This window comes from Lyngbya sp. PCC 8106 (assembly GCF_000169095.1).
Lineage (GTDB): Bacteria > Cyanobacteriota > Cyanobacteriia > Cyanobacteriales > Microcoleaceae > Capilliphycus.
Map to the genome: position 1 here is coordinate 1 of NZ_AAVU01000025.1, position 57,671 is coordinate 57,671.

A 57,671-nucleotide genomic window follows, 5' to 3' on the forward strand; every position below is an offset into this window, starting at 1 on the left:
GGTTTATGGGGTTCCGGTCATTGCCGTTGAACCTGCTAACACCTCCCAAAACTGTTCAAACTGTGGCGAGAAAGTAGCTAAAACTCTCAGCACCAGAACTCATAAATGTCCTCACTGTGGATCTGTTGCAGACCGAGATCATAACGCTGCTCAAAACATTCTCAAAGCCGCATTAAAGCAACTAGCAAAAAGAAACGGATCAGAAATGGATTTAACGGATTAACTTGACTGTAAAACCCATAAATCTAGGCTGAACACACGTAACTTAATCCGTTTTTGCGCTTAAGATTTTTTTTTAAATACCGTCGGGCAGACGGAAATCAACGCCTCCCGAGAGAACGATCTCTGCTTTGTTGGGGAAACTCAACCTAGTAAATCAACGAGGTAGTTAGAGGAAGCCCAAACAGTAATGTTTGGATTCCCCCGCGATTTATTGATCCGGGGGAGGATGTCAAGTCACAATAGAGAAAGTCAAAGCCAAAAAAATCGATGACCACAGCAACAGCACAACAAACAGAAACCCAACTTCCCCCTTTAATTTCCCGTGATATACTCTTTGGCAACCCCGAACGGACTAGCCCTTCCCTGTCACCCGATGGCAAGTTTCTAGCCTACATCGCCCCAGACGACAAAAACGTGCTTCAGGTGTGGCTGCGAACCGTCGGAGAAGAAGATGATCGCCAACTGACAGCCGACAAAAAACGAGGAATTCGGGCTTTTTTCTGGACTTATAACCCGGATCAACTGATCTACGCCCAAGACTCCGACGGCGACGAAAACTGGCATTTATACCTGGTTAACATTCAATCCAATATTGTCCGGGACTTAACACCCTTTCAAGGGGTACGGGCGCAGGTTGTCGATCTAGATCACAACTTCCCCGAAGAACTCCTCGTCGGGATGAACCTCAACAATCCCCAAGTCTTTGACGTTTATCACATCAACCTCAAAACGGGTGCTGTCGAATTTTATACCGAAAACCCCGGAAACATCGTCAGTTGGACAGCAGACAGTCAGTTGCAAATTCGCGCGGCTACAGCCACAACACCCGATGGCGGTTATGATTTACTCTATCGAGAAACCCCCGATCAAGCTTGGGATACCCTACGACATTGGGGGCCAGACGAAGAAGGCGGGGCAGTCTACTTTTCTAACGACGGTAAAACCCTCTATATTGTCGGGAATCATGAGGCCAACGCCGAACGTTTAATTGCATTCGATCTGGCAACTCGCAGCGAAACCGTGATCGCCGAAGATCCTCAGTATGATGTCGGAGGTATTCTCGCCCATCCCACCACCCGCAAGCTAGAAGCCGTTTCCTTTTATAAAGATAAACAAGAGTGGCAAATCCTTGACTTCGAGATTGAAGCCGACTTTGCTGCGATCCAAGCCATTCGTCCCGGTGAATTTGGCATTCGTCGCATCTTAACTGACGAGAAATGGTTAGTTAGTTTTGTCGATGATGATGGCCCGGTTTCCTACTACGTTTATGATCGCGCTTCCAAAACCAACACCTTTCTATTTACCAACAAACCCAAACTAGAAGGGTTACAACTCGCCCCGATGGAACCCATGTCTTTCACCGCCCGAGACGGGTTAACCATTCATGGCTACCTGACTAAACCAGTCGGCGTTTCCACTCCAGTACCGACAGTAATGTTAGTGCATGGTGGCCCCTGGGCGCGAGATGTTTGGGGCTATGACTCCGAAGCCCAATGGTTAGCCAACCGAGGTTATGCGGTGTTACAGCTTAATTTCCGAGGGTCTACAGGCTACGGGAAAGCGTTTGTGAATGCGGCTAACCGAGAATGGGCGGGAAAAATGCACGATGACTTAATTGATGGCGTCAATTGGCTGGTCGAAAATCACATCGCCCAACCCGATAAAATTGCAATTATGGGCGGATCATATGGCGGTTATGCCACACTGGTCGGATTAACCTATACGCCAGATGTGTTTGCTTGTGGGGTCGATATTGTCGGGCCAAGTAACTTAGTCACACTCATGCAGAGTATTCCGCCCTATTGGGAACCGATTCGTGCTAATTTTTATCATCGAGTGGGTAATCTAGAGACAGAAGCGGAGTTTTTGAAATCGCGATCGCCTTTATTTTTTGTTGATCAAATTCAGAAACCGCTATTGATCGCACAGGGCGCCAACGATCCTCGGGTGAAACAAGCTGAAAGTGAACAAATTGTCGAAGCGATGAAACAAGCCAAAAAGCCTGTAGAATACGCTTTGTATACCGACGAAGGGCATGGGTTCGCTCGGAGCGAAAATCGGTTACACTTCTATGCGATCGCCGAAGAATTTCTCGCTAAATATTTAGGGGGTCGGTTTGAACCGATTAATGAAATTTCAGGTCATTCGGGTGTTGTTCAGTCTTATTCCTAACTGAAAAGAGAGGAAATTAAGAGTTAAGAATTTAAAAAATATCATCACTCTGAACTCCCGAACTTCTCTGTAGACGCGCTACGGCGCGTCTCTAAACTGTTAATATTGATCACACGGCTGCCGACTAAACTCACAATTAAGAGTCACAATTTAAAACTATGGTCAGCTTTTTTAAGGGTCTTTTTTCTGCACAAAAACCTGGAGTTGGAATTGAGTTAGCATCGGAACGAATTCATATTGTAGAACTGCGAAAAAAAGGCAATGATTTAAAATTAATTAATATCGCCACGACACCCGTTCCCGAAGATGTCGTGCAGGACGGGCAGATCATTGATACCCCGACAATGGCGGAATTGATTCAATCGACTTTAGCCGATAAAAATATTAAAACAAAACGAGTGGCAACAGCCATTCCAGGGCGAGAAGCCGTCACTCGTTTAATCTCAGTTCCGGCAGAACTCAACGAAGACGAACTCAAAGATTATATGAACGCCGAAGCCGGACTTTATTTGCCCTTTTCCCGGGAAGAAGCAGACGTTGACTATCAGAAACTCGGAATGTTTGTTGATGAAGACGGCATCGAAAAAATGCAAGTTTTGTTAGTCGCAACCCGCAAAGAAGTCACCGATACCTATTTAGAAACCTTTGAACAAGCTGAACTCAAAGTTGATGTGATTGAAGTAAGCAGTTTTGCCCTGATTCGGACACTCAAACACCAACTCGAACAGTTTTCCTCATCAGAAGCCGCAATTATCGCAGATCTCGAATTTGATAGTACAGAACTTGCCATAGTCGTTGATGGAGTTCCCCAATTTAATCGCACCATTCCCATCGGATTATTTCAAGTACAAACCGCCCTCAACAACGCCATGAATTTGCCCCCCTCCAGAGATGTGAGCGAACTGCAAGCCATGACGCTTCCGGTGACTGATACAATGGGAGCATTAAACGATCCCAACCCCGGAACGAATGCAATTATCAAAATTCTTTCCGAACTCGCCGATGAACTTCGCCGTTCCATTGATTTTTATATTAATCAAAGCGACGGTTTAGAGATTGCCCAACTGCTACTGGCAGGCCCGGGAGCGGCTATCGGACAACTCGATGAGTTCTTCATGCAGCGCCTCGCCATGCCCGCCACTCAAGTTGATCCCCTAGAAATGCTTTCATTGCAAAGCGATCAAGAGATTCCACCCGATCAACGTGCTAGCTTAGGAGTCGCTTTAGGCTTGGGAATGCGAGTCAGCTAATCTCGGGTTGAGAATCATCAATCTGGGATTTCGCTATGATGGACATAGTTGTGCGATTCGTTTAGGAAAAAGTTAGGGCTGAAATGCTCGAAACGTAAACCTAGCAGGAAATAAGAAATACTTCCTGACAATTGTTACAAAGTCCCAAGGAAAATCAATATTCTGAGGTAAGGGATGGGCAGAGTCAACGGGATAAAACCCAAAGCCCAACGTCTAATGGCAGCCCTAGTTTTAGAATTGACAACTCTAGGATTAAAGCGGGCTTGGCAAGGCACTGAGAGGGAACTGACCTTCAACAACGTGACCACTGACAATCTGACATGGTTAAGCATCTGCTGAACATCTGTCTTGAACCCCGATAACCATCTAGTAGCCAAACTCAGTTGATAGGCTGCGTTCAAAATGAACAATGGGAAAGGTAGGGACTTAACTATATTACCTACACCGACTTTCAAAGTACCACCGGGGAGAGGATGAACCTAAATCAGAAGTACCCTTTGTAACGAAACGAAGTAACCCCATAGCTTCTATCAGGTTATTGGTCGATAACTTGATAAGTGATAAGTCTAAGCGCAAGAGCTATGGGGGAGAGATGGAGTAAAAAGCCAACGCCTATCTGTAATAGATATGGATAAGCTGACGTACTCCGGTCTGATTAAACGATAAAGTGGTCAATAGCAATGAAAACGGCGATAGCGAGTTTAAAGACTACGAACAACGCATGGAACACAATGCCTTGGGGTAAAATCCAACGCAAAGTATTCAAGTTGCAAAAGTCAATTTATCAAGCAGTCAAATCAGGACAGAAAGCAAAAGCTAGACGACTACAACGTTTACTCAACAAGTCCTATTATGCAAGACTCTTAGCAGTACGCAAAGTAAGTCAAGATAACCAGGGTAAACGAACCGCAGGGATTGATGGAATCAAAGACCTAAACCCCAAAGACCGGATTCACCTGGTAGACAAACTGAAGCAACGACAAAAAGCCAAAAGCCTACGTCGGATATGGATACCAAAACCAGGCAGGGATGAAAAACGCCCTCTAGGTATCCCTACACTGCACGACAGAGCCTTGCAAGCCTTGGTTAAACTGGGGTTAGAACCCTATTGGGAAGCACAGTTTGAAGCCGAATCTTACGGGTTTCGACCCGGACGTTCAGCCTATGACGCTATTGATGCAATCTTCAAGAAAGCATTGATAAAACCTCAATATGTTCTAGATGCAGACATTGCCAAATGTTTCGACCAAATTAACCATGACCACCTCTTATCCAAACTAGATTGTCCCTCTGTGTATAAACGGAGTATCAAACAATGGCTTAAAGCTGGAGTATTGGACAATGGCGTATTTGAAGCAACAGAAACAGGAACACCACAAGGTGGGGTGATTAGCCCACTCCTCGCCAACATTGCTTTACATGGAATGTTAAATACGGTTGTCAACCATTTTCCACAACGTATCAAGGTTGATGGAAAACTGATACAAAATTACCGTCCGAAAATCATTCGATATGCCGATGACTTCGTAGTTATAGCAAATAACCCTGAAGTCATACTAGAAGCCCAAGACCTGATAAAAGAATGGTTAAAACCTGTTGGATTAACCCTCAAACCTGAAAAAACGAGGTTGTGTAACACCTTATACGAATGGAATGGGGAAAAACCGGGGTTCGATTTCTTAGGTTTTAATATCCGACATTATCCTGTGAGTATTCACAAAGGAATCAATGCTGGACAAGCCGGAGGAAGAAAACCATACCAACTAAACATCAAACCATCTCAAAAGGCAATCAAGAGTCATTACGACAACTGCAAAAAGGTCATCAAGACCTATCGCACAGCACCCCAAAGTGCCTTGATTAAGCATCTCAACCCGGTCATTAGAGGATGGAGCAACTACTATTCAAAAGTAGTCAGCAAATCCGTCTTCTCCAAACTTGACCATCTAATATGGGGTGCTTTAAGGGCATGGACAGTCTCTCGATGCGGTAAAGCGTCCTACAACAAACTCAAAAACTATTACAGATATGGAGTCAATGGAAAATGGACGTTTGAAGCTGAAGAAGGGTTTCGATTGATAAAACACATTGAAACCCCCATCAAAAGACACATCAAAGTCAAAGGAGAGAAATCACCTGATGACGGCGATTGGACATACTGGAGTAAACGGATGAGCAACGGATACACAGGACTACCAAACCGCGTAACCAAACTCATCAAACGTCAAAAAGGACGATGTACATACTGTGGACAACTCTTCACAAGTAATGACCTAATTGAGATAGACCATATTATACCTCAATCTAGGGGCGGAAAAGATGTTTACAAAAATCTTCAAGCCATACACCGCCACTGCCATGATTCCAAAACCCAACAAGACGGAAGTCTAAACCGGGATGACTGTACCCATGAAAAGGGTTAACAGACCAGGAGCCGTGTGAGTGTGAAAGTCTCATGCACGGTTCTGAATGGGAGGGAGAGAGGGCGACCTCTCTCTCGACCCCTAATCAAATCCCCTCGGAGCGGCAGTGCCTGCTTCGGACTCGATTCCCGAGTTAAAAATTGCCGAGGTTGATGGTGAGTCCACCCCCGTGCGCGGGTTCCCCGCGTTGAGGGGAGTGGCGAACCCGAAGGGGGTGATCGGGTGACGGGGGTGGTGGGGAGAGGTCTTTTTTCCGTTCGCGGAGCGTGCCGCAGGCGTTGAAAAATAACTTTTTATTAATAAAAATCCTCCCGACCTCCCGACCTCCGCTCCTCCCCACCTTCCCACAAATTAAGTTTTAGGGCAACGCGCACGGCCCGGCCTCGGAGCGGTGGGAAATCCAGACTTGAATGTGCAAGTTAGAGATCAAAAAACTTAATCTTAAAATTTCCCCCCTTGCTACGATCAGCACAGGAAATCCTCGATACCCGTCTAAAATATACACATATAATGATGCCCTCAAGCCATAAACAAATCCTCAAAGAGGTTTGATGCAATGTACAGCCTTGATATTAATTTTCTTAACGACCGTCCCGACTACAAACCCGTAGATCGAAAAGCCCCGTCTTCTCCAGGTAGAGGCGGTGCAAGTGTTGATCGAACACCGATCATTATTGGGGCTGCGGTTGCTTTAGGTGTTAACGCATTAGTTGGGGGAGCTTGGCTCATCTTCAATCAACGGAATGCTCAGTTACAAACCGAACTCGCCGCCTTAGATGCCCAACTCGGCGAAAAAACCAATCTCGTCGCCGCCCTCGATCAAATTTACGCTCAAGCCAAGCAAACCAATGAAGAAGCCGATGCCTTAGCCACCGTCTTCAACGAAATTAAGCCCTGGTCTGCCTTGAGTCAAGAACTCGCCGAACTCATGCAAGTTGCCGGGGTGAAAATTAACACCATTAAACAAACTGAACCCGAGTTTACAGCGACTCCGGCTGCGGCACCGGCTGAAGGACAAGCCTCCACGACCGCTAAAGATACCGCCATGCTGGAAATTACCGGAATTGCCAATTCCTTCACCCAACTCAGTGACTTTATGTTGTTGCTGAAGCAATCGCCCTTCTTTGATGACGAGCAAACTAAACTACTCTCGGCTCGCTTGAAAGACAATCCGACTAAACTGGTTGTCGATGAGTCTCAAGGCGGAAGCAATAATTTACCCGACTTACAACCTGTAGTCGAGTACAAAATTGAAACGAATTTGAGCCAGGCGAATGCTTCAGAGTTGCTTCCGCAGTTAAAGAGTAAAGGAGCGGTTGGATTAGTCAATCGTATTCAAACCCTTCAACAAAAAGGAGTCATTCAACCATGACAGCAGCAAACGAATTTATCGAAGTCGATGACGAACAGGATATTGAAACGCCAGTCGTCTTGGGAGTCCCTCTCACGCCGAAAAATATTGGGATTGCCGTCGCGGTAGTCGGTGTCTTGCTGGCTGGATTTGGGATGTTTAAGTTAGTTCTCCCGACAATGGCCGAGGGAAGAGAACTCGATAATCAAATTGTTGCCACGCAGCAAGAAATCGAGCAACAAGAAGAACGGCTCAGTAAGAAAGGAGAAGCTGAACAACAGCTCATCGAAGCCCAACAAAGACGGGCGTCAGTAACCGCTTTATTTGCCGACGAAGATACACTGGAGACGTTAATCTTTGATATCGAAGAACAACTCAATCGGGTTAATGCTGGCATTACAGAAGATGAAGAAAAAGCCATAATTACCAAGTTTGAACCGACTCAACCTTCCGGTGCGAATCAGTCCAACTCGGCGATTGAAGTGGTGAATGACGGTTCTTTGGGGTCAGCCGTAAATGGAAAGCTGAGACGACGTGGATATGAAGTAGAGTTTGAAGGCAGTTTTGCTCAGACCCGGCAGTTTTTGATTATTCTAGAACGAATGCAACCGATGTTAGTCGTTAGAGACTTAAAAACGGAGTTGGTAGAATCAGCACCCGTTGTGGAAGGAGAATATAAGCAAGGTAAATTTATACCCGCCAGTGAGCAACCTCAACGCCGCTTAAAAACGTCTTTTACCCTAAGTGCGTTGATGCCGTTGAGTCAGGAACAACTTGATGCTGCCCTAGATGCTGCTAACCCACCGGATGCCCAACCCGCTCAGTAATTTTAACGCCTTCAAAACCCAAAAAGATTTTAGCCCTTAGCCGCGTTCAGATCGAGCGCGGTTATTCATTTTTTTATTTGTATAGCGCTACGCAAATTGGTTAGGACATTTCTAAATTCTGAAACCCTCTCAGGCGTGTGCATTCCTTGGCGGCTTACAAAGCCGCAGGGTCACACCGCTTTCATAGTCTGCTGTTCCCTGATCCGGTGTTCCCTGTTCCCGATTCAAGTAGCGCTATAACAATCAAAACAAAGATTTGGCTTGACACGGTACGACAAATGTTCTAGTCTGTCAAGCGATAAGCTTTACTTAAATCCTTTATCCAAGAAAAAATAAGGTTAGACCCTTTAACTTGTGCTTCGCGATCGCATACAATCCACTTACACACAAATTATCAAATTCAAATCCCTGTAAAAAGTATCCTGTTAACTCAAGTTTGAGTCTCGCGGCTGAAAAAGCTAGATCGGCTCTCAACGATTAACAATTGACAATAACCACAAAAGCCTTTAATTCTAAGCAATAACCACAGTCCAGTTGAGGAGGGAACGTGAAACAAGTTCTAGGATGGGGAACAGGACTATCGGTAGCTGCCGTTGTTCTGATGGCACAAGCCCCTGCCATTGCATTTACCGTCATTCGAGATGTTCAAATTGTTGATAGCAACGGAGAGACAAATCTCGTTTTGGTAACAGAAGGCGGCGGACGTCCAGAAGTCTTCGTCGTCAGACGAGGCAATGATTTTGTTGCTGATGTGATTAACACGCAGCTCAACATGGGTCAGGAGATGTTCCAAAAAAACAATCCCGCCCCCGGAATCGCCTCAATTGTGGTGACTCAACTTGATCCGACGAGCGTTCGTGTAATTGTGACTGGAACTAGCAGTCCACCCGATGCTCGCGTTGTTCAAGGGGCTTCTGGAGGCATTGTGATCAGTATGCTCTCAGGAGGAACAAGCGCTGCAAACGTTCCCCCGAATTCGAGTCCTCCAACTTCTACCCCGGCTCCGGATGTATTAGTTCCTGAACCCCAGGTCGAGATTGATCGAGGTTCTCTAGCGCAACAACCGACTCCGCCGAGAACCACTCCCGCTCCCTCTCGACAAGAACCCATTATCCCTGATCCAGCAACTAGAAGCCGCGATCCGCAACTTTCTCCGGGCTTACCCCGGACTGTCGATCCGACTCCTCCTTATCTGCCTCGGGCTGTTGCTCCCCCTGTGGGAGATATTGCCGTTTCTAACGTCAATCCTGCCGTTCAAGCCGTTAACTTAAACACGACAGAAGTGATTCCCCGTTTGGTATTGCGGGATGCTTTAGTGCGAGATGTTCTCTCTCTGTTAGCTCGGACAGCCGGACTCAACGTTGCCTTTGCATCGGATTTCGGAAACATAACGGGACAAGGAGGCGCTCAGGGCGGTACAGAAGCACTCACCATTTCCCTTGATATCGAAAATGAGTCCGTTCAAGATGTGTTTAACTACGTTCTGCGATTGAGTGGACTTGAAGCCAACCGTCAAGGAAATACGATCTTTGTGGGGCGCCAACTCCCCAACACCGCTCGGGATGTGGTGGTTCGTTCCTTCCGACTCAATCAAATTCCAGCCGGACAAGGTGCTGCTTTCCTCGTCAGTATGGGAGCAGAACGAGCAATCACTCGTGAACAACAGGTGACTCGGGCTAACTCTGTCAACATCCCCGGAAGTACCCAAGCCTTAACCACAACAGATACTCAGGTGACAACAGTTGTGGAAACCCTACGGGTGGAAACTCAGGACTCTGTACCCCTTTTGCGGGGAATGCAGGTGATTGTCGATGATCGTCTTAATAGTTTGACCTTGATCGGGCCGCCACACTTGGTGGAAGTCGCCTCTGCTCAACTGATCCAACTTGATCTCCGTAAACGTCAAGTCGCGATCAACGTTAAAGTCCTGGATATCAACTTGGATGGAGAAGATACTTTTGATAGCAGTTTCTCCTTTGGGATTGATCAAACCTTCTTTGTCAATGATGGGGGGGCAGCCGCTCTCAACTTCGGTTCCTACAACCCGCCGGATCGCCCAACATCGACTTCAGGAACTAACGCTCGACCGATTATCCCTAATAACCCCGTTGGAAACCAAGAACCTTTCTTTGACCGAGATGGAACCACAACCACTCCGTTAACAGCACCCGGACGAGGCGGAGTTACCCTACGACCTGTTTCACCAGTCACGGATCGTTCAGAACGAGTGGGAATTTCTGACTTTTCTCCGTTTCAGCGGAATGACGATGGTACATTTGATCCCGGTGAAGTCGAATTTAGTACCTTCCCCCTATTCCAATATCCCCGTCGTTTCCTGCAAACCCTACAATTTGAGATTCAAAACCGCAACGCTAAAATTCTGACTGATCCCACCTTGCTCGTGCAGGAAGGAGAAATTGCACGGGTTGAATTGGTGGAGAACATTGTTAAACGATTTAACACTGATACGATTGACAACAATGGCGTTCAGCGAACTGAAAGACAGCCTGAGTTTGAAGATGTCGGTCTGGAAGTGAGCATTAATGTTGAGCGAGTTGATGATAATGGATTTGTGACGATTAATGTCAATCCTGTCGTCACTGCAATTACAAACCGGATTAATATAGGCGGAGTCACAGGTGAGGATTTTGTGACAGAAACTTCCAGACGGGAATATCAGTCTGGACGAATTCGCCTGCGGGATGGTCAGACTTTAATTGTTTCTGGGATTATTCAAGAACAGGATCGGGTGACTGCGAGTAAAATTCCATTCTTAGGGGATTTGCCGATTCTTGGAGCTTTATTTAGAAGTTCGACTCGGGAAACTGGACGTGCCGAAGTGGTGGTGTTGGTGACTCCAATGATCATGGATGAATCTGATCGCGCCCCGTTTGGCTATGAATATAACGTTAGCCCCGATGCGCGAGAAATGCTGCAACGAAGTCGTTAAACAGGGGACAGGGAACAGGTAGAAGTCAAAAGGCTTCCTATCTCCCCACCTCCCTACCTCCCCATCTTCCCACCTCCCCACCTCCCTACCTCCCTACCTCCCTATCTTCCCACCTCCCTACCTCCCTACCTCCCTATCTTCCCACCTCCCCACCTCCCCATCTCCCTTCCCCAAGTGCCGTATTGGGGATGTTTTTTTGGGCCAAAACAGATTCAAAATGAGAAAATTACATGAAATCTATATAAATTTAAAGATTTGATCGATCCATATTCGACTTAAAAACATTAGAATAAGTCAGTGCAAGTGAGATACTGTCAGGGTTACAGCGATCTGAAGTTAAATTTTGATCAAAAGACAATCCGTAATCAGAATCACTTGACAACTCCGCGCGCAGATTGGCAGTCATTGTCAAGAGTCCGGCTGGATAGAAGCAACTTTTCTTTTGTCCTGCATTTTAATTGATCGATTGTGTCATCTGTTTTCCGCCCCGATCCCTTGTGATGCGGGGTTTCCAGACAAGGAGGTTTTATGAATAAAGGTGAATTAGTTGATGCTGTTGCTGAACGGGCCAGTGTCACCAAGAAACAAGCAGATGCTGTTCTGACGGCTGCCCTCGATACCGTTATGGAAGCGGTATCCCGTAACGATAAAGTAACCCTCGTGGGTTTTGGTTCGTTTGAGTCTCGTGAGCGTAAAGCTCGTGAAGGCCGCAATCCGAAAACGGGAGAAAAAATGGATATTCCCGCAACTCGAGTACCCGCCTTCTCAGCAGGTAAACTGTTTAAAGAAAAGGTAGCTTCCAAAGCAACGACCAAAGAGGAATAATGGTGTCGGCTCAATCGCTTGCCAGACCTGGACATGGTGGAAACTTAACCTGGGCAGCCTCAATTTCTGGCTGTTCTCCTTCAGAGATTCTGGATTTTTCCGCCAGTATCAATCCTTGGGGGCCGCCCCAGTCGGCGTTAGAAGCAATTCAAACCCATCTCGGTGATCTCAGAGCCTATCCCGATCCTCAATATCGGGTCTTACGAAATGCTCTGAGTCAGATTCATTCCCCTCTAGAAGCAGACTGGATTTTGCCAGGGAATGGAGCGGCAGAGTTACTCACTTTGGCCGGATGGGATCTCGCTCAACAGGAGACAACCTATCTGCTTACCCCGGCCTTTGGAGACTACAGGCGATCGCTGAGTGCTTTTCAAGCTCAGGTGATTGAATGGCCCCTATTAGAACAGCAGGGACAGTGGTCATTCCCGGCTCTAGGACTGGACAAGCGAGGAGGCCTACTACTCAATAATCCTCACAACCCCACAGGTCGGCTGTTTGAGCAGGAGATGATTGAACCTTACCTCGAACAGTTTGATCTGGTGGTGGTTGATGAAGCCTTTATGGACTTTCTCCCGCCTCAACAGCAACAAAGCTTAGTGGCGAGAGTGCCTGAATACAAAAATCTGGTGGTATTGCGATCGCTGACCAAATTTTATAGCATTCCTGGATTGCGTTTGGGTTACGCGATTGCTCACCCGGATCGGCTGCATCGTTGGCAACAGTGGCGTGACCCTTGGCCGGTTAATGTTCTCGCGGCTGCGGTGGGTTCGGCAGTGCTTCAAGATCATGCTTTTCAACAGCAGACTTGGGACTGGTTAATCCCTGCTCGTTCTCAACTGGTTAATGGTTTAACGTCCTTACCTGGACTACGCCCCTATCCGGGTGCTGCCAATTTTCTACTGGTCTATTCCCGGCAACCCGTTCCTGAACTGCAAATGGCTCTGTTGAAACGCGATCGGATCTTAATTCGTGACTGTCTCAGTTTTGGGGAACTGGGTCAACACTATTTTCGAGTGGCGATTCGCACTGAAGCTGAAAATCAACGTCTACTCGATGCCATGACCAACATCTTACCCTCGCTCTAATTTGAACGATTCTCCATTTTCCCTTTTCCTCTATGATTGACTACGACGTGGTAATAATTGGTGGCAGTCCAACGGGACGCTATGCTGCGGCTAAAGCTGCTCAACAACAAGCCCGTGTTGCCTTAGTCGAGCCTCAAAAACCCAATTTTTCTAGCCACTGTTGGCGTTCTGTACAGAGTACCGCCTTATTCTCTGTCGGCCAGGTGGTGCGACAAATTGAGCGATCGCCACTGTTTGGAATTCAGACCCTCTCTGACTACCCGGATCTCGATCAAATTCTGTCACTCAACTGGCAACAGACTCAACAATGGCTAGAGGCTGTGGTTTTTAACCTCGAAGAACAACATTCTCCCGCACTGTTAGCGGCTTTGGGGGTTGATGTTATTTTTGGACAAGGGGAGTTTGTCAGCCACCCTCATCTGGCTTTTGTGGTCAACCAACGGACTTTGCGATCGCGAACTTATTTACTGGCGACGGGTTCAAGACCCAAAATTCCTGAGATTGAAGGATTACTTTTAACTGGATTTTTGACCCCTGAAACGATTCATAAACTTCATCAAGTTCCTGAACATTTAGCTGTGATTGGGGGTGATCCAAGCGGCACTGCACTTGCTCAAATGTTTGCAAGGTTAGGTTCAAAAGTCACGATGATTGTTAAAAATAATCATATTTTAGCCAAAGAAGATGCTGAAGCGGCGGGTTTAGTTCAAGCAAAATTAGAATCTGTTGGCATTCGGATTTTAACTCAAACTGAAGTCATCCAAACCCAACAAATTCAAGGTAAAAAATGGATTCAAGCCGGAAATAAAGCCCTGGAAGTCGATGAAATTATCGTCGCTGCCGGACAACAGCCTCAACTCGATTCGTTCAATCTAGACGCGGTTGGAGTCGCCTTTAACCGTCAATATCTACGCCTCAATGATAAACTACAAACCACTCATTCTCGCATCTACGCTTGTGGGAATTTATCGGGGGGATATTCTGATCCTCATTTAGCGAATTATGAAGCCACAATTGCGATTAAAAATGCTTTATACTTTCCTGTATTCAAAGTCAATTATCACGGGATTCCTTGGGCAACTTTTTCGGAACCTCAATTAGCAAGCGTGGGGTTAACTGAAACTCAAGCCCAACGTCGTTACGGAGATAAAATTCAAGTTTATCGAGAGTATTTTAAACATTTGCCCAAAGCCATTATTGAAGATGAAACGGTTGGCTTTTTTAAGTTGATCGGACATCAAAATGGTCAGATTTTAGGCGCTTCTATTGTTGGGCCACAAGCCAGTGAGATGATTAATATTGTCGCTTTAGCCATTCGTCAAGGGTTAAAAATAAATGCGATCGCTGAACTTCCCCAAATTTGGCCGACTTTTTCCCAAATGAGTCAACAAACAGCAATGGCTTGGTTGCAACAACAGCGTCGGTGCAATACCCTATTAATAGATTGGATCGAAAATCTCTTTCACTGGCGGCGATCTTGGTTATCCTAAGTTGCTCGGTTCGCTTCTAGATTGTTAATTGATTGAATTCAAGGTTGAAAATGAAGTTAAATTTTAGACTTTTATCGGTAGTATTGATCAGTTGCCTCTTGCTCGCAACTGGATGTCAAACAGCATCAAAAGATTCAGCGCAAAAAGTCACAGAAACGAAAGAATGTTTTGACTGTGACTTAACCGGAGAAAACTTTGAAGGGGCTGACTTATCCGGTGCAAAATTAAACGGATCTGATCTCAGTGGAGTGAATTTAAAAGGCGCAAATTTAAGTGGTGCATTACTGGATAATGTTAATTTTAGTCAGGCTGATTTGAGCGGTGCAAATTTGAGTTCAGCTGCCCTGACTCAAGCAAATTTCACTGAGGCTAATTTGAGCGAGGCCAATCTCACAGGTGCCTTTTTAAGATCAGCAATACTCACAAATGCAAAACTGACAAATGCCAGCTTGAATAAAGCAGACTTAAATACGGCAAAACTCGAAGGAGCAGAGATTAAAGGAGCTGATTTTAAAGAAGCAATTATGCCTGATGGTTCAGTCCAGAAATAATCATAAAATTCAATAACAAATCAACCTCAAACTATGCTGAAAGCAATTCTTTTTGATTTAGATGGAACCTTAGCCAATACTGACCCTTTACACTTTAAGATTTGGCAAGAAACCTTACAAACGTACAATCAAGAAATTGATCATCCCTTTTATAAAACCTATATTAGTGGGCGACAAAATCCTGAAATCATTAAAGATTTAATTCCGCAACTTTCGCTCAAAGAAGGAGAAGAACTCGCAGATCACAAAGAAGCTCGTTTTCGGGAAATTGCCCGAGAATTACAGCCATTAGCGGGTTTATTGGAGATGCTGACATGGATTGAAACAGTCGGTTTAAACAAAGCCGTTGTCACCAATGCGCCTCGGGAAAATGCTCATTTTATGTTAGAAGTTTTGCAGCTAACTGAGCGATTTGAGTTTGTCGTTTTAGGGGAAGATATGATTGCCGGAAAACCTGATCCTGCTCCCTATCAATATAGTTTAGAACAGTTAAAAATTCAACCTTCAGAAGCAATTGTATTTGAAGATTCACCCTCGGGAATTCGTTCTGCTGTTGCCGCCGGAATTGATACAATTGGAGTTGCCTCTACCCACGAACCAAGTGTGCTAAAAGCGATTGGTGCCTCACAGGTTGTTAATGATTTTAATGACTTATCAATGTGGGCAAAAATCAAATCACTTTTAGGAACAGAAAAAGCGCTAGAAATGACCGATTCATAAGAATTTAGAAGTTCAGGTTACAGGTTACAGGTTGGGAATTGATCAATTCTGCTAGCGGTGACTGTAAAAAACGATTCCCTCAGAGGAAAAAATTCACCATATTTGGAAGGGATGGATAGAATGGAAAAGGGATAAGGATTAATTAGGAGCGTCTAGGGCATCTAATATCTACCAACCAGGAGGTGTATAGCCATGAGAGCGACTTTAAATCGCTTTAGTTTACTGTTGACAACTTTGAGTTTCGTTGGCGTTAACCCTGCTCCTGTTTACGCTCAAACCCCTACCATTACGCCCGCCCTAGATGGAACCGGAACTGTAATTAACCGCCAGGGAAACCAGTTTGAGATTAATGGGGGTTCTCTCAGCGGAGAGGGTCAAAATCTGTTTCACAGTTTCGATCAGTTTAATTTATCGGAAGGACAAGTCGCCAACTTTTTATCAAATCCTAATATTCGCAACATTTTAGGACGAGTTGTTGGGGGTGATGCTTCTTTTATCAATGGCTTAATTCAAGTAACAGGGGGAAATTCTAACCTGTTTTTAATGAATCCAGCCGGGATTATTTTTGGTGCAAATGCGAGTTTAAATGTTCCCGCTTCTTTTACGGCGACGACTGCAAATGGAATTGGATTTGGAACGAATCATTGGTTTAATACAACCTCAAATTCGGATTGGTCAAACTTAGTTGGAAACCCCAATAGTTTTCGCTTTGATACCAAAAATCCAGGGTCGATTGTGAATCAGGGTCAACTAGCTGTTACTTCCCAACAACAGTTAACTCTTGTGAGTGGAACTGTTTTAAATACAGGTACTCTTGTCGCTCCAGAAGGAACGATTTCTGTACAAACGGTTCCCGGTGAAAACTTGGTACGAATTGCTCAAACCGGACATTTATTAAATCTTGAAGTTGCAGCACTTCCGGATGATTCTATTACCACACAATCGGCTATAACTCCTTTATCTTTACCTGAACTTCTGACAGGTGGCGGGGTAACAACTGCAACCGGAATGACAGTGAATCCTAACGGTGAAATTGTCTTGACTTCGGGTCAAATTGTTGAATCTGGAGATGTTGCAATTGCGCCTAATATCAGTCCAAATTCTGATCATTTAGCGGTGACAGGTGAAACGGTTAATCTCAAAGCGGCTAATACTCTGACGATTGTTGAACGCTCGTTAAAAACCACAGGAGATTTGAATTTACTCGCCGGAAATACGGTGCAAATTCGTGATAGTTTGACTGATCCGTTCTCAGCGATTGCGGGTGGAAATCTGACAATTGTTGGTCAGCAAAATATTGATATTCTGGCTTTAGATTCGATTAATTTTCTTGAATCTGCTCCTTTTCAAGCCACAGGAAATCTCACCTTAGCCAGTGATGGGATTATTTCGGGAGATAGTCACTTCAACGCCGGGGGAAACTTTAGCATTCTCAACTCAACCACAGGTGCAGGTGGAATATTTATTAGTTTGTACGACCCGATTATTTATTCTGATGGAGATGTAATCTTTGGGAGTTATGAAGGTGCGTCTTTGAAAGTAGAAGCCACTGGAGCGATTATTGGGGGCGATATTAATATTACAACTCCTGATATTAACCTTGCTGATTCTGCTGACCCAGAAGCCAATATTCTCAGCAGTAGTCCGGCGTTAATATTACGTTCAGGGGTGCAAATTTTGGGTAATTCTAATAGTTCAGTTGAGGGTAGATTTTTCATAGAAAGACCCACATCAGGAAATAATAATCTTACCGTGGGGAATGTGACGACCGCAGGAGGGCCAGTTATTCTAAATTCCGCAGGTCGAATTGTTGTTGATCAAATTAATACCCAAGGCGGAGAGGTTAATTTACAAGCTGTTGATAATATTATTATTGCTCGTAATATTAGTTCAGAAGGTGGAAATATTGAGATTATTACGGATAATTTATTGCGGGTGGGTACGTTAGTTGATCCGAGAGATAACACCCCGAGTATTTCTTCTGCAAATAGTCAAATTGATGGTGCAATTACGATTGAACATGGTGGAGGTGAAACGCCGTTTATTATTGGAGATGCGACAACAAATGGTACTGCAAGAAGTATCACTAGCAGTTCAGCACAAATTACCCCTCAGTTTGAAGTTCCTCGCACAACGGAGGGGGTTTTTACGCAGGGAAATATTACCATTCGCACGACACCATTACCCTCAGAAGAACCGCCGATTGAACCCTCTGAACCTCCTGTTTTTGAACCCGAAGAACCGATAACTGAAAATCCTCCAATCGTTGAACCTCCGACAGAACCTTCTGAACCCAATCCCGGTAATAATCCCAATAATCCGGGGAATGAAAATCCTGAAGTTCCTAATAATCCCAATAATCCGGGGAATGAAAATCCTGAAGTTCCTAATAATCCCAATAATCCGGGGAATGAAAATCCTGAAGTTCCTAATAATCCCAATAATCCGGGGAATGAAAATCCTGAAGTTCCTAATAATCCCAATAATCCGGGGAATGAAAATCCTGAAGTTCCTAATAATCCCAATAATCCGGGGAATGAAAATCCTGAAGTTCCTAATAATCCCAATAATCCGGGGAATGAAAATCCTGAAGTTCCTAATAATCCGCCTATTGTTAACCCGCCTATTGTTAACCCGCCAAATAATCCATCACCAGAAATTCCAAACAATCCTGAAACTGACGCCTTGACTCCTGAACAACAAGAACAAGTTACAACTGTGATTGAAGCAGAATTAGTTGAACGGAAAAATCTTGATGGTTCGCCAGCCAATCAACTCGAAAATCAAAATGTTTTCACTAATAATTCAATCTTAGATGTTACTGGAATTGCCCAAAATAGTAGTAGTACAATTACAGTTCAGCAGAATACAGATGGGAGTATTGCTTTACTGAGATTAGACCCAATCAATCAATCTATTCAAACGACTCCAAACCTGGATGCTGAGTTTAATCCAGAAGCAGAAATTCAACTCGCTCGTGCTGATGTAGCGGCGAGTTTTGATGTTGATAGTCTTGAAGAAGTTTTGCCCAAGATTGAACAGGCTTTTAGTTTGGATTATCTTAACTATATCGGTAAAAATATTGCTAAGTTTGAAACCGATATTTCTGTCGAAGAGATTCAAGATAATCTCAGTGAAGTTGATAAAAAGTATGGGACAAAAGCGGCAGTTGTTTATACCTTTGCTCAAGCTGATCAATTAGTGTTGATGGCTGTAACTGCGAAAGGAAATATAATTAAAAAAACGATTACTACAACGACCCGTCAGGAATTATTAGAGATTACCAAGCAATTTCGACTGGAAATTACTGATGCTCGTAAACGCTATACAGAGAGTTATAAACCTCTTGCTCAACAGCTTTATCAGTGGATTATTGCGCCTTTAGAAGAGGCTCTAGAGGCTCAAGAAATTGATACAATACTATTTGTCATGGATCAGGGTTTACGAGGTTTACCGATAGCAGCTTTGCATGATGGTGAACAGTTTTTCATTGAAAAATATAATTTTAGTTTGATTCCAAGTTTCAGTTTAATGGATATTCGGGATCAGCCTCTCAATGACCCACAAGTTCTTGCAATGGGAGCCTCTAAGTTTGTCGAACAGCCTCCACTACCTGCGGTTCCTATCGAAGTTCAATCCATTACTCAAGAGATTAGTGGTCGCTATTTTCTCAATGAAGAATTTACCATTAAAAACTTTAGTAAACAGCGCGGAACTCAACCCTTTAATATTATTCACCTTGCTACTCATAGTGAGTTTAATTCTGGTGATCAGAGTAATTCTTATATCCAATTTTGGGATACCCAACTTACTTTAAATAATTTAAAGCAACTGGGTTGGAAATGGGAGAGTCCTCCGGCGGAATTATTTGTTTTAAGTGCTTGTCGGACTGCGGTAGGCGACGCAAGTGCAGAGTTAGGATTTGCGGGATTAGCAGTGCAAGCCGGGGTGCCTTCTGCTTTAGCGAGTTTATGGTATGTTTCTGATCAGGGAACTTTAGGATTAATGGTTGAATTTTATAATCAACTCCGAAAAACATCTGCAATTTCTCAAGCATTTCGTTCCGCTCAAATCGCCATGTTAAGAGGAACAATTACGATTGAGTCTGGTTATTTAATGAGTGTAGATATTAGCAATCAGATTCAGCTTCCGAGTGAACTGATGAACCAAGGAAATATTATTTTTACTCATCCTTATTATTGGGCAGGTTTTACGATTATTGGAAGTCCTTGGTAAACAGCATTTTCAAATCAAGTTGACCTGATATGAATTCTTCTAGAAGATCGGGGTTAACCGTCGATCTCTTACTCATTAAAAATTAGGTAAACAAACATCTCAATTCGATGTATTTAGGGTCAGGATTTGCTAACATAGTGATATAGCGCTACTAGAATCGGGAATAGGGAACAGGGAACAGTAGACTGGGGCGGGGTTTTAGGATTTAGAAATGACAATCATGTATTCGCGTAGTGTTATAGAGCTTGAGCTTTTTTAAAAAGTCGGTTTGATGACGAAATCAGGGAAGTGCATCAATCAATAATCGAACAAATTATTCAAAGATATAAAAATATGAAAGTGACTACTCTCGATACAGCAACTTATACTAACCTCAAACAATCAAATTCACAATACTCTAAATCCACACCGAATAGTCAGCATTTTGTATCTCCTCAAATCTTAGTGGTATTTGCTAGCAATTTGTTTGAGATTTCAACCCTAATTAGGGGAGTTAATCGAGAGGCAAATGTTTTACAGCTTGACCCAAACCAAGACGCAATTGAACAAATTACAAGCATCCTTAAAAGCAATACTTTTACAATTCAAAGCCTGCATCTTGTTACCCACGCTTCCGCAAATATCTTATCCTTTGGAAACACGAACCTAAGTTTAGAGAATGTCGATCACTATCGGACTTTACTTGAACAGTGGAATGTTCCTGAAATTCTCCTCTATGGTTGTAATCTTGCTCAAGAAAATACACACTTAATTCAACGTTTACATCAACTCACCGGAGCGAATATCGCCGCTTCAAGTACCCCTGTTGGTTGTTTAAAACAAGGTGGGAATTGGGATTTAGACGTTAAAATTGGTCATATCAATTCAGAGATTGCCTTTAATGAAAAGGTTCAAAATCACTATCCAGGTTTATTCATAATTGAACGAGTTTCAGTCAATTCGCAAGAAGAACAAGCCGCTGCCGATCCTCAAAATTTGGGTTCTCAGGATGGAAACATTTCTAATAATGGGCAATTAATCGCGTTTGAATCGAATGCAAATAATCTAGTTCCTGATGATAATAATGACGTTTCAGATATCTTCGTTCGCGATCGCCAAACCGGAATTACAACTCGCGTTTCTATTAACAGTTTCGGACAGGAAGGAAACGATAAATCCGGTGCTTTTTCTGATAGTATATTGCCCGCGATTACCCCGGATGGACGGTTTGTTGCGTTTGAGTCCAAAGCCAGCAACCTCGCCCCTGGAGACAACAACGCCGAAGAATGGGATATATTTGTCCGCGATCTCCAGACTGAGACAACCACACGGGTTTCAATTGATAACAATGGAATTAGCGGAGATGATGCCTCCCGAAATCCCGTAATCACCCCCGATGGACGATTTATTGCATTTGAATCGCGGGCAGAGAACCTCGTCCCCAGAGATAACAATTCAGAGACATGGGATATTTTTGTCCATGACCGTGACTTCGATAGGAATGGGAGTTTTGAAGAGGGAAGTAGCCGAACCGTCCGAATATCTATTAATGGGATGGGTTTACAGGGAAATGATGATTCTTTTGACCCTTCTATTTCAAATGATGGGCGGTTTGTGCTGTTTGAATCCGATGCTAATAACCTGGTCGTTGGGGATAATAATGGGGTTCGAGATATTTTTATCCATGACCGTGACCCCGATGGAAATGGGATTTTTGATCAAGGAAATAGTATCATTAGTCGTCTACCGATAGGACTGGGTGGAGTTGAGGCGAATAACGCTTCTTTTGATCCTCAATTTTCGGGGAATAATCGCTTTATTGTCTTTGAATCTTTAGCCAATAATTTAGTTGAAGGAGATAGTAATAACGCTTTAGATATCTTTGTTTATGATCTGCAAACCGGAGTCACTAATCGAGTTTCTGTCGATGCAAATGGCGTGGGCGGAAATCAAAATTCCTCTCAACCAAGTATATCAAATGATGGTCGGTTTGTGGGATTTAGTTCTCGATCTTCTAACTTTGTTTTGGGTGATAATAATGGCGTTGAAGATATTTTTGTCCATGATCGCGATCCCGATCAAGATGGTGTGTTTGATCAAGGAAATGGTATTATTACCCGAGTTTCTATTAGCGATACGGGTGAAGAAGGAAATGCTAATTCGTTTCAATCGGTGGTTTCGGGTGATGGAAGTTTAGTTTCTTTCGAGTCTTTAGCCAATAATTTAATACCGGTTGATACAAACGGAGTTGCTGATGTTTTTATCTCAACAATTGAGCCAGCAATTACTATTTTGCCCGGAATTGATCCCATCGAAGACGGAGAAACTAATGGGGTATTTGAAATTCGTTTAAATCAACCCGCCCCCCCAGAAGGTTTAACGGTTAATTTTAGTATTGCGGGTGATGCAATTAATCCTGATGATTATCGTTTTGCTGCGGGGAATAATATTACCAACCTCACAATAAATAGCTTGACAATTGCACCAGGGGCGACAACTGCAACTTTAGACGTTATTCCAGTTTTTGATAATATTAGTGAGACAGATGAAACAATAGAAGTTAGTTTACAACCGGGAACTAACTATGCGTTAACAACCTTAAATACTGCAAGTTTAATTATTGGTGATCGTTCGTTAATTGTCACTAATACGAATGATACAGGTGTGGGTTCATTGCGACAGGTGATTAATCTCGCCAATCAAGTCGAAGGAACTGATATTATCACCTTTGAGATTCCCCCAGAAGACCCCGGTTTTAACCCCAATACCGGAACGTTTAGTATTCAACCTCTTTCTCCACTTCCAACTATTAGTGATGCGGCGATTTTAGATGCAACCTCTCAGCCGGGATATATAGATAGACCCTTAATTGAAATTGATGGAAGTAATGTTAATAATACCAGTGGCTTAACAATTACGGCTGGAAATAGCACTGTTAAAGGGTTTGTTATTAACCGTTTTTCTGAGGGAATTCGGTTAATTACTGCTGGAAATAATACGATTCAAGGAAACTATATTGGGACGGATATTAGCGGAAATATCGACTTTGGAAATATAGTTGACGGAATTTTTCTGGGTGATGCTACTAGCGGAAATTTAATTGGAGGAACCACACCGCAAACCCGTAACTTGATTTCTGGAAATGGTCGAAATGGAGTACAAATTGATACAACAAGTGGTAATATTATTCAAGGAAATTACATCGGAACTAATATTTCAGGAACCGCAGATTTAGGGAATAGTGGGGCGGGAATTGGGATATTTCGAGATGGAAATAATCAAGTTGGGGGAACAGTTTCTGGGGCGGGTAATCTAATCTCTGGAAACGATACAAATGGGATTGAACTCAATGGCGTTGAGGCGATAAATAATCTGATTCAAGGAAATTTTATTGGAACAACTTCTGATGGAAATACACCATTAGGGAATACACAAAATGGTATTTTGATATTTAATGATGCTAATAACAATACTATTGGCGGAGTTGTTGGTTCGGGGAATATTATTGGCTTTAATAATCAAGATGGAGTCAGGATAGATTCAGGAGAAGGTAATGCAATTCTGAGTAATTCTATCTTTGATAATGGTCTGAGTTTAGCGGATATTGGAATTGATCTAAACAATGATGGAATCAGTGAGAATGATTTTGGAGATGGGGACACTGGGGCGAATACATTTCAGAACTATCCTGACTTATTAACGGCGACTTTAGAAGCAGAAAGTATTACGATTAATGGTATAGTTGATAGTACGCCCGGTTCTACCTTTACTGTACAATTTTTTGCCAATGAAACACTAGGGGAAAGCGATCGTCAAGGACGAACTTTTTTAGGAGAAACTCAAGCAACCAGTAATATTCCGTTTACGGTTAGCTTTAATACCGAACTCGCCGAAAATCAACGTTCAATTACTGCGACAGCAACAGATGCTAATAATAATACCTCAGAATTTTCGGCTCCCATCACGGCGAATACCGCCCCTGTTTTAGACTTAGATGAAGATGATAGTAGTGGAATAACTGGAAACAATTACAGTAACCGTTTTACAGAGGGGCGAGAAGCTGTAGCCGTGGCGGATACTGATGTTGAAATTGAGGATGCAGACAGCCCAAATTTAGCCTTTGCAACATTAACTTTAACGAATCCAATTAATGGGATAGCTGAAAGTTTAGCGATTAATGGTTTACTTCCGACTGGAATTACTGCGACTGCTTATAATTCAACAACTGGAGAATTACAACTGCGAGGAGAGGCTTCTATTGCTGATTATCAAACCGCAATTTCTCAAGTTGTTTATAATAATACTCAACTCAACCCAGATTTAAGTGATCGCCTGATTAATATTACCGTTAATGATGGTACTTCTAACAGCAATATTGCCGAAACAACCCTGAGTTTAGTGGGAACAGTTCAAGTTAGTATTGCGGCGAATCTTTCTCCGGTAGAAGGTGAAATAGGAACTTTTACGATTACCCTTGATGAACCTGTTAATCAACCTTTAATTATTGAGTTTGATCCCGATGAAAGTATTGCTATAGATACAGAAGATTATACCCTAGAAGCCGGAACTGGAATCACCACTGTGACTCCCAATACGTTTACAATAGAACCTGGAGTTACCACCGCCAGCTTAAATGTTGTCACGGTTGATGATAATATTTTTGACCCAGAAGAAACTGTTGAACTTACTTTAATTGCAGGTTCAAACTATCTCATAACTGAGAATAATTCAGCTTTTATTAGTATTGTTGATAACGATATAGCGGGAGTTTTGTTAACGCCTCCCATTTCACCTATTACGACAGAAGACGGAGAAACAACCACATTTGAACTGGTTCTTTCTTCACAACCGATAGCAGATGTTATTATTAACTTAGAAAATACTAACCTAGACGAAGGAAATCTTTCAGACAATACAATAACTTTTACTTCCGAAAATTGGGATACACCTCAAGTTGTTACTGTTAGCGGAGTTGATGATAATATTGTCGATGGAGATACTAACTATAGTATTATTCCAACAGTTAGCAGTCTTGATGAAAACTACAATAATTTTGAGTTAGAAAATATTACTCTAATAAACCAAGATAATGATGTTTTAGGAATTCTGTTAACTCCACCTCTTGAACCCATTACAACCGAAGACGGAGACAGTATTGATTTTGATTTTGTTCTTGTCTCCGAACCGACAGCAGACGTTATTATTGACTTAGAAAATACTAACCCAGACGAAGGAAATCTTTCTGCTGAAACTCTAACTTTTACTTCTGACAATTGGGATACACCTCAAGTTGTTACTGTTAGCGGAGTTGATGATAATATTGTCGATGGAGATGTTGATTATAGTATTATCACAACGGTTAATAGTGAGGATATTAATTACAACAATTTTCAGTTAGAAGATATTACTTTAACTAACCAAGATAATGATGAAGTTGGAATTGTTGTCACTCCTCCTATTGAACTGATTACCACAGAAGATGGAGACAGTGTTGATTTTGACTTCGTTCTTTCGTCGCAACCCATAGCAGATATTACGATTAATTTTAATAGCAATAATCCCAACGAAGGAATTATTTCGACAGAAGCATTAAGCTTTACCGCAGAAAATTGGAATATTCCCCAAACCGTTACAGTTACCGGAGTTGATGATAGCGTCGTCGATGGAGATGTTGAATATATCGTTAGTTCAACTGTTAGTAGTCAGGATGCAAATTATAACGGGTTTCAGTTAGAAGATATTACCCTAACGAACCAAGATAATGATGTTGTTGGGATTACTTTAATTCCTCCCATTGAACCGATAACCACAGAAGAGGGAGATAGCGTTAATTTTGAATTTGTTCTCAATTCTCAACCCACCGCAGACGTTATTATTGAACTCGAAAATCTTAACTCCGATGAAGGAATTATTTCTGCTGAAATATTAACATTTACTCCTGAAAATTGGAATAACTCTCAAATTGTCACGGTAACAGGAGTTGATGATGATATTGTTGATGGGGATGTTGAATATCGTATTAATACAACCGTTGTTAGTAATGATTTAACTTATGATGATTTTGATTTAGCTGATATCAACCTCACCAATCTTGATAACGATGAAGGAGGAATTTTTGTTACTCCTATTGATGGACTAACAACCACAGAAGCAGGAGATATTGCGACGTTTGAAATTGTTCTGACTTCTGAACCGACAGCAGATGTTCGTTTAGACTTAAATAGTAGTAACCCCAACGAAGGAAGTATTTCTATTTCAGAGGTTATCTTTACCCCAGAAAATTGGGATGTGTCTCAAATTGTGATTGTTACGGGAGTGGATGATGATATCGCAGATGGAGATTTATCCTATTCTATTATTACAGATACAACGGTTAGTAATGATCCGATTTATAACGGAATTAACCCCGCAGATGTGAGTCTGGTTAACGCAGATAATGAAACCCCAGGAATTACGGTGACTCCGGTTAATGGTTTAGTGACTAGCGAAGCAGAGGGAAGCGATTCTTTTGAGATTTTTCTGAATACTGAACCCGTTGATGATGTCACGATTGGAATTAGTAGTAGCAATATTACGGAAGGAATTGTTTCGACGGAAGCGGTAACATTTACCCCCGAAAATTGGAATATTCCGCAGATGATAACGGTGACTGGGGTTGATGATAATATTGATGATGATGATATTGCATATAGTATCATTACGACACCCGATTTAACAACCACTGACCCGAACTACAACGAGTTCAATCCTCCAGATATTAACGTCATAAATACGGATAACGAAACTGCGGAAATTGTTATTACCCCCACCATAGGATTAACCACTAGCGAAGTTGGAGGAATCGCAACTTTTGATGTTTTTCTCACCTCTGAACCGTTAGCAGAAGTAACATTTAATCTCGCGAGTAGCAACACTACAGAAGGAACTCTTTCGACGGAAACGCTAAGTTTTACCCCGCAAAATTGGGAACTTCCACAAACCGTAACAATTACAGGAGTTGATGATCTGATTGCTGACGGTAATATTAACTATAGCATTATTACAGGTGATGCGGTGAGTTTAGATGCCAAATATAATGGCTTCAATCCTGATGATATTGCTGTAATTAATACAGACAATGAAACTCCCGGAATTACCGTTAGCCCAACGACTGGATTAGAAACCAGTGAAGCGGGAGAAACAGCAACTTTTCAAGTGGTTTTAAATACCCAACCCGTTGATAATGTTACTCTCAATTTAATCAGTGATAATCCCGCAGAAGGAAGTATTTTCCCCCCCAGTTTAATCTTTACTCCCGAAAACTGGTTAACGCCTCAAATTGTCACCGTTACGGGAGTTGATGATTTTAATGTAGATGGGGAAATTGAGTATCGAATTATTACTGAAGCAGCGATTAGTAATGATCTCAATTATAACAATCTTAACCCAGAAGATGTCACGCTAATAAACCTTGATAATGATCTTCCTGTTGTTGATTTATCGGTTGATTTGACGACAGGTGAAGAAGCGAATACCACTGCAATAACTGTGACTGTTACAGCTTCAGCAAATGTCGAGGGAGAACAAACAGTCAATCTTGATATTTCGGGAATTGGAATTACGTCAAATGACTATACTTTATCCAATCCTCAGATGATTATTCCTGATGGAAATAATACCGCTACTGTAACATTTCAAGTGTTGGATGATGTTGTTTTTGAAGGGGATGAAACGGCGACATTAACCTTATTAAATCCCTCTGAGGGAATTGTCTTAGGAACGGGTAGTGTTAATCTGACGATTATTGATAATGATACACCCGCAACGGTTGAATTTTCTCAAACCGATTATCAAATTAACGAAGATGGAACAAGTGTTGGTTCTGAAATTATCATTAACCGAACTGGAGATACCTCACAAGCCTCTACAGTAGAGGTACAATTAACTTCAGAAACAGCAACCGCAGGAGAAGATTTTGATAACTTTGATAATAATTTAATTTCGGTACGGTTTGCGGCGAATCAAAAAACGGCGACGGTTAATATTCCGATTTTTGAGGATAATTTAGTTGAGGAAGATGAAACCTTTTCTTTGGCGTTGGTTAATCCGAGTGTGGGAACTGAAATCGGAACTCAAGAGACGACGACTGTGGAAATTTTTGATAACGAAATTCCGAGAATTGATATTTCTCAAACGGAATTATCGGTTACAGAGTCAGGAATTACCGATAGCTACAATTTGGTTTTAACTACAGTTCCCTCTGAACCTGTTACCATTCGCTTTCAAACCGATAGCCAAATTGAACCGATTACCGAAGTTACCTTTGATGAAAGTAACTGGAATGTTCCTCAAACGATAGAAGTTCAAGCTATCGATGATGAGTTAGTTGAAGACAGAACTCATAACAGTTTAATTACTCATGTTGTTACCAGTGATGATCAAAATTATAACGGGTTTATCCTCGATGATATCAATATTGAAATTGCTGAAAATGATGTTGTTGATGTTTCTATCGCCCCGAGAAATTTAACCGTTTCTGAAGATGGAGAGACAGATACTTACTCTCTAGTTTTAACACGAGAACCGGAATTACCTGTGACGATTGAGTTTGAATTAAATGAACAACAACTCAATTCAATTGATGCGATTAGCTTTGATTCTACTAACTGGAACATTCCCCAAACTGTAACGGTTGAAGCGATAGATGATTTAATCCCAGAAGGAGATGAAACTCTAGCAATTTCTCATACTATTGTCAGCGAGGATGAAAATTATAGAGACTTACAAATTCGGACTGCTAATGTCGAAATTTTGGATAATGATGTCGATGCGGAAGTGATTATTGTTAATAATACTCGTAATCTTACGTTAACAGAAGGAGAGACAACCGCTAGTTATGAGATTGTTTTAAGTTCTCCTCCGGTACTTCCAGTTACGATAGAGTTTAACACAGGTAATCGGATTAATTCTATCCCTTCAATTGAATTTAATGAAACTAACTGGAATATTCCTCAAACGGTGAATCTTGTTGCTATAAATGATAATATTCTTCAGGGAAATAGCACCGAAATTATCAGTCATACGGTGATGAGTGCAGATCGAAATTATGACGGTTTAGAGATTTCTGATCTCAATATTGATATTGCGGATAATGATGTTGCTGAAGTTTTAATTACTCAAACTTCAAACCGTACAGAAGTCAGTGAAGATGGCTTAACGGATACTTATCAAGTTGTTCTTAATAGCCAACCGACTGAAGATGTTGTTGTCACAATTACTCCTGATAGTCAAGTTGATTTAGGAGAGGGTGGGGAAAACGAAATTGAATTGATTTTTACCTCTGAAAATTGGAATGAACCGCAAACAGTTACCGTCGAAGCTGTTGATGATGAAGATGTCGAAGCTGATATTCATACCAGTACAATTAATCATGCTGTTTCAAGTAACGACTCGAATTATAATAGTCAGACTCCGATTAGAATTGATGGAAGAATCGATAATAATATTACTGTTGATATTATTGAAAATGACGAACCTTTACCCCCTGGAGAACCGGGAATTTCGGTGATTCAACCTGTGCGTCGAACTGATGTAATTGAAGGGTTTGGGAGTGATGTTTATAAGATTGTTCTCAATAGTGAACCGACGGCGAATGTGGAGATTAATATTAACCCCAACTCTCAACTTGAAACCGACAAACAAACCCTCAACTTTACACCCTCTAACTGGAAAGTTCCACAAACGATAACGGTGACTGCGGTTGATGATAACCTCACTGAAGGTTCAGAGGTTGGAACTATTTCTCACACCGTTAATAGTGATGATTCCCGCTATGATAGCTTAGATATTGATCAGATTTCAGCCAATATTAGCGATAACGATAATACTGGACAACAAAATAATTTTTCTGAAGCTGCTGTTGTCAGTTTGAGTGAATTAGATGATACAGGTGTTGGTTCAGATTTTGATGATATTTTGTTTGGAAATCAAGGAAATGATCGGATATCTGGAGAAGAAGGTTTTGATTTAATATATGGACAAGGGGATGCGGATGCGTTAAGTGGAGAAGTGGGTGATGATGTTTTGTTTGGCGGACAAGGCGATGATCAAATCCAAGGGGATGCAGGAAATGATATTATTTATGGTGACAGAGGTAGTGATCGTTTATGGGGAGGAGAGGGTGAGGATCAACTGTTGGGAGGCTTTGGAAATGACCGTTTAATTGGAGGTTTAGGTGCGGATACGTTAACAGGTGATTTGGGAAATGATGCGTTTGTGATTGGCTTTGGAACGGGTGGAAATACTATCGAAACTGCGGATGTAATTGTTGATTTCACAGACACTCAAGATGTCATTGAGTTAGTGAGTCCCTTAACCTTTGAACAGTTAAATATTACTTCAAATTCAAACGTAACGGTGATACAAGTTCAGTCAACGGGAGAATTTTTAGCGGTGTTACAGGGAGTTAATCCTAGTCAGCTAAGTGAACAAGATTTTGTTTAATTCCAACAAAAGAAATCCCCCCGGCTTCGCCACCCCCCTTGGTAAGGGGGGGCCGTTTCGTTGCCCGAAAACTTGATTTGTGGGGAGGTGGGGAGGTAGGGAGGTAGGGAGGTAGGGAGGATTTTTATTAATAAAAAGCTATTTTTCCTCGGAAAAAACTCCTCTCCCCATCACCCCATCACCCTTTCACCCCATCAACCCCGGCAATTTTTAACTTAGAATGAAACAGCCCTGCCTTGGTAAGGGGGGAAGGGGGGGATCTGTAAATTTCTACCCAACATTTTATCAATGAATTTTACCCGCAAATTTGTTGCAAAGTTGTGGTAAACTGAGGATAGGAAATCGAAGCGGCTTCAGCTCGACCAATGGTGGTTTTTCCACTGGCTTTTAAGGCAGCGATCGCTAAACTCATCGCAATCCGATGATCAGTATAACTATCAACTTCTGCCCCCGTTAACGCCGTACCGCCAACAATTTCCATCCCATCGGGTAACTCAGAAATTTTTGCCCCCATGCGGTTTAATTCCGCTGCCATGACTGTAATCCGATCACTTTCTTTGACTCGTAATTCTTCCGCATCTCGAATGATGGTTGTTCCTTGTGCAGATGTCGCGGCCACTGCTAAGATCGGAATCTCATCAATTAAGCGAGGAATTAACGCACCTTCTAAAGTACAGGCTTTGAGTTGGCTGTATTTCACCCGTAAATCAGCAACAGGTTCTCCGGCAACTTCCCGTTGATTTTCAAGCTGAATATCGGCTTCCATCATCTCTAAGGCGTCTAAAATTCCCGTCCGAGTCGGGTTCACCCCTACATTTTGAATCAGCAACTCCGAACCTGGAATAATTGCCCCCGCCACCAGCCAAAACGCAGCAGAACTAATGTCCCCCGGTACGACAACAGGTTGACCTTGTAACGTTGCAGGCCCGATGACCGTCGCACTGTGGGTTTCGGGATCAACCGTCACCGTCGCCCCAAACGCCCGCAACATCCGTTCACTATGATCGCGAGATAACGCAGGTTCCGTCACCGTTGTTTCCCCTTCTGCCATCAAACCCGCCAACAAAACACAGGATTTCACTTGTGCTGAGGCAATGGGTGATTTATAATGAATAGGATTGAGGCGTTGACCTTGAATGGCTAGCGGTGCAAAAGAACCGCCTTCTCGTCCCCAAATCATCGCCCCCATTTCTTGTAACGGTTTAACGACCCGATCCATCGGACGCCGAACTAAGGAATGATCGCCCGTGACTGTAAAAAAGCGATCCGGATGAGAGGCCAGAATTCCCAACATTAACCGCAATGTTGTCCCCGAGTTCCCTGCATCTAAAACAGCCGTGGGTTCATGTAGCTGACCTAAACCAATTCCCCGGACTTCGACTCGTTTTTCGTTTAATTCAGAAATCTGCGCCCCCATCTGGGAAAAACAGCTTGCGGTACTGCGAGGATCAGCCCCTAAAAGCAACCCTTCAATGATAGTAGTTCCGGTTGCCAATGCGCCCAACATTAACGCTCGATGCGAAATTGACTTATCTCCAGGAATCTCAATAGAACCGTGTAAAGATAAACCGGATGTTGGCGGTTCAACGCTTAGAGTCTGTTGACTTTCTGAAGTTTTGGTTTCAATAATCCCAGTTAGCATAGGATAAGAAAAGGAAGGATTTCCCTAGTCATCCTAACGCTTTCTTGGAACTAAATGGCAATCTGAGACTGGGGGCTTATGTTAATGGTTAATAATTAAGCATATGTTAACACATTCTCGCAAACCTGTAAGTCTGTCTGTGGTTTCGGTGGACTTACCCGTGAGATCGCTCATTGAAACCGCCGCAACCCTCTATCAAAGAGATCATGAACAATTTCACTTGTTGTTACATGAACCGGAAATATTCGACTGGGAACCCAACCCCATTAGCCCTGAAACACTCCCTTCTACACCTCAAAAACCCCGTCTGTTGTGGTTAGAAGTGTCTCCCTATCGGGCTGTAATGACGATGCAAGGGAATACGAAATACAGTTATCGTCATTTATGGCAAAAAGGAATGTATGGGATTAGTCGTTATTATTTACAAACCGATTCGGAAACGGTTCCCAGTCAATTTCGACTGCGTAATTTTACCCGTAACTTGGAACTTGGAGGTTCTCCTTTTCCCGAATATTTCCGACTCGAATATGAACTTTGGTCAGACAAATTGCAACTGGGTCGGTATGTTCTCAGTTTAGATATTCATCATTAAAAGAAGGCAACAGGGGACAGGTTACAGGCCACAGGTAATAGGCAAAAGATACCTATTTTGTAGGGGCGGGTTCTGACTGAATTTATGTCTTCCCACAGACAATCTAGATCAACCCGCCCATGTAATATATCAGCATTCTAAACCGGGTTAACTGTTACTTTGATGAGTTGGGTTCTTCGGGTTGTAAAGATTCTGGCGGACAATATTTCGTCATATCTGCCATCAAAGTTTCTGCTTTTTCACCAATTGGACTGGTTTTTTGACTGACTTGATTTACCTTTTCAATCGCTTTGACTAACTCAGTGCGACCTTCAACACTAATGGGTGATTTTTCTCCGGCTTCTAATGCTTGACCCATCTCGTTTAGGACTATTGCAAACTCACGAAAGACCTCTGTAAAACCCACACGAATTTTCTTGAGTCTACCCTTGGTGAGATAAAGTTCCTCCATCTGATCGGCAACAAGATTGAGTTCTTGTGCTAATCTGAGGGTTGTCGCGCCATTCGAGTTATCCTGAGTGGCGATCGCTATGTTCCCCTGATCGACAACCTCGATCAGTTTACGACATTGCGTTTTACGACTTCCCGCACAAGCGGTCAAACTGGTGAGCAGGGTTACGAACGTCAACAACGTCACCACTCGTCTAAACTTAAAATTCATTAAAGTTCCTCACACCACCAAAAAAGAGAGTTAATTGCTGAGAACTGCTCAATAATTGCTTGAGTTCTACACCGTTAGTATGTCAAATTATGAGCAAGTCAGCAAGTATCAGCCCCAGGAAAACCATGTCTCAAAACACCCCCCAACAGAAAAAGGATGATAGCGGATATGTTGCCTTTGGGATTGCTATTGCGCTAGGATTGCTTGTGCTGAAAGATACGATCCCGCTTTTGTTGCTGTTGATTGGCGGAATCGGTGCGTGGCGTCTGTGGAAGCATTACGACAAAAAACAGCAAGATAAATTAACATATCTCAATCAGGTTTTTTATCGCTTTATTCAAGAAAATCAGGGTTGGATTACGCCCTTAGATTTAGCGATGAATTCTCAAGTTAATCCTGAGGATGTGCGAGAATTTTTAGACAAAAAAGCAACGGAATTTTCCGCTCATTTTGAAGTCACAGATCAAGGCGGAATTGTTTATTATTTTTCAACCGCTCAAGCTTTAATTTCTAGTTTAGAAGCTGAGGAAATTGAGTGTATCAATCAGACAGAAAATTCCACAATTTTACCTTATCAACCTCCTGAACAACCTCAACCTGAACTTCTAAATAAAAATGGAATTTCATTATTTCCAGTTCCCCCAGATTTCCATTCAAATCAATCAGAAACTCCCAGTAATCTTAATCAAATAGAACTCGCCAAACGGTTAAACGTTCATCCGAGTACCTTAAGCAAATGGAAAACAAAAGCAAGTTTTCCAGATTGGTGCAGTCAAAAAGATCCTGATCATATTACGTGGAAATATTCTGAACAAAATAAACGATTTTATCCCGTTATTCCCTCTAAAAAATCTTATGCAGTCAATCCTTTTTTGACTCAAAACCCGGTTCAAAATAACTACAAAAATCGTCAAGTTAATTGATTGATTGAAGTCGAATGATTGCTAATCTTCCCATTCTAATTTTTGATACGACTCTGCGAGACGGAGAACTCACCCCAGGGGTTCACTTTAGCACACCAGATAAAGTTCAAATTGCTCAACAGCTTGAGGAAATCGGAGTTGATACCATTGAAATCGGATATCCTGGACGATATGCAAAAGATATTGATGAAATTATAGCAGTTTCTCAGGTTATTAAAGGTTCAACTCTTTGTGCGTTAGCAGGTTCTCAAGAAACAGAAATTAACAAAGCAGCAAAATCATTAGAAAAAGCCGAGAAAAGCTCTATTAATATCTATACTCTTGTCAATTTAACTTCATCTTCAAAAACTTTAGATAAAAACTCAATATTATCAACCCTTAAAAAACAGATTTCCCAAGCCAAAAATTATTGTAACATCGTTCAATGGACTGCGTTTGATGCGACTCGCGGTGATATTAACTTTTTGTGTGAAGCCGTTCAAACAGCGATTGAAAGCGGGGCTAAAATTATTAGTATTCCCGATAGTTTAGGTGTTGCTTTACCAGAAGACTTTTATAACTTACTCCAAAAATTATATCAAAATATTCCCCAACTTCAACACGTCACCGTTTCTGTTCACTGTCACAATGATTTAGGAAAAGCCGTAGAAAATTCTCTCGTGGGGTTAGAGGTCGGTGTGCGTCAAATCGAATGTGCTGTTAACGGCTTGGGTGCTAGAAAAGGAAATGCAAACTTAACTAAAGTTGTTAATCTGATTCAATCTCATCATTCTTATTATACCACAATTAATCACAATTTAATCCCCAAAATTTCTGAATTAATAAAATAAGGGCGCAAGATTAGCGCCCAAAATGTGGCTAAACGTCAAGAGGATTACAAACTACTAAGGATTGATATAAAATTTTATCTTTATTGCTGTGCTTGACGCCCTCCCCGACGCCCTCGCCCTTGACCCTCACTGTTACGTTCCGGCTTCAATTCTGCCAATTTTGCTTGTTGTTCCGGTGTTAATACTTCACGAATTTGTAACATGGTTTCAAAGCGTTGATCACCCATTTTTTGATGTAACTGTTGATTTTTTTGATGTTGTTGACGCATTTGTTCTGCACTTGCATTACTGGCTTGAAGCGATCGCATTTCTTCCTTAGCTGCACGCATTTGTTCACGCAAACCTTCCGATGAAGCCTTACGCTGTGCGTGAATACTTTCAATTTGTTGCTGTTGTTCCGCAGAAAGATTAAGCTGTTCAAACATCCGACCCATGCGATCGCCAGGTTCCGCAAATGCACTTCCTGATAAGGGTAACAATAAAGCTACAGTGGTCGCACAAAGCAAATGACGCATCTTCATTACACAAACCTCACAATCATGGTTAATTCACTCTTTTTGAGTGATATCCTGATTGTAGGAATTCACAACTGCGATCGCCTCGATCCAACGTCCTAAGTTTGGCTAAATCTATTGGATCTAAAGTATGATCTGAATTTGGTACTTTGGTACTATTCTACCTGAATAATAGAAAGATTACAATAGAATTATTACAATAGTATAACTGTTACTTCAAGTCAAAGGAAGGATGTTTTAGAGATTATTCACAAAGTTCAGAATCATAATTGTTTGATTCAACTGTTTGATTCAACTCTCACCCGGAGATGTTTGGTTATACTCAGAATGATCCCCCTCAAAACCCCAGGGCCGTGCGCGTTGCCCTAAAACTTGATTTGTTGGGAGGTGGGGAGGTAGTGAGTCCACCCCCGTGCGCGGGTTCCCCGCGTTGAGGGGAGTGGCGAACCCGTGCGCGGGAGGTCGGGAGGTCGGGAGGATTTTTATTAATAAAAAGCTATTTTTCATGTTTAAAAAATACCTCTCCTCATCACCCCATCACCCCCAGCAATTTTTAATTCGGGAATGAAACAGCCCTGCCCTCAAAACCCTAACCCAAATTATTACACCGATGCACTGGTTTCGCAAACCCAATCATCCTTTTCGTCTACTGCTGTACTTAGAATGGATATTACTCGCCATTGCCGGATTAACCGCTTTTAGTCCGATTCCACCCCCTTATCCCCCGAAATTATCGCGTTATCTTCACGAATATCGACCCCCACCTGAACATCAGTTTAATCGAGAAAATCATCGCCAAAATCTCAAGAATCGCCCTCCTAGACGTGATTTTCCTCGTCGTCCTCGTCGTCAAAAACCTTTATTTCCTCTAGGAGTTTTTATCAGTATTTTAACTTTAGGGGTAATCGGGTTTAAATTACCTTTAGATCCGCGTTCATCAACGATTAAAAGACTCTATATCGCCTTGGGTTTTGGACTCAGTTGGTTAGCCGTATTTTGTGGAAGTTCTGGTACAAGTTTTCTCTCCGCATTGTTGTTAGTCGTTGTGATTCGCGCTTGTGTATTGTTTCCGTGGCGGGGTCGAGTGATTGTTGCTTGTTTTGCTTATCTCTCATTTTTATTGTTAATATTTTTGCGAATTCGTCCTGTAGGAATTCCACTGATTAATAATACTCTCTCTCTGTCTTCTGAAACCCCTCTACCTGAATCTTTACAATGGGTTGTTTATAGTTTAACCCTGAATTCTGCTTTGTTATTTGGATTTGTATTAGTGTTTGTTGTGCTATTAGTCGGAACACTATTATCAGAACAACAAAGTCGTCAACAACTGGCTCAAGCTAATCAACGTTTACGAGAATATGCTATCTTAGTTGAAGATCGTGCTATCCTACAAGAACGTAACCGCATTGCCCGAGAAATTCATGACTCTTTAGGTCATAATCTCACCGCCCAAAGTATTCAACTGGAAAACGCCCAAATGTGGCTACAAACAGACGGAGAAAAAGCAGAAGATTATCTACAAAAAGCGAGAAATCTGGGTCGAAATGCGCTGCAAGATGTCCGTCAGTCTGTAGCAAGTTTGCGATCGCATCCATTAAAAGGTCAATCTTTAGAAGCTGCTTTATCCCAACTGATACAAGAGTTTGAACAAACAACTCAAATCAAACTTCAATCACAAATTCAGTTAACCGATGTTTCAGCAACCAATATTGAAGTTACCCTTTATCGTGTAATTCAAGAAGCCTTAACCAATATTTCTAAATATAGTCAAGCCACAATAGTCAGCTTGGTTTTGGCTGAAGATAATGGGGAAATTTATCTCACAATAGAAGATAATGGTTTGGGGTTTTATCCCGAAGAAAATACGACAGGATTTGGTTTAGAAGGAATGCGAGAACGGGTGACAGCCTTGAGAGGTGTTTTTAAGCTGATTAGCCAACCCAAACAAGGATGTAAAATAGAAGTCAAGATTCCCAATTACGATTTCAGAGAGAATGATCAAAATTCTATTAGTTGATGATCAAAGTATTATCCGAGAAGGGTTGTCTAGTCTTCTCCAAGCCAAACCGGATTTAGAGATCGTTGGAGAAGCAGAAAATGGTCAAGTTGCAGTCGAATTAGCCCTAAAACTTCAGCCGGATATTGTGTTAATGGATGTGCGAATGCCAATTATGGATGGAGTCGCCGCAACCCGATCCCTTTCTCAACAACTCCCGCAAACAAAGGTACTTGTTTTAACAACATTTGATGATGATGAGTATATCACCAAAGCAATGAAAAATGGCGCAAAAGGATATTTACTCAAAGATACCCCTTCCGAAGAACTCGCCCAAGCGATTCGTGCTGTTTATAAAGGGTATACTCAGTTTGGGCCAGGATTATTTGAAAAAGTTGTTGCTGCAAATACAGGCAATTTTTCTTCTTCATCTTCAACCCAACCTCCACCGGAATTTAAACGATTAACACCCAGAGAATTAGAAGTATTAAAATTAATTGGTAAAGGGTATAGTAATAAAGAAATTGCTCAAACTCTTTATATTACCGAACGAACTGTCAAAAATCATGTTTCTAGTCTTTTAAGCCGTTTAAGTTTACGCGATCGCACTCAAGCTGCATTACTCGCCGCAACTCTTGATTCCCAATACTTTCAATAAATTTTACCTCGTAATAAAATTAGTAGTGATCACTATTTTTAATACAATTAAGTTTGATTTGATGTTTTCATTGTATTATTTTCAATGTTAATACTTGTAACAAACCTGAGAATTTTATCATCAAGTTTTCTGATCATCAAAATCTATATTTTATTTTATTTGTTTTTCTGAAACAATTGATAAATTTATCTTATCGGTATTTCTTCCGTTTGCACCTTAAACCGTTTCTCATCATGGTTTTGTTCAACAAAATCTCATATTAGATTCTCCTGATCTGATCGTCAGAGAGTGGTTGAAACCAAAACTCAATGCCATAATAGCTATTACCCCTGATCGAGAACTTTAAGTTTTGATCAGAGGAATATGTTTGAATATCATCAGGGAAACGATCTATGACACCACAGAAAATTCAAGAATTAGCAACATTGAACTTATCAGAGGTTGCCGTTCAAACTCAAGATTGTTTAGCACACTCTACCCCCAATGTGCAACTAGAGGAGATCAATTCAGTATCTTCTCTCCCGAATTATCCCGCCCATCAAAGAATTGTACAAATACAACAAATCGGAAATCAACTCCAACTTTGTTTGATCAACGAGCAAAATTCAGCCGGAAAAGCCTCAATTCGCAACATTTATGAACAGGGCTTTAACTGGAATAGTTGGCTGAAAAAAAGTCAAGAAAAAGCAGAAAATCAGGGACATCCTCTAACTGGATATCACTTTATCGATTATGTCATTCAGCGAGAAAGATATTTGGGTGAATCTTGGGAAGAAGTTTGTCAGAACCTGTGCTAAACCGCCTGTAATTGCTCTTATGAAAGTGATGAGATAAATTCCCCAAAATTGCTAAAAAAGGGGGCTTTAGCCCCTTACTTATCAGACAAAGATTTTGTCGTGGCGATCGCTAAAATCCCTGCAACTGTTATTTTCTGTTGTCGAAACGCCTCAATTGCCGCCTTAATTGTTGCGCCCGTGGTGTAAATATCATCTACAATTAATACAGAATTAGCTTGAGATTGGCGTAAATCTTTCCCCAACCGAAACGCATCTTTTAGATTATCTTGTCTTTGTTGAGCCGAAAGTCCGAACTGAGCTTTTGTATCGCGTATCCGTTCTAAACCCTGAGACTTTAATGGTAAACCTGTCACCTGACAAAAACTGCGGGCGAGAAGTTCCGCTTGATTAAAACCCCGTTTTTTTTGTTTTTCAGAAAACATCGGAATGGGAACAACAACTAGCCGTTGATTATTAATATTAGATGAATTAAACTGAGATGTATTCAACCAAGTCTCAGCCAACCAATAGCCCAAGGGTTGAGCCACTTCGGGATGATTATTATATTTCATCGCCACAATTGCCTGTTTTAACGCCCCCTTGTATTGTCCCCAAACCAACAGAGGAACCTCCCCAGAAAATTGTTTTCCTCGGGGCAATTGACAGCGTAAAATCTGTTTTTGACAATAGGGACAGAGTTGGGTGTCAGCCGGGCGATCGCACAAAGGGCAATTGGGCTTAAAAAAAAGATTGAGAACCGCTTGGAAGAAATTTCGGAGCATCGGTTAAAAAGAAAGAAGATCATTCTCAAGCGTTAGTCCTTCAGGGTTAGCAACTCAACAACACCTTAATGTTAAAATCACAACGCTTAAGACGTGTTCAACAGGCTACTGTTTAAGGATACGGGATAATAACAGCAGAGAAAAGATCATCATCGAGGAAAGACGGTGGAAATAAAACAGGTGATCATCGCCCACAAAGCTAGAGATCCGCAAAGTAAACAATGGGCCGAACAATTTGCAACCCATTTTGAGAAACGAGGCTGTCAGGTGTTGATGGGGCCGAGTGGCCCTCAAGATAATCCTTATCCGGTATTTTTAGCCTCTATCAGCCGTCCCATTGACTTAGCGATCGTTTTGGGGGGAGATGGAACAGCGTTAGCCGCAGCCCGTCATTTAGCCCCAGAGGGAATACCGATTTTAGCGGCAAATGTGGGTGGACATTTGGGATTTTTAACCGAGTCGTTTGAAGATGTTCACGATACAGAACAAGTCGTGGCTCGGATGTTTGAAGATCGCTACGCCATGCAACAACGAATGATGATTCAGGCGGCTGTCTTTGAAGGTAATCGAACTAATCTTACCCCCGTTGGCGATCGCTATCTTGCCCTGAATGAAATGTGTATTAAACCTGCTTCTCCCTATCGAATGCCCACTTCGATTTTAGAGATGGAAGTCGATGGTGAAGTCGTTGATCAGTATCAAGGGGATGGTTTAATTGTCTCAACGCCAACGGGTTCCACCTGTTACAACGCTTCTGCCAATGGGCCGATCATGCACCCTGGAATGGAAGCCATTACAGTCGCCCCCATTTGTCCATTAAGTTTGTCGAGTCGTCCAATTGTTCTACCATCCGGGTCAGTGGTCAGTGTGTGGCCCTTAGCCGATCCCGAACATGAAACCAAACTCTGGACAGATGGCGTATTAGCAACCTCAGTTCGGCCAGGACAACGGGTAGATGTGCGGATAGCAAACTGTCAAACTCGGTTTATTATTTTGCGCGAAAACTACTCGTTTTACCAAACCCTACGAGAAAAATTGCAATGGGCAGGGGCCAGAATTCGCTATATTAACGACCATCGCAATTAAGGAAGTCACAAGTTACAAGTTGTGAGGTCAGAAGTGGTAAACTACCCATCGCCAACTCAGACTTATGGCGTGGGTCTCCTGCCGAAATCTAGATGAATGATGAATTATCAATCTTCCCTGTTTACTATAAAGACTGTTGACTGAAAAGTGTCACAAGACCCGTACAATGGGATTGACGAAAGATCATCAGTACGGAAAACAGCGTTATGGTATTGACTGGAGAAAACCCATCACCCCTAATCAAATCGACGTTTGACCTCTCAACCTACATGGCTGAACGCAAAGCCGAGGTAGAACAGGCTTTAGATCGTTCTATCGCGGTGATCTATCCCGAAAAAATTTATGAGGCGATGCGGTATTCACTCCTGGCAGGAGGTAAGCGTCTCCGTCCGATTTTATGCCTAGCGACTTGTGAGTTAGCGGGAGGAACGATGGAAATGGCAATGCCAACCGCCTGTTCACTGGAGATGATCCATACCATGTCGCTGATCCATGATGATCTTCCCGCTATGGATAATGATGATTATCGTCGAGGTCAATTAACCAATCACAAGGTTTATGGCGAAGATATTGCGATTTTAGCCGGGGATGGGTTGTTAAGCTATGCCTTTGAATTTGTCGCCACTCAAACAACCAATGTACCCCCTCAACAGGTTTTAGATGTGATTGGTCATTTGGGTCGAGCTGTGGGTGCAGCCGGACTGGTGGGCGGTCAAGTGGTTGATGTAGAATCAGAAGGCAAAACAGATATTACAGAAGAACAGCTTACCTTTATTCATACCCACAAAACCGGAGCGTTGTTAGAAGCTTGTGTGGTTTCGGGGGCAATTTTAGCGGGAACCTCTACAGAGAACCGAGAACGGCTCTCGCGTTATGCTCAGAAAATTGGTTTGGCGTTTCAGATTGTTGATGATATTCTCGATATTACGGCGACTCAAGAGGAGTTAGGGAAAACAGCCGGAAAAGATTTGACTGCTCAAAAAGCAACTTATCCGAGTCTTTGGGGATTAGAAGAATCAAAACGTCGAGCTAACCAACTGATCGCAGAGGCGCAAGCTGAACTTGCTCCTTTTGGAGAGGCGGCGACTCCCTTAGTTGCTCTAGCTCAATTTATTACCAGTCGCAGTAACTAGAGGTGTCTTACTCCATGCAAGACTTTGGCCATATTATCCAGAACCAAGTCCTGATGGTTTCCCTTTTTGCCTGTCTATTTGCTCAAACGGCGAAGTTGGCAATTGAATTAATTCGATTTGGGAAAGTCAATTTTCGGGCGTTGGTAACGACAGGGGGAATGCCGAGTTCTCATTCAGCGTTTGTCTCCGCCTTAGCAACCAGTGTCGGACAAAGCATCGGTTGGGAAAGTCCCGAATTTGCGATCGCTGTAGTCTTTGCTTTTATTGTCATGTACGATGCAACAGGAGTTCGTCAAGCAGCGGGTCAACAAGCTCGAATTTTAAATCAGATTATTGATGAGTTATTTCAAGAGCATCCCCAGTTCAACGAAGATCGCCTTAAGGAGTTACTGGGTCACACCCCTTTTCAGGTAATTGTCGGTTTAACTCTCGGAATTGTGATCTCTGGTCTAGCAGAACTGGCTTATCCCTAGTTTACCAAAAAAAGCGGGTCAAAAGCCCCGTCGTTCACGACGGATTATGTTTGTGCTACGATGGCTTATCGTCAGCGACGACGACAAATTATGCTCGTATATGAAATGAAGCTGCAAGGAACATATTGCCAGTACCGAAGCTTGGATGAAGCCATTCGGACAGGTCTATTTGTTCGCAACAGCGTCATCAGAGCATGGTTAGACGGTCAGGTTAAAAGTCGCAACGATGCCTACAAGCACTGCAAACTGTTGTCAGACAATCCAGAGTTTCCTTGGGCAACAAGGTTAAACTCAATGGCACGACAAGCACACGCAGAAAGAGCTTGGGCATCAATTGAAAGGTTTTATCGGAATTGCAAGCAGAAAATACCAGGCTCCAAGCGGTGCGACCCTGCGGATGTTCCATCCGCTCTGCGTAACGCGCACCAAGAGAAGGATTTCCAAAGTTTAAAAAGTATCAAGTTAGAGCATCTGTTGAGTACAAGACATCGGGCGGTCAACTTTCAGAGGACAGACGTTATTTAACGTTTACTGACAAGTTTCAAACGGGTACATTTAAACTTTGGGGGAGCCGGAACCTGCACTATTATCAGTTCAAACAAATCAAACGAGTGAGGGTAATTAGAAGACATGACGGGTATTATGCTCAATTTCTGATAGATTATGAGCGAGAGGAGAAAAAAGAACTCACAGGAAAACAAACGGGATTAGATGTAGGTTTAAACTATTTCTACACAGATTGTTCTGGCAACCAAATAGACAATCCTCGGTTTTTGAGAAAAGATGAACACAAGCTTAAAAAGCTACAACGTCGATTATCAAGAACTCACTCGGGCAGTCAAAATCGCCAGCCAGAAACAAATTAGGTAGAGCGCATCTCAAGGTTTCACGCAGGCGTAATGATTGGGTTTGTAAACAGGCTCAACACGTCATCGGGTCTAACGACTTGGTAGCGGTTGAAAACCTACGGATTCGCAACATGGTTAAAAACCATCAGCTAGCCAAGTCAATTAGCGATGCAGCTTGGTACAGGTTTCGAGAATGGTTAGAGTATATGGCGCGGGTTTATGGGGTTCCAGTTATTGCTGTTGAACCCGCGTATACTTCTCAAAACTGTTCAAATTGTGGTGAGAAAGTTGTAAAAACTCTTGCCACACGGACTCACAAATGTCCTCACTGCGGGTATATTGCTGACCGAGATAAAAATGCCGCCAGAAAGTGCGATTCGTTCAGTCTAAACCTGGAAACAGGGGGACGACTGGCTTCTGTTAAGTAACCCATAAGGTAGAGTTCGCACTTTAATCCTTAACAGATGACAACTTCATAATCTTGTAAGTGAGTGTAAGTATCCTAGAAAACACAAGTTTTACTCCTTCAGTACAAGGGTAAAAAGCATATTCCCCAAGGTAGAGACTAGCCATCAATCCTTGAAGCGGGAATAAAAGCGGAAAGATACTACTAGCCATAAAAGTGGTATCCCGTGAGCAAGTTCCTATGGATAACAAAAGTGAAGATAGCGTTTGAACCATCGTTACGGCAAACCAGTGAAATAAGGCTGATACACTGGGAGTCCCAAAAGGGCAATAGTCAGGGTGATCAGAGTATTTTTATCGGCTTATCTGTACTACCCTAAAACTCGGTGGAGAGCATCATCCTAAAGGAACAAACCAAAGGTTATGAGGAACGAAGTAACTCATCGACATATTCTCAAACTATGGTCGATAGAATGAGTATTGACATACTCCCCGTCGTAAACGAGCGGGGATTCTTGACACTTCAACGAGTCCTGCTACCAAGGTAGTCTTACAGTCCCTCTATGTCCGTTTAGAGTCTCCCAATGCCCTATGGCGACTAATATGTATCGTTTTTTTTTGAAATATTAACAATACTTTTCGCTTTGCTTCCAGGTTGGATTTTTAACCATTGCCCTTCGGTCTTTCCCTATTACTGGAGCAGTCCCGGTTTCAACTCTGATCTGATGAGTATATATCGCTGCACTCTTAGGTGGGGATTTCAACCACTTAAATTATCGCACAAGCCGTCCTAAAAGAACGGGGCTTGTATCCCAATTTCTCGGTCAGCTAAGACGTAACCTCTGCCACAAGGTAGGTAGTAGATGAGAAAGATTGAGTCAAAAGCCAACGCCTCTCCGTAATGGAAAAGGATATGCTAACAGACTCACGGTACAACGGATTGTAGAGGTACAAGTAGTGGTAAATAAGCCTAAAACAGATTCAAAACTGAAGACTGTGGGATGTAAACCGCCAACAGAATCACCCGAAGACATCAACGCCCAACTTAACTGGGTAACGATTGATTGGGATGACTTAGAGAAGCGTGTTTATAAGCTACAAAAGCGCATTTACAAAGCGTCTCGTCGTGATGATGTCAAGACAGTTCGCCGACTCCAAAAAACCCTAACCAAATCCTGGGCTGCAAAATGCCTAGCGGTGCGTCGTGTTACCCAAGATAATCAAGGTAAAAAGACGGCAGGTGTGGATGGTGTTAAATCACTGACCCCAAAGCAACGATTTAAATCAACTAAAAATGGGTACAAAGGTCAAACCCACTCGGAGAGTATGGATTCCGAAACCTGGGACAGAGGAAAAAAGACCTTTAGGAATACCGACCATGTACGACCGCGCATTGCAGGGACTTGTCAAACTGGCATTAGAGCCAGAATGGGAAGCGCTCTTTGAACCTAACTCTTATGGGTTCAGACCAGGACGCTCATGTCAAGATGCTATTGGAGCAATATTCTTAGCAATAAACAAAAAAGCCAAATATGTGCTTGACGCTGATATTGCTAAATGCTTCGACCGCATCAACCATGAACAACTCTTAAGAAAACTAAATACCTATCCAACCCTACGAAAACAAATCCTCGCTTGGTTAAAAGCTGGTGTCATGGATGGAAAAGAGTTGTTCCCAACATCTGAGGGTACGCCACAAGGAGGAGTAATATCACCCCTACTGGCAAATATAGCCCTTCATGGGATGGAAAACGAAATCAACAAACTTGCTGATACATTCGATATGAAACGTCCTGACGGCACACAATTAAGCAAGAGGGACAAAAGACAATCAGTTAGTCTAATTCGTTACGCCGATGACTTCGTAATCCTTCACGAAGACATAACCATTGTCCAAAGATGTCAAGAGTTTATTTCTGAATGGCTAAAAGACATGGGTTTGGAATTGAAACCAAGTAAAACCCGATTAGCCCATACATTAGAGGAATATAATCAGGAAAAACCTGGATTTGACTTTCTGGGATTCAATATCAGACAGTTCAAAGCAGGTAAATACACCTCCGGTAAGGTAAGAGGAAAACTACTAGGTTTCAAAACCATTATAACTCCAAGCAAGAAAAGCCAGAAAAGACACTACAAAAAAGTTGCAGAAACAATAGAAAAGCACAAAGGGCAATCACAAGCTGTCTTAATAAGACACCTCAACCCAATAATCAGAGGATGGTGCAACTATTTCTCAACCGTAGTGAGTCAAAAAGTCTTTGAGAGACTGAAAAACTTGACATATTGGAAACTAATCAAATGGGGTACAAAACGCCATCGAAACAAAGGAAGAAAATGGATATTTCCCAAATACTTCCAAAAGATAGGGGATAACAATTGGGTATTCGCAACCAAGCAAGAGGGTAAAAACCCGATGCGGTTACTATAGCAACTGCCAGAGCGGTTAGGACGTAAAATAGAAAGACTATTCTGATTGCGATCGCCAACCATGCCCAAACCTTATAGTTACGATTTCCGCAAAAAAGTGATAGAAGCCATTGAACTAGACGGCTGGAAGAAAAGTGAAGTTAGTCAACTGTTCAATATCAGTCGCAATACCATGGACTTATGGCGCTCTGCGAAAAGCTGAAACGGGAGACTATCAAGCTTTGCCCAATCAACCAAAGGGTAGTAACCATAAAATCACGAACTGGGAGAAATTTCGAGAGTTTGCTGTTGTTCATGGAGATAAAACACAAGTAGAAATGGCTCAACTTTGGGAAGAGAAAATTAGCGATTGCCGCAGCTGCGGCACTGGCGGAGCCAATCGCACAATCTCAAGAGCGTTAAAGAAAATCGGCTTCACACGAAAAAAAAGACTTATGGTTACCGAGAAAGAGATGAAGCTAAACGACAAAAATTTCTAGAGGAGTTGTCGATTTTACCTACAGAAAAAATTGTCTATGTTGATGAATCTGGAATGGATAGCCGTTCCGGAGTATGACTATGGATGGAATCTGAAAGGGCAGCGTTTTCATGCACTCAAATCCGGGCGACGTCAAGGGCGAATCAATATGATTGCTGCTCTGTGTCACCAAAATTTGATGGCAACTTTTACTATCGATGGAGCCTGTAATCGAATTGTGTTTGAGACCTGGCTAGAAAATTGTTTGTTACCAATACTGAAACCTGGGCAGGTTATCGTTATGGATAATGCTACCTTTCATAAAGGTGGACGTATTCAGCAATTGATTCAGGACGTAGGTTGTCACCTGTTGTACTTACCACCCTATTCTCCTGATCTCAACCCCATTGAAAAATGTTGGTCTTGGCTAAAAAGTCGAATTCGTCACCAATTAGACCAGTTTGATTGCTTACGAGATGTCATTGAGTCAGTTTTGCGATCGCTGTCCTAATAGTTGTGGCGACTGCTATACAACATAGCGATACAACAATTAGTCGTTATGTAAAAGTTAAAGACGATGCCAGTCCATGCAACGGCGACCTAATTTACTGGAGTACAAGAATGGGCAAACACCCTGAGATGCCAAAGCGAACGGCATTGCTGCTCAAAAAGCAAAAAGGGAAGTGCGCTCAATGCGGATTGTTCTTCAAAGAAGGAGATGTAATCGAGCTAGACCACATCATTCCTAAGTCAAAAGGCGGAAAGAATGAGTATAAAAATTGGCAACTTCTCCATCGACATTGCCATGATGAAAAGACCAGAAATGATGGCAGCATAGACAGAAAACTGTCACACAAACCCATCAGAATCCCTGAGAATTATCGATGGGAAAACGATCTGCTGGTGACGTGAATCATGACAATAGCCGTGTTACTGAGGAGCCGTATGATGGGAAACTATCAAGTACGGTTTTGGAGAGCAGTGGAGGGGGCGACTCCTTCACTGACTTTAATTATATTGAAATCTGCATTAAAACAGCTATCAAATAAAGAAACGGATAAGAAATCGATTAACGGATTAATTTAACTGCGAGTATCAGAGATTTATGCTGTCCTACAGATAACTTAATCCGTTCTTCCGCTTAATATCTGTTTTTAAAATACCGCCGGGCAGGTGGTAATTAACGCCTCTGAAGAGAATGCCCTCTGCTCTGTTGGGGAAACTCAACCTAGTAAGTCAGCTCGTGGAAAGAGGAAGCCCAGACAGTGATGTTTGGAATCTCCGTTGTTTACGACGGAGAGGATGTCAAGGGTTAATATTAGGGCTGATCAGCATTACACGGCGACTCTCTACCATCAGCGAGAAGAAACCGCGATTACTCAGTTTTTGCAATGTAGAAGTCGCGGTTTGTAAATCGTTGGTTTGAGTCACCAGTAAATAGGGACGCTGACCATAGGATGCTAAACCGACTTCTACTCCGGTGAGTTCTTCAACTTCTGCGGCTAATTCCGGTTGATTGAGATAGTCTACTAACACCGCATATCCTGAACCCAGTCTTCTCGGGTTAAAAGCAGCTTGTTCAGCGCGAGGACGAGGTTGAGTGAGAGGTTGAGGACGAGGTTGAGGACGAGGTTGAGTGAGAGGTTGTTCGATAGAACGAGGTTCTGTGTCTAACTCCGACGCAGGTGAACGACTCACCACTCGACGAGTCGGAGGACGTTGAGAAACCGTATCGGGTTTGACAACATAACTTCGCAAACCCGAATTACTTTTAATATAAGCCGCCCAATCTTCGGCAATCAGTTGATCTTCAAACCCAGCAACTCGCGTTACCAGATCATCAACATAGCGACAAACTTCACTTTCAACGTCACTCGGTAAGGTGCGACGAGCGAGATCCTGTTCAGCTTCCGTTTGACTGACAATCAATAAAAGATATTCTCCGGCGACAGGAGGTTCACAAGCCGAATTCGCCACAGCCACCTTTGTACTCAGGCTGTAGGTTAACAATCCCGCAAACGCCAAAAGCCGCAAGCATTCCTTCACACCAATTTGAAGCATTGTTTGGATCTCAACTGATCGGGAGCAAGCCTATTTTAGCAGTCTGTGATCACGCCACCGCCAAAGACGCCAACGGATCAGGAATACTCTGGCTCGGGGCTGGGAATTCCCCCGTGACGACAAACTCTAAGCGCAACTTCAACCACGTAATAAACTGTTCATTGGTGGAAATAACCGCCGCCGCAGGTTGGGGACATTTAGCCTTAACTTCGGCGAGTTCTGGGGCTTCGAGAAAAGCAGGTTGAGTCACTAACCAAAAGTCAATTTCTTTTTCCTGTTCTTGATAGTAGCGATGACGTTCTTGAAGAACTTCTTCTAAAGGTTCTTCTTCGGTGAGAAAATGTTGACTCGCTAAAAGATAGTAGTAAGTTTGCATGGTTCGTTGTCAATAATTGAAAAATTCGTTCTCTTGAAAAAACAGCTTAACGGATCACTCCAGGTTTAGGTCGCGAGCATGGCTTGTTTCATTTCCCTCACCGCCCGTTCCAAACCCACCAACACCGCTCGACTGATAATGGTATGACCAATGTTGAGTTCTTCCATTCCCTCGATACAAGCAACGGGATAAACATTCCAGTAGGTCAAACCATGACCCGCATTCACCCGCAGTCCTGCATCTAGAGCCAGTTTGCTCCCGGCGATCAAAACGGCTAGTTCTTTGTCTTGCTGCTCACCCTTGGCGTCAGCATAACAACCCGTGTGCAGTTCCACAAATACAGCTTTAGTACGAGCAGAAGCTCCAATTTGAGCCGGGTTCGCATCAATAAATAGACTGACAGGAATTCCGGCATCTTGCAACTGACCGACAACTTTCGTCATCCGCTCAATTTGACCCACGATATCGAGTCCGCCTTCGGTGGTCACTTCTTCGCGTCGTTCTGGAACTAAAGTAATATAGTCTGGTTTGATCTCTAATGCGATCGTCACCATTTCATCGGTTGGTGCCATTTCTAGATTGAGATGAGTCCGCACTGTTTCTCGCAACAGACGCACATCTCGTTCTTGAATATGACGGCGATCTTCGCGCAAATGCACGGTTATTCCATCAGCACCCGCCAATTCTGCAATTACTGCCCCCGCGACCGGATCAGGTTCGACCGTGCGACGGGCTTGGCGCAGTGTGGCGATATGGTCAATATTAACTCCCAAAGTCGGCAACTTAACCTTCCCTCGTGTTGAATGTTCCCGTTTTATCAGTTTACAGTTTACAGTCACCCGTGAAAACAGTTTACAGTTTTCTAGATAATTCTTTCCTTCTGACCTCACGAGCGTCAGCATTTAAGTTTAAAGAGGGTCAAATCTATTTGGCTAAGAGCAAAGAACCTTTGCCGATCCGATGGAGTCGTCAATTTCCAACTGGTTGTACGCCCTCAACAATAACGGTCAAGTTAGATCCCAGTGGTAGATGGTTTGTATCCCTTAAAATCAACGACCCAATCGACCACAAGCTGAAACCTGTCGATAAAAAGGTGGGGATAGATCTTGGCATCAGTAGTCTGTTTACTACATCTGATGGTGTTAAAGTTTCAAATCCCAGACACTTTAACAAACTGTACAAAAAACTTCGACTCGCTCAAAAGTCTTTGAACCGGAAAATCAAAGGTTCAAAAAACAGAGAGAAAGCCCGAGTTAAGGTAGCTCGTATTCAAGCTAAAATTTGGGAAAGAGTTGTTCGCCACATCTGAGGGTACACCACAGGGCGGGGTCATATCTCCGCTACTGGCTAATATTGCCCTTCACGGGATGGAATATCGGATCATTGACATCCTCCCAACGCCAACATTCTTTATGGCGTGGGATTCCCAAACATCACTATTTGAGTTTCTGCTTCTTCGCGAGCGGGGCGAGCGCACCTGCCCTCCGAGAGTTATTCCCTTTAGGTCTTAAGGTCGCTCCACAGACTATCCCCGCAAGTCCTGCGGTTAGATATGTGTCGAAATCCAAACTGAATTTCTTTTTAACTGTTGATTCAAGGGATGTTTATGCCATTGCCCCGTCATCAATTCCTGAGTCTACCAATTTGTCTGCGCCGCCAGGTGTAACTGGACGCGCGCACGCTCATGGCTGTCTGAATCCATTGTCTCGGGTGGGTCAGTGACCACTTGTATTGTACCAGAAATCTCTGTGCGGCATTCCTCCCAACTCCAACATTCTTTAGGTCGTGGGTCTCCTGCCGCCGGAAGATGAAGACATAACCGTTGTCCAAAGATGTAAAGAGATAATCTCAGAGTGGTTAAACGACATGAGATTGGAACTGAAGCCAAGTAAAACGAGGTTAACTCATACGCTTAATAGCTATGGGGAAGAAAAACCTGGATTTGACTTTCTGGGTTTGAACATCCGACAATATAAAATCGGAAAATATCATACCGGGAAAAACACACAGGGTAAACCTATAGGCTTTAAAACCATCATCACCCCTAGTCAGAAAAGCGTTAAGGTACATTACGACCAAATCGCCAAAGTAATAGACTCCCATAAAGCGGCAGACCAAAAGGCGTTAATAAAACACCTTAACCCAATTATCCGAGGAGGTCGTAATTACTATGCGTCAGTAGTCAGTAAGGAAGCTTACTCGAAACTAGATTACCTCATGTACCAAAAGCTATAAGCCTGGGCAAATTTCCGTCACCCAAATAAGGGTAAGAAATGGGTGGCCGATAAATATTGGCACAGAATAGGCAACGCTAACTGGGTATATTGCTCCAAGAAAGATGGAAAAATTACAGCTCAATTACTAAAACATAGTGCGACACCAATTGTCCGCCATGTAAAAGTAAAAGGTGATGCCTCACCCTACGACGGGAACTTAATTTACTGGAGAAGCAGAAACCTAAATCGTGAGGTTTGGGAATCCCTCGCTTTTAGCGATGGGAGGATGTCAACAAGACATTAATATCAGCATGACGATTCAGCTTTTGTACTTCTCGGACATTACCGTTGGTTTGGTCTAATGCGGCGGTAATACTGGAGTGACGGACTTGGTGCGGGGACAATTGCTTGGGAAGTCCGGCTCGTTGTGATCAAGTATTGATCGCATAATATAATCCACTCCCTGTCAATCGCTTATTTGGAAACAGGCAGCCGAGATGCCGACTCTTTAAAATAGCGCAATGCACCCGGGTGAAGGTTTTCAGGGTAGACATTTTCCATCGTATTCTCCAGGGTGGTGTATTGCCCCTGAGCTAGTCGCTGTACCAGTGCAGCTTGACCCTGATGGATCGCCCCAACCAGACGATAGGCAATTGAGTCCGGCAAATCGGGTCGGGCTAAAATTAACGACCAGAGTCCAACGGAATTAATAGCCTGGTCTTGTCCCTTGTAGGTATTGGCAGGGACACTCATCGTTTTGAGGTGAGGATATTTGCTAAGAATTTGTTGAATCTCAGTGGATGAGGGAGCAATAAAACGAGCGCCCTTTGGTCCATTCGCGACCTTCACAAAACCAGGCCAGCCAATGCCTGCACCCCATAATGCCGCTACCTCTCCACTTAGCACCAGGCGTGGGCCATCCGCTGCTTTCTCCAGAATAATGGGAGTAAAGTCCTGTTCCGGATTGAAGCCAATCCCATCCAGCAGATTAGTTGCCAGAATCCGCAGACCTGAATTGCGCGTCCCAAAGGCAACGGGCTTTCCTGTCAGGTCAGCGATACGGCGGTCTGGAGAATCGGCTCGGACGACGAACATACCGGGGTTAGGATACATCACAAATAGAACCTTCAAGCGGGTTGGAGACGGCTCAGGGTTCGCTAGCACTTGATGGGCGGCGTTGCCCTCGACTAAACCAATGTCAATTTTCCCGGTTTCAAGTAGGGAAATATTCTCGGTACTGCCACGAGTAGCGAGTGCTTTGACTTCGAGGCTGGAATCGGCTGCATTGACCACCTCAGCTAAATTCTGACCAAAGAGTTGAAATCCGCCCCCCTGCGTTGCCGTTCCCAAAATGACCTGAGTGGGGCTGTCCTGAGCCGAGATAGTTAGACTCCAAAGCATGGTGATCAGCATCACAACCAGAGTCAGAATGAGCCAGTGGTTTCTCAATCGAATCAGACGCATCCGAGAGGTCTCCTTGGGATTAATTCTGCCATTGACAACAAAATTCACACCGGGAACTACTTTCTTCCATCATGGCGTAAAAATAGTGAAGCTGACACTGGGAGAACTTCACTTCACTAGAGGATGCGATCGTCAAACTAATCCGAATGCGATCACTTACGGTTCGGAAAAGCCTAGACAAGATGAGACGATTATTCTATGATGTATTTATAGCAAAAATTTGGCAAAGTCAAGCGGAAGCGAAAACCCTGGGATGTTTGCCAAAAATGCCATAACCTCGACAAATAAATAGTTTCACAGTTTCGGTTGTTGGGTTTTGATGCCGGAGTCGGAATCTTTCGAGGGCTGAAATGAATCTCTTTTTGAGGTTTGCCAATTTCAGCTTCAGAATGACCACCCAGACTCACTTTCAGTCGGCAGACTTTCCAACATTAAATTCCCCGCAAGGGGATTGAAACAAAACGATATGAACATGAAAAATCTAGATTATTTTTCTGTCAGGAAATTAGAGTTAGAAAGATGATAATTGGATAACTCTACGGAGGCTTCTGCGATTAACTGTTGACGAACCGATAAAGGAGCAATCACTTCACCATTAGGACGCCACTGACGCAACCGCATTAAAACATTAATATCTCCGAGACGAATCCAAGCTTGATAATATCGATCCGTTGGGGAAGACTTTTCAATTAAATCAATCAATTCTTGGCGAGTTTTCAAGTCAGAAATTCGAGCATTAATTAGAGGAATCAGTCGAGAATAAGCAATTGGTTTAAACGTAGAATGTCGCACGGTTTCATCCACATACCATCGAGCAAAATCTGGCGGAAATCGCAGAATCAATAACTCGCGAGGATGATAAAAATTAAAACCCCAAGCTTCCTCCAAACTAGCTCTTACATCTTCCGGGGTGGGAAGTTCTCCACTGCGACGCAATTTTTGTAAAGGTTTTGGCATCTGCGGATCGCCCCAAGCCAACACTTTTAAACGTTCCGAAGAAATGCGATCAAGACGATAATTATGCCATCCAAACTCTCCCTTCGGATCTAAACCATAAGCACTTAAATACTTAGCTCGTCTCAAGTAGTGCAAACACACTGGATAAACCGTTACTGTAATTTGTGAACGTTCTCTTTTAAACTGTTGATTACTTATCCAATAATCAAATTGTACAACACCCCCTTCCGATTGTTGCCAAAGTTGTTCAAGTTGGTCTTGGTAAGTATCAACCCGATCCTGCTCTTCACCGGAAAGAATGTAATCCAAATGTAAAAAAACTCGTTGAGTTGGTTCCTCATCAGAATATTGAGAATTTGTTGTTAAGTTTTTCCAGAGTGAAGAAGCTACAATTTCTAAATTCGGCTGTACAAAAGAAACTGCCTCTAAAATTTGCAAGAGTTGCCAAATTTGCGTAGAATTTAACTCGGCTAAACTTGAAAAAGAATCCATTATGGGAGGGATCGGCAAAAGATGAGAAGCACAACAAATATAATACCCTTTTTTATAACTCTTTAGCCAACCCATTTTAACTAACTGGTGCAAATCATTTCTCAGGGAACGGTGAACAGTTGCAAAAGGTTTTTGAATGATAAAATTATCCAATTCTTCCGAGGTTAATCCTGTTAATTGGATGACTTGTTGACACCATTCTAGTTGAGATAAAGGCATTTGGGAAGTTAAAACCAACTCTTGTAAGGTGCGATGACAAATACAACTTTTATCCTGACAACTTGCTTCTAATTGTTCAACATTAAGCCGTTCACTTTTGCTATGACTAGAGGAAAACAGGCGATCGCGTAGAGGAGGATAGTTAAATTCTGTTGGTAACTCGTTCGACCAGTCAAATGTACCATATAACCGATCTAAAATTACCCAAAACCGCACCGAACGTAACAAACGATTGGCCAGTTGTCCAGTTGCCAACCACTGCAAAATCATCGGTGTGGGGGGATAAGTAAACGTTTGATGCCCCATATTGGAATACCCTATTTCCACACAGGAGTATAATAACACAAGAGATAAACCGCATCGACTGATAGGGTGCGGAATCAACAAATAAATCCCATGAATAAAATTCACCTAATATTAACGGCAATTCAAACCCTTCAAGGATTGAACTGTCAACTTTTAACCGTTGAATTAAAAACAGGTGATCGCATTATTTCCCCCGAAGATTTAATCGAATTAGAATTACCCCCCGGAATCGATACAACCCAAGGTGTTGTCATTAGTGGACGCGGCCCGATGTGGCTTTATGGATACTTAATTCACGAACTCCATCCCACCGCTTGGGTTGCCTGTCACGACCCCCGTTTAGGTGCCGTTGTTGTCGCTACTCATTCCCGACAAACTCACATTGGTCAGATAATTTTATGGGAAGAATCAACTCAAAAACTCTCTCCGGCGTTAATGGTTGTGGGGCCACCTGATAGTGGAAAAAGTGTATTTTCTCATGCTTTATTTCAAGCCTTATTACCTCAATATCCCGACATTTATCTGCAACGGGCAAATTGGGATGGAGAAGGAAATTATGTGTTAGAGTTAGACGAAGATATCGATCCGGAAATTTTCAAAGCAGCCAATAAAGGGGGTTTAACCCCAGAGTTTTTCACCTACCACGCCCAAGCCATTCTCCAACTGCGACGCCAGAAAAAACTGGTAATTGTTGATGTTGGCGGAATGGTACAACCGGAGAAAATGCCCGTGTTAGAAGCTTGCACCCACTATTTAATAATTAGTTCTAAACCGGAAGCGGTTCCCGCTTGGCATGAATTTTGTTCAGAACGGGGTAATTTAAAACCTATTGCTGAAATTTCTAGTGTTCTCGATCCAACCGAAATATTACATAAACAAGAACCCTTTCTTCAGATCACTTGTGGGCCTTGGATTCGCGGAAATGCTTGTCCGGTTCCCGAAGTTTTACTCAAGCGAATTCAAGCTTTAATTCATTCTTCTGCTTCTTGAAATCGTCTAAAATAAATGTTTAATCAAGGGTGAAAACATGACTCATTCTTTACCAGACTTATCCGTTGGCATCGCTTGGTGTTTAGCTTGGGGAGAAAATTTACAGCCTCAATTCGGTTTAGAAAATTTACAGCAAATCCGAAAAGCGATAGTAGAAAATAAAGAAATTCCAGAGGAACTACAATCAATCGTTGAACAGGTGAGGCAACTAGAAACTCTAGAATTTCCCGAAACCATAGAACAGTTAAAACAATTAACCGAAGACTATTCAAGCCTTTGGAACTCAAAAATCGGTTTAATTTACGGAGGCGCAACCAAAATAAAACAATATGTGTTTGAAGCATCAAAATTACCAGATGTTCGAGGTGCATCGGCACTGTTAGATCGGATTAATTTAGTTGATTTACCCGCATTTTTCGGGAAACATCACAAAGACCAAAAATCCGTAAGTATTTCGCAGTGGATGAGTGAAAATTTCCCAAATTTAGAAGCTGCTTTAATTCCAGAGTTAATCATCTATTCAACAGGCGGAAATATCTTAGCATTTTGTCCGGCTGCATTTGTCGATCAACTCTGTGATGCCATTGAAAAACGTTATACCTGGGAAACTTTAACGGCTAATTCCTGTGCGGTTGGAGATAAATTTAAGTTCCTTGAACTGCGTTTGGGTGTCCTTCCCGATACCATCAATGAAAACTTATTTTGGTTAGAAAAATATCGTCAAAATCGAAATAATCATCTGCTGGAAGCGTATTACAGACAGCCAGATGTTGACGAAGACGAAGAATTTAAAAACCGCAAAAGCTTTAATGAACTGGTCACAAAACTAGCAATTAAATTCAATCAGCGACGCAGTGGAAATCACACTGAAAACCGTCCAAGTCGCCGTTATCCGCCAATGTTTGAAACTCATCCTTATTTAGTTCGGGATGAAAGCGATCGCCGTTCAGCTATTGCTAAAATTGATGAAATTCCAAGTCAACCGCTTGTATCAGAAGCATTAGTTCGGAAAAAAATTGTGGGTCAAATTGCTAAAGACGAAGATTTACAAAATAAATTACCGACTTGGTTTAAGAAGCTTCAATTAGGTTGGCAACCCACAGGTATTAGAATTAAAAGTTGGGTGGCGGAATTTGAAGACTATCTAGAAAAAGAAGAAAACCGCGAACAGAAGGATAAATATTATTCGGAATGTTCTGAACCTAAATGTTACAAACCTAAAAAAGCTGGAACTGTGCGAGAATTAGGGAATGTGTATAACGGTTTTATTGCTTATATCTACGCCGATGGTAATAACATGGGAGGTTATATTCAGAAAATTAAAACTCCTCAAGAATACAAACAATTTAGCGAAGATATTTTTAAGGCAACAGAAGAAGCCGTTTATTATGCTTTATCTAAACATCTCAGACCCCATCAGTTAAACAACTTAACCGATCCAGATATTGAAAACAAAAATGGAGACTGGATTCATCCCTTTGAAATTATTACGATTGGTGGAGATGATGTTCTTTTAATTGTTCCGGCTAATAAAGCGTTAGAAGTTGCCAAAACATTAGGTGAAGAATTTGAAAAACTGCTGAAAGTAAGCGGTTATAATTCCGATAAAATCTACATTTCTAAAAAAGTGCATCGTTGTCATGGTGATCATCTTCCAACCGGAAATAATCAATGTGAACTCAGTATGTCAACCGGAGTTTTGATTACGGCTGAAGAAACACCGATTTACTATGCTGAGAAATTAACCAATCAACTTCTGAAATCTGCTAAAGAACGTGCAAAACTGTTGCGAAAACAAAAATATTATGGGGGAACAATAG

General features: G+C 42.5%; 38 protein-coding genes and 4 pseudogenes (1 of these 42 running past the window's edge). 32 read left to right on the forward strand and 10 right to left on the reverse strand.

Features of this window, described 5'->3' with window-relative positions; genetic code table 11:
* From L8106_RS16795 to L8106_RS16860, 14 genes and pseudogenes are all read left to right on the forward strand, one after another.
* Positions 1-215: pseudogene (locus L8106_RS16795) on the forward strand (zinc ribbon domain-containing protein); the annotation flags it as partial.
* A 274-nt stretch (positions 216-489) separates the two neighbouring features.
* On the forward strand, positions 490-2,394 hold the full coding sequence (locus L8106_RS16800) for a S9 family peptidase (RefSeq protein ID WP_009785570.1): 1,905 nt from the start codon (positions 490-492) through the stop codon (positions 2,392-2,394).
* A 158-nt stretch (positions 2,395-2,552) separates the two neighbouring features.
* Positions 2,553-3,644: a type IV pilus biogenesis protein PilM gene (pilM, locus tag L8106_RS16805; RefSeq protein ID WP_009785571.1), complete on the forward strand. Its 1,092-nt coding sequence runs from the start codon at positions 2,553-2,555 to the stop codon at positions 3,642-3,644.
* A gap of 680 nt (positions 3,645-4,324) precedes the next feature.
* On the forward strand, positions 4,325-6,067 hold the full coding sequence (gene ltrA / locus L8106_RS16810; RefSeq protein ID WP_009785572.1) for a group II intron reverse transcriptase/maturase: 1,743 nt from the start codon (positions 4,325-4,327) through the stop codon (positions 6,065-6,067).
* 556 nt (positions 6,068-6,623) lie between these two features.
* Positions 6,624-7,439 (forward strand): PilN domain-containing protein, encoded by an 816-nt coding sequence (locus L8106_RS16815; RefSeq protein ID WP_009785573.1) that lies wholly within the window; start codon positions 6,624-6,626, stop codon positions 7,437-7,439.
* Complete coding sequence (locus L8106_RS16820; RefSeq protein WP_009785574.1) at positions 7,436-8,245, forward strand: hypothetical protein; 810 nt, start codon at positions 7,436-7,438, stop codon at positions 8,243-8,245. The genes L8106_RS16815 and L8106_RS16820 overlap by 4 nt, the downstream gene beginning before the upstream one ends.
* 547 nt (positions 8,246-8,792) lie before the next feature.
* A complete protein-coding gene (locus tag L8106_RS16825; RefSeq protein ID WP_009785575.1) occupies positions 8,793-11,195 on the forward strand; it encodes a type IV pilus secretin family protein in 2,403 nt (800 codons plus the stop codon).
* A 528-nt stretch (positions 11,196-11,723) separates the two neighbouring features.
* Positions 11,724-12,020, forward strand: coding sequence for an HU family DNA-binding protein (locus L8106_RS16830; protein ID WP_009785576.1), 297 nt, complete (start codon positions 11,724-11,726; stop codon positions 12,018-12,020).
* Positions 12,020-13,105, forward strand: a complete 1,086-nt coding sequence (gene cobD, locus L8106_RS16835) for a threonine-phosphate decarboxylase CobD (RefSeq protein WP_009785577.1) — start codon at positions 12,020-12,022, stop codon at positions 13,103-13,105. Before L8106_RS16830 ends, cobD begins: the two co-directional genes overlap by 1 nt.
* A 32-nt stretch (positions 13,106-13,137) precedes the next feature.
* On the forward strand, positions 13,138-14,595 hold the full coding sequence (locus L8106_RS16840) for an NAD(P)/FAD-dependent oxidoreductase (protein ID WP_009785578.1): 1,458 nt from the start codon (positions 13,138-13,140) through the stop codon (positions 14,593-14,595).
* Positions 14,596-14,645: 50 nt separating this feature from the next.
* A complete protein-coding gene (locus tag L8106_RS16845) occupies positions 14,646-15,146 on the forward strand; it encodes a pentapeptide repeat-containing protein (protein ID WP_009785579.1) in 501 nt (166 codons plus the stop codon).
* 33 nt (positions 15,147-15,179) lie between these two features.
* The gene (locus tag L8106_RS16850) at positions 15,180-15,866 is read left to right on the forward strand and encodes an HAD family phosphatase (RefSeq protein ID WP_009785580.1); all 687 of its coding nucleotides are present in this window, start codon (positions 15,180-15,182) and stop codon (positions 15,864-15,866) included.
* Positions 15,867-16,058: 192 nt separating this feature from the next.
* On the forward strand, positions 16,059-20,102 hold the full coding sequence (locus tag L8106_RS16855) for a CHAT domain-containing protein (RefSeq protein WP_009785581.1): 4,044 nt from the start codon (positions 16,059-16,061) through the stop codon (positions 20,100-20,102).
* 333 nt (positions 20,103-20,435) lie between these two features.
* Positions 20,436-30,563, forward strand: a complete 10,128-nt coding sequence (locus L8106_RS16860; protein ID WP_009785582.1) for a DUF4347 domain-containing protein — start codon at positions 20,436-20,438, stop codon at positions 30,561-30,563.
* A 295-nt stretch (positions 30,564-30,858) separates the two neighbouring features.
* Here the strand turns inward: L8106_RS16860 and aroA are convergent, their stop codons facing one another.
* Positions 30,859-32,205, reverse strand: a complete 1,347-nt coding sequence (gene aroA / locus L8106_RS16865; RefSeq protein WP_009785583.1) for a 3-phosphoshikimate 1-carboxyvinyltransferase — start codon at positions 32,203-32,205, stop codon at positions 30,859-30,861.
* 103 nt (positions 32,206-32,308) lie between these two features.
* Here aroA and L8106_RS16870 point away from each other — a divergent pair, with 103 nt between their 5' ends.
* On the forward strand, positions 32,309-32,797 hold the full coding sequence (locus L8106_RS16870; RefSeq protein WP_009785584.1) for a hypothetical protein: 489 nt from the start codon (positions 32,309-32,311) through the stop codon (positions 32,795-32,797).
* A gap of 154 nt (positions 32,798-32,951) precedes the next feature.
* Here L8106_RS16870 and L8106_RS16875 read toward each other — a convergent pair whose 3' ends face one another.
* Positions 32,952-33,458: a hypothetical protein gene (locus tag L8106_RS16875; protein ID WP_009785585.1), complete on the reverse strand. Its 507-nt coding sequence runs from the start codon at positions 33,456-33,458 to the stop codon at positions 32,952-32,954.
* Between the two features lie 125 nt (positions 33,459-33,583).
* Here L8106_RS16875 and L8106_RS16880 point away from each other — a divergent pair, with 125 nt between their 5' ends.
* Both L8106_RS16880 and L8106_RS16885 read left to right on the forward strand, forming a co-directional pair.
* Positions 33,584-34,381, forward strand: a complete 798-nt coding sequence (locus L8106_RS16880; protein WP_009785586.1) for a helix-turn-helix transcriptional regulator — start codon at positions 33,584-33,586, stop codon at positions 34,379-34,381.
* 14 nt (positions 34,382-34,395) lie between these two features.
* Complete coding sequence (locus L8106_RS16885) at positions 34,396-35,211, forward strand: 2-isopropylmalate synthase (protein ID WP_009785587.1); 816 nt, start codon at positions 34,396-34,398, stop codon at positions 35,209-35,211.
* An 80-nt stretch (positions 35,212-35,291) separates the two neighbouring features.
* Here the strand turns inward: L8106_RS16885 and L8106_RS16890 are convergent, their stop codons facing one another.
* A complete protein-coding gene (locus L8106_RS16890; RefSeq protein WP_009785588.1) occupies positions 35,292-35,732 on the reverse strand; it encodes a Spy/CpxP family protein refolding chaperone in 441 nt (146 codons plus the stop codon).
* Between the two features lie 604 nt (positions 35,733-36,336).
* Between L8106_RS16890 and L8106_RS16900 the strand changes: the two genes are divergently transcribed.
* The 3 genes from L8106_RS16900 (at position 36,337) to L8106_RS16910 (ending at position 39,177) form a co-directional block, all read left to right on the forward strand.
* Positions 36,337-37,743, forward strand: coding sequence for a sensor histidine kinase (locus tag L8106_RS16900; protein ID WP_009785590.1), 1,407 nt, complete (start codon positions 36,337-36,339; stop codon positions 37,741-37,743).
* Positions 37,721-38,380, forward strand: coding sequence for a response regulator transcription factor (locus tag L8106_RS16905; RefSeq protein WP_009785591.1), 660 nt, complete (start codon positions 37,721-37,723; stop codon positions 38,378-38,380). The genes L8106_RS16900 and L8106_RS16905 overlap by 23 nt, the downstream gene beginning before the upstream one ends.
* A 392-nt stretch (positions 38,381-38,772) precedes the next feature.
* Positions 38,773-39,177, forward strand: coding sequence for a hypothetical protein (locus tag L8106_RS16910; RefSeq protein WP_009785592.1), 405 nt, complete (start codon positions 38,773-38,775; stop codon positions 39,175-39,177).
* Between the two features lie 74 nt (positions 39,178-39,251).
* On the opposite strand, the gene L8106_RS16915 is transcribed toward L8106_RS16910, so the two are convergent.
* Positions 39,252-39,938 carry a ComF family protein gene (locus L8106_RS16915; RefSeq protein ID WP_009785593.1) on the reverse strand — a complete coding sequence of 229 codons (687 nt, stop codon included), beginning with the start codon at positions 39,936-39,938 and terminating at the stop codon, positions 39,252-39,254.
* Between the two features lie 165 nt (positions 39,939-40,103).
* Between L8106_RS16915 and L8106_RS16920 the strand changes: the two genes are divergently transcribed.
* From L8106_RS16920 to L8106_RS16955, 7 genes and pseudogenes are all read left to right on the forward strand, one after another.
* A complete protein-coding gene (locus L8106_RS16920; RefSeq protein WP_009785594.1) occupies positions 40,104-41,024 on the forward strand; it encodes an NAD(+) kinase in 921 nt (306 codons plus the stop codon).
* Between the two features lie 206 nt (positions 41,025-41,230).
* A complete protein-coding gene (crtE, locus tag L8106_RS16925; protein ID WP_039896563.1) occupies positions 41,231-42,157 on the forward strand; it encodes a geranylgeranyl diphosphate synthase CrtE in 927 nt (308 codons plus the stop codon).
* Positions 42,158-42,171: 14 nt separating this feature from the next.
* Positions 42,172-42,630 carry a divergent PAP2 family protein gene (locus tag L8106_RS16930; protein WP_009785596.1) on the forward strand — a complete coding sequence of 153 codons (459 nt, stop codon included), beginning with the start codon at positions 42,172-42,174 and terminating at the stop codon, positions 42,628-42,630.
* A gap of 90 nt (positions 42,631-42,720) precedes the next feature.
* Positions 42,721-43,906, forward strand: a pseudogene (locus L8106_RS34250) (RNA-guided endonuclease InsQ/TnpB family protein).
* 973 nt (positions 43,907-44,879) lie between these two features.
* Positions 44,880-46,311, forward strand: a pseudogene (ltrA, locus tag L8106_RS16940) (group II intron reverse transcriptase/maturase); the annotation flags it as partial.
* Between the two features lie 63 nt (positions 46,312-46,374).
* Positions 46,375-47,281, forward strand: a pseudogene (locus L8106_RS31595) (IS630 family transposase).
* Positions 47,282-47,286: 5 nt separating this feature from the next.
* On the forward strand, positions 47,287-47,682 hold the full coding sequence (locus L8106_RS16955; protein WP_369748457.1) for an HNH endonuclease: 396 nt from the start codon (positions 47,287-47,289) through the stop codon (positions 47,680-47,682).
* Positions 47,683-48,075: 393 nt separating this feature from the next.
* Here L8106_RS16955 and L8106_RS16960 read toward each other — a convergent pair whose 3' ends face one another.
* The 3 genes from L8106_RS16960 to L8106_RS16970 all read right to left on the reverse strand — a co-directional run bounded on the left by L8106_RS16960 (position 48,076) and on the right by L8106_RS16970 (position 49,989).
* Complete coding sequence (locus tag L8106_RS16960; protein ID WP_009785607.1) at positions 48,076-48,831, reverse strand: hypothetical protein; 756 nt, start codon at positions 48,829-48,831, stop codon at positions 48,076-48,078.
* 49 nt (positions 48,832-48,880) lie between these two features.
* Positions 48,881-49,207, reverse strand: a complete 327-nt coding sequence (locus tag L8106_RS16965; protein WP_009785608.1) for an MgPME-cyclase complex family protein — start codon at positions 49,205-49,207, stop codon at positions 48,881-48,883.
* A 65-nt stretch (positions 49,208-49,272) separates the two neighbouring features.
* Complete coding sequence (locus L8106_RS16970; RefSeq protein ID WP_009785609.1) at positions 49,273-49,989, reverse strand: pyridoxine 5'-phosphate synthase; 717 nt, start codon at positions 49,987-49,989, stop codon at positions 49,273-49,275.
* A gap of 311 nt (positions 49,990-50,300) precedes the next feature.
* Between L8106_RS16970 and L8106_RS34495 the strand changes: the two genes are divergently transcribed.
* Both L8106_RS34495 and L8106_RS16980 read left to right on the forward strand, forming a co-directional pair.
* Positions 50,301-50,516 (forward strand): transposase, encoded by a 216-nt coding sequence (locus L8106_RS34495; protein WP_369748472.1) that lies wholly within the window; start codon positions 50,301-50,303, stop codon positions 50,514-50,516.
* A gap of 476 nt (positions 50,517-50,992) precedes the next feature.
* Entirely contained in the window at positions 50,993-51,442 is a 450-nt protein-coding gene (locus L8106_RS16980) for a group II intron maturase-specific domain-containing protein (RefSeq protein ID WP_009785611.1), read from the forward strand.
* Between the two features lie 253 nt (positions 51,443-51,695).
* On the opposite strand, the gene L8106_RS34255 is transcribed toward L8106_RS16980, so the two are convergent.
* Positions 51,696-51,827: a hypothetical protein gene (locus L8106_RS34255; protein WP_255348894.1), complete on the reverse strand. Its 132-nt coding sequence runs from the start codon at positions 51,825-51,827 to the stop codon at positions 51,696-51,698.
* 70 nt (positions 51,828-51,897) lie between these two features.
* Positions 51,898-52,887, reverse strand: a complete 990-nt coding sequence (locus tag L8106_RS16985; protein WP_009785612.1) for a TAXI family TRAP transporter solute-binding subunit — start codon at positions 52,885-52,887, stop codon at positions 51,898-51,900.
* A 31-nt stretch (positions 52,888-52,918) separates the two neighbouring features.
* On the opposite strand from L8106_RS16985, the gene L8106_RS32320 reads away from it, so the two are divergent.
* The gene (locus L8106_RS32320) at positions 52,919-53,089 is read left to right on the forward strand and encodes a hypothetical protein (RefSeq protein WP_156803730.1); all 171 of its coding nucleotides are present in this window, start codon (positions 52,919-52,921) and stop codon (positions 53,087-53,089) included.
* A gap of 284 nt (positions 53,090-53,373) precedes the next feature.
* Here the strand turns inward: L8106_RS32320 and L8106_RS16990 are convergent, their stop codons facing one another.
* Entirely contained in the window at positions 53,374-54,861 is a 1,488-nt protein-coding gene (locus tag L8106_RS16990) for a TIGR03985 family CRISPR-associated protein (protein WP_009785613.1), read from the reverse strand.
* A gap of 90 nt (positions 54,862-54,951) precedes the next feature.
* On the opposite strand from L8106_RS16990, the gene crn3 reads away from it, so the two are divergent.
* Both crn3 and cas10 read left to right on the forward strand, forming a co-directional pair.
* Positions 54,952-55,851, forward strand: a complete 900-nt coding sequence (gene crn3, locus L8106_RS16995; protein ID WP_009785614.1) for a CRISPR-associated ring nuclease Crn3/Csx3 — start codon at positions 54,952-54,954, stop codon at positions 55,849-55,851.
* Between the two features lie 37 nt (positions 55,852-55,888).
* On the forward strand, positions 55,889-57,671 hold the 5' portion of the coding sequence (gene cas10 / locus L8106_RS17000) for a type III-B CRISPR-associated protein Cas10/Cmr2 (RefSeq protein ID WP_009785615.1). It continues 503 nt past the right edge of the window; the window shows 1,783 of its 2,286 coding nt (coding positions 1-1,783); it begins with the start codon at positions 55,889-55,891; the stop codon falls past the right edge of the window.

Excerpts from the sequence above, each read along its gene's own strand:
- L8106_RS16800 (WP_009785570.1), top strand. The coding sequence starts at position 490 with ATGACCACAGCAACAGCACAACAAACAGAAACCCAACTTCCCCCTTTA.
- pilM (WP_009785571.1), top strand. The coding sequence starts at position 2,553 with ATGGTCAGCTTTTTTAAGGGTCTTTTTTCTGCACAAAAACCTGGAGTT.
- ltrA (WP_009785572.1), top strand. The coding sequence starts at position 4,325 with ATGAAAACGGCGATAGCGAGTTTAAAGACTACGAACAACGCATGGAAC.
- L8106_RS16815 (WP_009785573.1), top strand. The coding sequence starts at position 6,624 with ATGTACAGCCTTGATATTAATTTTCTTAACGACCGTCCCGACTACAAA.
- L8106_RS16820 (WP_009785574.1), top strand. The coding sequence starts at position 7,436 with ATGACAGCAGCAAACGAATTTATCGAAGTCGATGACGAACAGGATATT.
- L8106_RS16830 (WP_009785576.1), top strand. The coding sequence starts at position 11,724 with ATGAATAAAGGTGAATTAGTTGATGCTGTTGCTGAACGGGCCAGTGTC.
- cobD (WP_009785577.1), top strand. The coding sequence starts at position 12,020 with ATGGTGTCGGCTCAATCGCTTGCCAGACCTGGACATGGTGGAAACTTA.
- L8106_RS16840 (WP_009785578.1), top strand. The coding sequence starts at position 13,138 with ATGATTGACTACGACGTGGTAATAATTGGTGGCAGTCCAACGGGACGC.
- L8106_RS16845 (WP_009785579.1), top strand. The coding sequence starts at position 14,646 with ATGAAGTTAAATTTTAGACTTTTATCGGTAGTATTGATCAGTTGCCTC.
- L8106_RS16850 (WP_009785580.1), top strand. The coding sequence starts at position 15,180 with ATGCTGAAAGCAATTCTTTTTGATTTAGATGGAACCTTAGCCAATACT.
- L8106_RS16855 (WP_009785581.1), top strand. The coding sequence starts at position 16,059 with ATGAGAGCGACTTTAAATCGCTTTAGTTTACTGTTGACAACTTTGAGT.
- L8106_RS16860 (WP_009785582.1), top strand. The coding sequence starts at position 20,436 with ATGAAAGTGACTACTCTCGATACAGCAACTTATACTAACCTCAAACAA.
- aroA (WP_009785583.1), bottom strand. The coding sequence starts at position 32,205 with ATGCTAACTGGGATTATTGAAACCAAAACTTCAGAAAGTCAACAGACT.
- L8106_RS16870 (WP_009785584.1), top strand. The coding sequence starts at position 32,309 with ATGTTAACACATTCTCGCAAACCTGTAAGTCTGTCTGTGGTTTCGGTG.
- L8106_RS16875 (WP_009785585.1), bottom strand. The coding sequence starts at position 33,458 with ATGAATTTTAAGTTTAGACGAGTGGTGACGTTGTTGACGTTCGTAACC.
- L8106_RS16880 (WP_009785586.1), top strand. The coding sequence starts at position 33,584 with ATGTCTCAAAACACCCCCCAACAGAAAAAGGATGATAGCGGATATGTT.
- L8106_RS16885 (WP_009785587.1), top strand. The coding sequence starts at position 34,396 with ATGATTGCTAATCTTCCCATTCTAATTTTTGATACGACTCTGCGAGAC.
- L8106_RS16890 (WP_009785588.1), bottom strand. The coding sequence starts at position 35,732 with ATGAAGATGCGTCATTTGCTTTGTGCGACCACTGTAGCTTTATTGTTA.
- L8106_RS16900 (WP_009785590.1), top strand. The coding sequence starts at position 36,337 with ATGCACTGGTTTCGCAAACCCAATCATCCTTTTCGTCTACTGCTGTAC.
- L8106_RS16905 (WP_009785591.1), top strand. The coding sequence starts at position 37,721 with ATGATCAAAATTCTATTAGTTGATGATCAAAGTATTATCCGAGAAGGG.
- L8106_RS16910 (WP_009785592.1), top strand. The coding sequence starts at position 38,773 with ATGACACCACAGAAAATTCAAGAATTAGCAACATTGAACTTATCAGAG.
- L8106_RS16915 (WP_009785593.1), bottom strand. The coding sequence starts at position 39,938 with ATGCTCCGAAATTTCTTCCAAGCGGTTCTCAATCTTTTTTTTAAGCCC.
- crtE (WP_039896563.1), top strand. The coding sequence starts at position 41,231 with ATGGTATTGACTGGAGAAAACCCATCACCCCTAATCAAATCGACGTTT.
- L8106_RS16930 (WP_009785596.1), top strand. The coding sequence starts at position 42,172 with ATGCAAGACTTTGGCCATATTATCCAGAACCAAGTCCTGATGGTTTCC.
- L8106_RS16960 (WP_009785607.1), bottom strand. The coding sequence starts at position 48,831 with ATGCTTCAAATTGGTGTGAAGGAATGCTTGCGGCTTTTGGCGTTTGCG.
- L8106_RS16965 (WP_009785608.1), bottom strand. The coding sequence starts at position 49,207 with ATGCAAACTTACTACTATCTTTTAGCGAGTCAACATTTTCTCACCGAA.
- L8106_RS16985 (WP_009785612.1), bottom strand. The coding sequence starts at position 52,887 with ATGCGTCTGATTCGATTGAGAAACCACTGGCTCATTCTGACTCTGGTT.
- L8106_RS16990 (WP_009785613.1), bottom strand. The coding sequence starts at position 54,861 with ATGGGGCATCAAACGTTTACTTATCCCCCCACACCGATGATTTTGCAG.
- crn3 (WP_009785614.1), top strand. The coding sequence starts at position 54,952 with ATGAATAAAATTCACCTAATATTAACGGCAATTCAAACCCTTCAAGGA.